Raw genomic sequence first — 55,615 nt, 5'->3', positions numbered from 1 at the left:
TGACCGCGGTCCCCGAGGTCTCGGCCAGCGCCTCCAGGATGAGGAAATCGCCGAGGGGCTTGGGCACGTTGATGCCGAACGCCACCGTACGGGATCCCTCCCAGTACTGGCTCTCCCGCTCCCCGCGCTCGAACGCGCGCACGATCGGCGCGCAGCCCTCGGCCTGGACCGCGACCAGCCGCGGCAGCGGACCCGAGATCCAGCCGAGCTCCCGCAGCTCGTTCAGGGCCTTGTGGATGCCGATCAGGCCCACGCCGCCGCCGGTCGGGTAGAGGATCACGTCGGGAGTGCGCCAGCCGAGCTGCTCGGCGATCTCGATGCCCATGGTCTTCTTGCCCTCGATGCGGTACGGCTCCTTGAGCGTCGAGGCGTCGAAGACCCGGCCGTCCGAGGCCGCGACCAGCTCGCCGACCATCCGCCCGGCGTCGCTGATCAGGCCGTCCACCAGGTGCAGGTCCGTGCCCGACGCCACGCACTCCCGCCGGGTGATCTCCGGCGCGTCCACCGGCATGACGACCGTGGCGGTCAGCCCGGCCCGGGCGCCGTAGAGCGCCCAGGCGGCACCGGCGTTGCCGTTGGTCGGCATCGCCAGCCGCTCGATCCCCAGCTCGGCCGCGCGTGACACGCCGACCGCGGCGCCGCGGGCCTTGAACGAGCCGGTGGGGATCAGGCCCTCGTCCTTCATCAGCAGCCGCGGCAGGCCGATCCGCTCGCCGTATCGTGCCATCGGCAACAACGGCGTCATCCCCTCGCCGAGGGTGGTCACCGCCCGCGGGTCCCTGACCGGCAGCAGTTCGTGGTAGCGCCACAGGTCCGGCGCGCGCCGCGCGAACTCGTCCGGGCTCACCGAGGCACCGACCGCCGCCAGGTCGTAGCGGGCGAGCAGCGGCGACCCGCACTTCGCGCACAGGTTCTGCGGCCGTTCGCTGTCATGCTCGGCTCCGCACCGGCCACATTCCAGGTGGGACAGCTGGCTGAAACTCACACATACTCCCTCAGTGCTCTCCGCGGCCTCGGTCGAGCCACAAATCACACACAACGTTGAGAAACGTCCCCATCGTAGGGGAGGCACCGTCCGCTCAGCGGTGGTCGTCCTGCTCGACCATGCGGCTGTGGGGTCACAGTCGTTCGCCGATGCGGTGCACCGCCCGGTACGCCGTCTCGATCGCCCCGTCCACGAACCCGTGATAAGCGGCGTCCGTGGTGGAGACCATGATCCGGCCGACTCCCTCGCTCAGGATGTCCGCCGGAGTCGGGCCCTCCGGCCAGAACGCCTCGTCCGCCGGCAGCCGGTAGTACCGCGCGTAACCGTGTGCCCACCGGTTCACGGTGATCGCCGCGATGTCGGCCGCCGGGTCGAAGCCCGACGGGCCGAGCGCGCGGGCGAGCGAATCACGCAGCCCGCGTTCGAAGTCGGCGAACGAGATCCGCGTCAGCTCACCGCGTCCCGCCCTCGCCCCCTCCTGCGCGGTCATGCCGGGCTTGGTGAGGCAGGCGCCGGCATGGACGACGATCGGCTGGCCGGGATCGCTGGAGAACTTGTACGAGCCCATGCTGACCGGCATGTCCAGCGCCATGCTGGACCAGAACCCGTCGGGGAAGCCGATGTTGGCCACGCCGAGTTGCTGCCAGGCCCGCCAGTTGCGCAGCGCGATGTTGACATACAGCAGCGGGTACTTCACCGCCTCGCGACCCGCGGCCCGCTGCGCGGCCGGGAAGTCCGGCGCGATGTACGGGATCATCGCGTTCCAGCAGGCCATGACGACGCTGCGGGCGCGCACCCGGTAGACCTTGCCCTCGTGGGCGTAGGCCACGTCGATCCAGGTGGCGCGGTCCGGGTCGCCGCGGTGCGCGACGCGTACCGCCGTGCTGTTCAGGCGGATCCGGACCTCGTTGCGCTGCCGGTCGAGCTGGGAGTAGTCGCAGCGGGCCGTGACGAGGTCCTCCATCGTGCCGCCCGGGATCGCGCCCGGCACCAGGCCGCGCACCAGTGCGCGGGCGACCCCGGCGTTGCCGTCGGGGAAGTGGTGGATGTACGGGTCGTCGTGCCCCCAGAACCGGGTGCTCGTCTTGCCCAGGCCCGGCCATGGCCCGCCGGAGCGGTCGAGGTCGAGCCCGTTCACGCCGGTGTAGCCGCGCGCCGCGCCGTCCAGGGCCGGGAACTGGTCCATGTTCAGCCCGGTCCCGCTGGAGATCGACCGGATCAGGTATTTGCGGGTGTCGGGCAGCAGATGGACGTAGTCGTCCAGGAACTGCATGACGGTACGTTTGCGCAGCTCGGCGAGCTTCTGCTGCTGGTCCAGGCCGGCCAGCCAGTCACGCGGGCTATCGAGCAACCCGGCGAGCTGCCCGCGGGCTTCGGGGGTCAGCGGCGCGTCGGCGAGGAGCTGGGCGTTGGTCATCCCCGGCCGGCGCAGCGCGAGGTGGTCGCGCCCCCAGCTCTCCTTGAGGAAGTACGTCGCCCGGTTGACCAGGCCGTGCCGCTGGTTGAACCCCTGGTCGTAGTACGTAGTGAACCGGTCGACCTCGATCCCCACGTCGAGCAGGAGCTGCTTGGCCTCCTGCGGGTACGCGCTCGGCGTGTCGATCGACTGGGACCCGCCGTAGCCGATCAGCCTGCGCCCGCCGACCCGGAACTCGTTGCGCTTGGCGTGCCCGCCGAAGTCGTCGTGCGGGTCGATGATCAGGATCTTGGCCCGGCGGTCGATGTCGCGCAGGTAGAAGTGGGCGGCGGACAGGCCGCTGATTCCCGCGCCGACCACGACGAGGTCGTACTCCTCGCCGGTGTCGCGTAACTTCGTGACGTCGAACTCGCCGTCACGTACGGCGTGCGCGACCTCGAACGAGCCGGCGTGGCTGCCACGCAGGCCGGTCAGCTCAGGCGGATAGGAGTCATGGCCGGCGGCCGCGTACGCGGTTCCGGTGCCGGCGAGCAGCCCGCCCGCGGCGGTGGCCCCCACGGTGAGGGCCATGCCGTCCAGGAAGTCGCGGCGGGAGATCCGCCGGTCCATGCCGAGTTCCTGGTCGGAGCGGTCGGAGGAGAAGCGGGGGTCGGCGTTCATCGGGGGCGTACCTCCATGGGGTGGTGAATGACGACGGCGGCGCCGTCACTGCGGGGATCACTCTCTGCGACCGGCCGGCCGTCCAGGGCCATCGCGACCACGTGGGCGTGGCCCACCCATTCGGAGCCGGCAGGAAGTTCGATCATCGGCGCGCCGGTGGTGGCCAGCGCCGCGACCGTCCGCGGACCGGCGTCGGCCTCGACGCTGATGGTGTCCTCGGGCTGGCCCACCTCCAGCCCGCCGACCACCCAGCGAGGCGCGGCCACCGCCTCGGCCGGGCTCGCGCCGGCGAGCAGCCGCAGCAGCACCTGGGTGAGGATCTGCGGTTGCGCCTTGCCGCCCATGGTGCCGGTGACCCAGGCGAGCCGGTCGCCCTCGGTAACCATGACCGGCATCAGGGTGTGCGCGGGCCGCTTGCCGGGGGCCAGCATGTTGGGAGAAGCGGGATCCAGGGAGAAGAACGATCCCCGGTTGTGCAGCAGGATCCCGGTGGACGGCTCCAGCACGCCCGAGCCGAAGCTGTGGAACAGGCTCTGGATCAGGGAGACCGCCCACCCGTCGGCGTCGGCGGTCACCACGGCCACGGTGTCGCCGCCGGCCCGCCCGCTCGTCGCGGGTTCCGCCTGCTCGGTGGCGAGGCGGCGCAGGTAGCCGGGGTCGAGCAGGGCGTCCACGTCGACCGTCGCGAACCTCGGATCGCCCAGGTGCCGCCCGCGGTCGCCGATGCCGCGGTGGAAGATCCGGGCCAGCCGCCCGGCGCCGGCGCCGAGCGGGTCGGCCGCGTCCTCGTGCTCGGCCACCGCGCCCAGCGCCTGCAGCAGCAGGAACCCGTGGGTGTTGGGCGGGCTGGTGAACACCTGCCGCCCGCGGAACGCACGGCACAGCGGCGCGGTCAGCTCGGCCTGGTAGGAGGCGAGGTCGGCCAGGGTGACGGCCGAGCCGAGGGAGCGCAGCCCGGCGGCCAGCAGTTCGCCGACGCGCCCCCCGTACAGGGCCTCGGGGCCGTGCGCGGCGAGGGCGGTCAGGGTCGCGCCGAGCGCCTCCTGGCGGAGCGTCTCCCCTTCGGCCAGCAGCGTGCCGCCCGGGCTGAACACGGCCCGCATCCCGGCGTCGTCGGCGATCAGCTCGGCGGCCTCCGCGATCGCCACGGCCAGGCCGGGGGCGACGGCGACGCCCCGCGCGTACCCGGTGGCGGCGGTGAAGTGCTCGGCCCAGTCCAGCCGGGCGCCGGCCCGGTGCAGGGCGGCCCAGCCGGCGACCGCGCCAGGGACGGTGATCGTGTCGGGCCCGCTGACCGGCATGCGATCGCCGTGCCGCGCGGCGACGGCGGCCGGGTCCGCCCCGGCCGGGGCGGGGCCGCTGGCGTTGACGCAGGTGATCCGCCCGTCGGGGGTGCGGACGAGGGCGATCAGGTCGCCGCCGACGGTGGTGTTGTGGGGATAGACGACGGTGAGGGTGGCCGCCGCGGCCAGTGCGGCGTCGATGGCGTTGCCGCCGCGGCGGACCGCCTCGCCGGCGGCGGCCGTGGCCAGGGCATGCGGACTGGCGATGGCACAGGTGTGTGTCATGACGTCTTTCAGATGATCTTCGACAGGAACGATCTGGTGCGCGCGTGTCGCGGTGAATTGAAGAGCTCGGCGGGAGGGGCGATCTCCAGCACCCGTCCTTCGTCCATGACCACGACCCGGTCGGCGACCTCGCGGGCGAACCCCATCTCGTGGGTCACCACGACCATGGTCATCCGCTCGCGGGCGAGCTCCTTCATGACCTCCAGGACCTCGCCGATCATCTCCGGGTCGAGCGCGCTGGTCGGCTCGTCGAACAACATCAGCGCCGGCTGCATGGCCAGCGCGCGGGCGATGGCCACCCGCTGCTGCTGACCGCCGGACAGGTTGGCCGGGTGCGCGCCGGCCTTGTGCGCCAGGCCCACCCGGTCCAGGAGCCGGTGCGCATCCTGTACGGCCTGCGCCTTCGGCACCCCCTTGACCCGGACCGGCCCGTGCCAGACGTTCTCGGCGGCGGTCATGTGCCCGAACAGGTTGAAGTGCTGGAACACGAAGCCGATGTCCCTGCGTTGCCTGGCGATGGCGGAGGAGGATTCCTCCACCAGCCGGCCGCCCCGGCCCTGCCGGTAGCCGACCAGCCGGCCGCCGACCGTGATGCTCCCGCTGTCGATCGTCTCCAGGTGGTTGATGGTACGCAGGAACGTCGTCTTGCCCGCGCCGGAAGGGCCGATCAGGACGACGACCTCGCCCCGCCGTACCTCCAGGTTGACCTGGTCGAGCACCACGTGGCCGCCCAGCGAGCGGGTCACGTCCTCGGCGTGGACGATCACATCGGTGTTCATCGGATCTCCGCCGGTGTCGCAGCAGTGCCCTGGGGGAGCGCGGCCTGGGCCGGCGGGGGAGCGCCGCGTCCGCCGCCGAAGAGCCGCTGGATGACCGTCGGCGGCCGCGGCGCTCCGGCCGAGGCGTTGAGCCTGCTCTCGATCCACGCCTGGACGAACGACCAGAGCGTGGTGAGCAGCAGGTAGTACAGCGCCGCGACGATGAAGATCTCGAACGTGTGGAAGGTGGTGGAGCTGACCGCCTGGGTGTTGAGGAAGAGCTCCTCCACGCCGATCACGCTCAGGATCGAGGTGGTCTTCATCATCGCGTTGAAGTTGTTGCCGAGCGGCGGCACGATGAAGCGCAGCGCCTGCGGCAGGATGATCCATCTCATCGCCGACCTCGGCGTCATGCCGACGGCGAGCGACGCCTCCAGTTGCCCCTTGCCCACCGAGTCGATGCCGGCCCGGATGATCTCCGCCATGTAGGCGCTCTCGTTCACCGCCAGGGTGAACAACGCCGCCTGGATCACTCCCGGCACGACCAGCCCGAACAGCGTGGCGTCGGCGAAGGTGTAGAGTCCCGCCGCGGCCAGGCCGTTGTAGACCAGGACCAGCTGCACCAGCAGCGGGGTGCCCCGGATGACCCAGATGTAGCCGCCTGCCGCCCCGGCGACCCAGCGCCGTTTCGAACGGCGCATCAGGGCGATGCCCAGACCGATGATAACGGCCAGCACCTGGGCGACGACGGAGATGTACACCGTCTGCCACAGCCCTTCCAGGAAGGCGGCCGACGGGTGGAGCAGCGAGTCCCAGAAGAACGCCGAGTCGAAACTCAAGCCTCCCTCAGGGGCGGAGATGGCGTGCACGAGAGGGGGGTCTCCCTTGTGTCAGAGCTTGTCTACCTGCAGGTTCCACTTGGTGAGGATCTGGTCGTAGGCGCCCTCAGACCGGATCTCGTCGAACGCCTTGGAGATCGCGTCCCGCAGGCCGGTGTTGCCCTTGCGTACCGCGATGCCCGCCTTGACCTTGTCGAAGGCACCGCCGGCGAACTCGAACGTGCCCGGCTGCTGGCCAATGTAGTAGGCCGCGGTCTCGCTGGTCGTGGCGTACGCCTCCGACCGGCCGAGGGCCAGCTCCTGCAGGGCGGCGATGTCCTGGTCGAAGCGGTTCATCTTGATGGCGGGCCGGCCCGCGGCCTCGCACTTCTTGGACTGCCCGTCGATCCGGGTCGCCGCGGTGGTGGAGATCAGGGTCGACACGGTGAGCCCGCACAGGCTCTCGTCCAGGCCGCCGACCTTCTTGGGGTTGCCTTTGGGCACCAGGATCGACTGCCCGGAGTACATGTAGGGAACGAAGTCGACGACCTTCTCACGCTCGGGCTTGATGTAGAGCTGCGACAGGATCGCGTCGCACTGCCTGGCCACGAGCGTGGGGACGATGGAGGCGAATTTGGTGTTGCGCCACACCGGGCTGACGCCGAGCTTCCGCGCGATCGCGTTGCCGATCTCGACGTCCGCACCCTGCGGCTTCCTGGCCTTGTCGTAGAACTCCAGTGGCGGGGCCGAGATGTCCGAGCAGTAGACGATCTCCCCTCCCTTGATCACAGCGGGCGGGGCGACCACCGCCTTCACCGCCGCCGCTCCCTGCGCGGCCGGCTCCGACACGGACCCGCACGCGGCCAAAGACATCACCGCGACCGCCGCGACGGCGATCGAACGGAACGTAATGTTCATCCGTTACCTCCTGCGGACCAAAAGTGCCGGTGAGGTCATTGAGGTTGATTAATCAATTAACTACAAGGCATCGAAGAAAACGGTTTCGACAGCGGAACACCGGGGGTGACGACGGATTTCGCGCCGGGTCGGCTGATCCTCTGTTGTAACCTTTGTTAATCGGGGCGATACACGGCGCGTGAACAGCGGCGTACACTGCCGATGTGCCTCGGAGAGCTTCGGCCGCCGTTACCTTGGCCGATGTGGCGCGGGTGGCTGGAGTGTCGACCGCGACGGTCTCCAACGCGCTCAATTCGGTCGGGCGCATGTCACAGACCACCCGGCGGCACGTACGCTCGATCGCCCGCGAGCTGGGCTACATCCCCTACGGAGGCAACCAGGGCGTCGCGGGGGAGAGCCGGGTGCTCGGCCTCGCCGTCACCACCGACCATCCCGTGTCCTGGGGTTTCGCGGAGATCGCGTACTTCTCCCAGGCGGTGCAGGCGGCCACCGCGGTCGCGCACGAGCACGGCTACAGCCTCGTGGTGCGGCCCACCGCGGTCGGCCCGGAGCGCTGGACCGATCTCGCGGTGGACGGCATGATGCTGATCGACAGCCCGCAGGGCGACCCGGTGCGCGCCGAGCTGCGCCGCCACGGCATCCCCGTGGTGTTCTCCGGACGGCCTCCGGTGCCCGAGCACGACGACGTCTGGATCGACAACGACGTCGAAAGCGCCGTGCGCGGCGTGCTGGACCACTTGGCGGCCGCCGGCGCGGCGCGGATCGCGCTGCTCGGCGGCGACACCACCGACTACTACATCCAGTCGTGCATGGCGACCTACCGGCAGTGGTGCGCGGAACGCGGGCAACCGCCGCTGATCGAGCTGATGAGGTGCAAGGATCCGGCTCCCGCGGTCGCCCGGCTGCTCGCCAGACGCCCCGCGCCCGACGCGGTCTTCGGCCCGTACGACCGGTGCGGCCACGTCCTGCTCTCGGCCGCCCGCAGCATGAACCTCCGGGTGCCGGAGGAGCTCCTCGTGGTGTGCGCCAGCGAGTCCAGCTCCTACGAGACGACCTCGCCGCCGGTCACCACGCTCTCCCTCGACCCGCTCGGGATCACCCGGCTGGCGATGCAGCTGCTGATCGAGATCGTGGAGGGCCGGGCGCCCACCATGCCGAGAGGCGCGGTCCACCCGACGCGCCTCGTCCCGCGCGCCTCCTCAGTGCCCGCATAGGCGTCGAGCCGGCCCATCGCTTCGAGGGAGTCGAGCGCGCTACGGCCGTCGGAGCGGACGGTCGTGGACCACGTTGCCGCCCTGTATGACGAAGCCCACCCGGCGCAACGCCTCGATGTCACGCAGGGGATCCCCGCCGACCGCCACCAGATCGGCCCGTTTGCCGGGTTCGATGCTGCCCGCCTGATCCGCCAGCCCCAGCACCTGCGCTCCGTGGAGGGTGAGCGCGCGCAGCGCGTCGGCCGGTGGCATGCCGTCGCGCACCATGGAGATCGGCTCGTCGGCGTTGTCGCCGTGCCGGCGCAGCGGGGGGCCGTAGTAGTCGGACCCGGTGGCGATCGTCAGCCCGGCGGCGCGGGCGAGCTTGAGCGAGGCCGACATGGCTCCCACGACCTCCCGCTGCTTGCGCAGGCGCCATTCGGGCAGCCCGTGACCCCCCTCGGACGTGCGCTCGAAGAAGGTCTTCAAGGCGAAGGTCGGCACGTAGAAGGTGCCCCGCTCGCGCATCTCGGCGACGCACTCCTCGTCGAGGTAGTAGCCGTGCTCGATCGAGTCCACGCCCGCGAGCACCGCCGCCCTGACGCCCGCGGTGCCCTGCGCGTGCGCGGCCACCCTCCGGCCGAGCCGGTGGGCCTCCTCGACGATGGCGGTGATCTCCTCGGGGGTGAAGTGCGCGTCCTGCGGGTGGTCGCGCTCGGTTCCGACCCCGCCGGTGGTGCAGATCTTGATGAAGTCGGCGCCCGCCCTGATGGCCTGCCGTACGGCCTGCCTGCACTGCCAGGGCCCGTCGGCGATCAGCGCGTCCGGCTGGCGGCGTACCTCTTCGAGAGGCAGATGGTGGGTGTCGGCGTGGCCGCCGGTCTGGCAGATCGCGGGCCCCGCGGCGAAGATCCGCGGGCCGGGGATCGTCCCGTCGGCCACCAGCGGCCTGAGCGTGAGCGCGATGGCGCTGCCGCAGTCGCGCACGGTGGTGAACCCGGCGGCGAGCAGCGCCGCGCAGTCCTTGGCCGCCCGCACGGCCGCCGTCTCGCGGTCGGGCAGCCGCCCCTCGTCGTAGGAGCGCAGGCCGGTGAGGTGCAGGTGCACGTCGAAGAAGCCGGGCAGCAGGGACGTGTCGCCCAGGTCGAGGGTCGAGTCGCCGTCGAGGCCGGGGCCGACGGCCACGATCGTGCCGTCGCGTACGGCTACGTCGACTCCCTCGCGCAATACTCCGCGCATCACGTCCAGAACGCGCGCCGCCCGCAGCACAGTGATCGTCATGTTGCTGATGGTGGGAGAGTCCGCGCTGGTCGCGCCTCCTCCATGTGGCCGCGAAGAGCGGCTTGTCGGCCGCTTCCGATCACGCGGGTCATTCCTAAGATCGCAACACTCAGTTCGTTGTAACGGCTGATTCATCTCCTGTTTGGAGTCGATGTGGCCCCACCCCCCTCGGTCGCGCGCCGTCGCGGCCTGCTCGCCGGGCTCGATCCACGCACCATCCGCGGCCCGCGGATCCCCCTCCTCGTCTTCTGCCTGACCGCCCTGCTGGCCGGGTGGGACGACAAGGCGCTCCAGCTCGCCCTTCCCGAGATCCAGGACGACCTGGGGCTCTCGCTGACCGCGACCGGGGCCATCGCCTCGGCCACCATGGTCGTGACGACCGTGGCCGGGCTGCCGCTCGGCTATCTCGTCGACCGGATCCGCAGCCGCGTCCGGCTCCTCCAGTGGGGCGAGATCACCGCGAACCTCGGCGACTTCATCCAGGCGCTGGCTCCCAGCGGCGCGGTCCTGCTCGCCGGCCGGGCCCTCGGCTCCATCGCCAGGGTCCCCGACGGCGTGACCCAGCTCCCGCTGCTCGCCGACTACTATCCGCCGTCGTCGAGAGGGCGGGTCATCGCGCTGCTGAAGGCGGCCGCCACCGTCGGCGGCCTCATCGGCGCGCCGGTCGCGGGACTGCTGGTCACGGCGTACGGCTGGCGCCACGCCACGCTCCTGCTGGCGGTGCTGGCCACCGCCGTGGCCTGCACCACGTTCCTGCTGAAGGAACCGGTCAGAGGCGGCACCGACAGAGCGGCGGCAGGGCTGGAGCCCGCGTCGGAGCCGGCGCCGCCGCCGCGGTTCTGGGAGGGCATCCGCGCGGCGTGGGCGGTCAGGACGCTCAGGCTGCAGGCGATCAGCGGCTTCGTCTACAGCCTGATCGGCGGCCCGCTCACCATGGTGATCGCCCTGATCGCGGCCCGGGACTACGCCCTCAGCCCCTTCCAGCGTTCGATGTTGCTGGAGGCCCAGCTGGTGGCCGGCCTGGTCGCCGTGCTGCTGGCGGGACTGCTCAACGATCGTTTCGTGGAGCGTCGGCCGTCGGCGCTGGCCTTCATCCAGGGCGCGGGCACGCTCGGCATCGCCGTGCTGGTGCTGGCGGTCGGGCTGCTGCCCGGGCTGCCGGTGTTCGTCGCGGCCAACGTGGTGTTCTCGGTGATCGTGGCGATGCAGACGCCCACCTACCTGGCGATGATGGCGCACGTCCTGCCCGCCAGGTACCGCGGCATCGGGTTCCAGCTCGCCGTGCCGTTCCAGTTGCTGGGCAGCGCCCTGGGGCCGCTGCTGCTCGCGCTCACCGAGGGGCCGGCGCTGCGGCACGTGCTGCTGTGGCTGGTGCCGTTCGTGGTGGTGGCGGCTCTGGTGCAGCTGGCCGCCACGCGTTCGGTGGCCGGTGACATCGACGCGGCCAGGATCTCAGCCCGTTGAGTTCACCCAGAAACAGTGGAGGTTGTCATGCCAGGTCCTCTCGCCCTCATCGGGCTGAGCGACATCGACGCGGACGCGAAGATCGACGCCGAGCTGCTCGCGCGATCAGGCGGAGACGAGGTGCTGATGCTCCCCACCGCCGGGGTGGAATGGGCGCGGGAGGAGCTCCTGCGGCTGCTGAAGGCCCGAGTCGAGCAGTACGAGCACCATTTCGGCGCCCGCGTCACCACCCCGATGATCTTCAGTAGGGAGGAGGCGGCCGACCCGGCCAACGTCGCGCTGGTGGAGAGAGCCCGCTACATCCTGCTGGCCGGCGGGCGGCCTGGACCTCTGACCCGCATCCTGGACGGCACGCCCGTGTGGCGGGCGATCGTGGCGGCCTGGAAGGCGGGCGCGGTGCTGGCGGGCGAGTCGGCGGGGTCGATGGCGCTCACCGGCAGGATCGTCGCCTCCCTGGAGGAGGAACCCGCCGCGGACGGCCTCTCCTACTCCTGGAACCGGCCCGGCCTCGGCCTGCTGCCGGGGCTGCGGGTGGTCCCGCACAGCGACACCACCAAGGGCCAGTACATGTTGACCAGCCTGCTCGCCTGCACGCCGACGAACGTGCCGATCGTCGCCGTGCCCGAGCACGCGGCCGTCGTACGCGAGCCCGACGGCACCTGGACCCGCCTCGGCGCCGACGGCGTCGTGGTCTTCCACGAGGGCGCGACCCACGACCTGCGCGCCCTTCGACAGATCGAGCCCGATGAGAGCAATTGAGCTCGATGAGAAGCAATTGAGGAGAATCTAATGAGCGACCTACGCGAACGTCTGCGACGCCTGATCGCCGACCGGGCCGGCCCGCTCGGCGTGCCCGGCGTCGCCGTGGGCGTGGCCCAGGAGGGGGAGCGGTTCGTCGGCTGCCACGGCGTCACCTCCACGGCGAACCCGCTGCCCGTCGACGAGACCACCCTGTTCGCCATCGGCTCGGTGACCAAGACCGTCACGGCCACCGCCGTGATGCGGCTGGTCGAGCGCGGCGCGATAGACCTCGCCGCGCCGGTCAAGAGGTACGTTCCCGAGCTGAGGCTCAAGGACCCCGGCGCGACCGAGCACGTCACGATGCTCCACCTGCTCAACCACACGGCCGGCTGGGAGGGCGACCGCGTCGTCGACACCGGCAGGGACGATGGCGCCCTGGCCGCCTACGTCGCCAGAATGGCGGAGTTCGAGCAGGTCATGCCCCTGGGCTCGGTCGTCTCCTACAACAACGCGGCACTGTCGCTGGCGGGCCGGGTCGTCGAGAAGGTGACGGGCACGACGTACGAGGCCGCCGTGCGGGACCTGGTCCTGGGCCCGCTCGGCCTGGGCCACAGCTTCTTCGACGTCGCCGACATCATCACCCGCCGGTTCGTGGTCGGCCACGGCAGCAAGGGCAGGGCCGACGGCCCCGCCGAGGTCGTCGGCCAGTGGCTCATGGAACGGAGCGCGGCTCCCGCGGGCGGGCTCTTCTGCGGCATCGGGGACCTGCTCGACTACGGCCGCTTCCACCTGGGCGGCGGTGACGGCGTGCTCGAACCCGGCACGCTGGAGCTGATGCGGCTACCCTCCACGCCCCAGACGTCGACGGCCGGCGACGTGGGAATCTCCTGGTTCCTCCGCGACGTCGGCGGCGTCGGCGTGGTCGAGCACACCGGCGGCACGACGTGCGGGGTGGCCCTGCTCACCCTCGTCCCCGAGCACGGGCTCGTCCTGGCGGTGCTCGCCAACTCCATCGGAGCGGGAGCGGGTGAGCTGCTGGAGGAGATCAGGGCGCTGGTACTGGAAGACCATCTCGGCGCCCAGCCCGAACCCCTCATCCCCGCGCGCCTCGACGAAGAGGAGCTGGCCGAGCTCGTGGGCGTCTACGACCGAGGCGAAGGCCACCTGCTGGTGATGAGCGCCGACGGTGACCGCGTCACGGTCGACCGGCGCTTCAGCGAGGAGATGATCGCCCGGTATCGCGAGCTCATGCCCGATCTAGAGGTGCCCGTACAGGAGCCCATCACCCTGGTCCCACTCGCCGGCGACGCCTTCCACCAGACCGACCGTCCGGGCAAACGCCCGGACGGCCGGTTCGTCAGGGTCGGCGGGAAGGTCGTCGCCGTCGAGTGGTCGGGCCGGGTGGCGCCCAAGATCTCCTGACGTCAGAAGCCGCGCGGCGCGAGCTCTCGCGGATCCGGTACGAAGGCGAAATCCATCCGGGCCCGCGAGAGCGACGGCGTGCGGCCGCCCAGGAAGTCGCGGACGGCGGCCGACACCTCCGGCTGCTCGTACGCGAACTGGTGGGCCGCGTTCTCCACGAGGATGAAATGACCGTTGGCGAAACCCTTCAGGACGGCGTGCGCGTTGGTCTCCGGCGTGCGCCCGTCGAGCGTGCCGTTGACCAGCAGAGCCGGTACGCCGGAGCGGACCGGCGCCCGGAAGCCGTCTCCCAGATCGGGTCCGCGGACCGCGGCGCCGATGTCGGGGAAGGGCAGGTTCATCAGATCGCCGAGCGGCGAGGCCGCCGCCTCCGCCTCGATCCTGCGCAGCCGGGCCGGTGTCGCGCCCGACGCGCAGTCCATGACCAGGGGCATGAGCGCCTCGGCCGGTCCGGTGCGCAACTGCCTGACGTGCTCGGCCCACGGGGTGCAGTCCCCGCGGTCCATGGCCAGGTAGAGACCGGGGAGCCGACGCAGGAACGGGGCCAGCCCCAGCCCCGACGTGGTGAGGTACTTGACGTCGAACTCCCCGATCACCACACCGTCGACCTCGGCCGGGGTCTTGGCCAGGCGGTCGAAGACCCGCTCCATCAGCCCCAGCAGATCGGGCACCCGTCCGTCCAGTTCGGGCGCCTCGGCCGCCATGGCCGCCAGCCTGGCCAGGTGGCGGTCGGTGGCCGAAGGCAGCTTGAAGGTGTCGTCGGGACCTTCGACCGCGTACAGGATGCTCCGGTCCAGGCGGTCCCCGTGGCGGCGGATGACCGACAACGAGAGGTGCGAGCCGTAGGAGCCGCCGACCGTTCGGAAGGTCTCGTAGCCGAGCGCCGACATCAGGTCGGCGACGTCGTCGGCGCTCTGCTCGGTGGTGTAGCCGTCGGCGTCGACGCCTCGGGCCCGCCAGAAGGCGGCCGTGGCCGCCGCCTTGGTGAGGCACTCCGCCAGGAACTCCGCCCTGCCCACCGCCCGATCGAGCGGCAGATCCCTGGTGAACGGGCTCTCCAGACAGGGCCTGGAACTCCCCGTGCCGCGCTGGTCGAACACGACGACCTCGCCGTACTCCAGGAAGGGCAGGTAGCGGTCGGGCAGCTCCTTCCACGTGGACAGGCCGGGCGATCCCGGCCCGCCTTCCAGGAAGATCAGCGGGAGGCCCTGCTTGCCGCCGGCGAAGCGGGCGAAGGCGAGCTCGATCGTTCTGGAGCCCGGCCGGGTCCGGTTCTCCGGCACTTCCAGCGTGCCGATCTCGCAGGGCACCCGGCGGCTGCCGTCCCTGGCGACCATGACGTGCGGGTGGATGCGCAGGCGCATGCGAACTCCTTCAGTCATGCGACACCGGGGAGCACCCGGAACGTGTCCGCCAGCAGCCGCCAGTTGACGTTGCCGCCGGACAGGATCAGGCCCGTTGGACGGCCGTCGCGCAGGCCGGGCTCGTACGTCAGAGCGGCCAGGCCGACCGCGGCGGATGGCTCGACGACCACGCGCAGCGTCCTGACCAGCGTCACCATCGCGTCCAGGATGTCCTGGTCGTGGACGGTGCGAACCTCGATCCCGGCCTCGGCGGCCAGCGTGAAGTTGAGGCGTCCGGGCATGGGGGCGGTGAGCCCGTCGGCGACGGTGCGGATGGCCGGCGGGGCGGTGGGCTCGCCCGCGGCCAGCGAGACGACGAACCCGGCCGCCCCCGACGGTTGCACCGCGACGACCTCCACGGCGGAACCCGCGGCGCGCTTCGCCATGATCGCGCCGGCCAGCAAGCCGCCACCCGAGGCCGGCACCAGCAGCCTTTCCAGGCCGGGCCGGTCCTCCAGGAGCTCCAGTGTGGCGGTCGCCGCCCCGGCCACCACCATGGCGTCGTCGAAGGGATGGACGAAGGTGAGCCCGTGCTCGGCACGCAGGCGCTCGGCCCTGGCGAAGGCCGCGGCGGCGTCCACGACGCCCTCGGTGACCACGGTCGCGCCGTACGCGGCCACCGCCGCGAGCTTCTCCGGCACCGCCTTCGCCGGCATGACCACCGTCAGCTCCGCGCCGAACTCGCGGGCCGCATGGGCCAATCCGAGCGCGGCGTTGCCCGCACTGACGGTGATCAGCCCGTCGGCCAGCGCCTCGGGAGGCAGGGTGAGCAGCCGGTACAGCGCGCCCCTGACCTTGAACGAGCCCGAATGTTGCAGGCACTCGGCCTTGGCGAACACCGGGCACCCGGCGAGGGCGTCCAGTGCTTCGGAGAACAGCACGGGAGTCCGGATCACCTGGCCGCGCAGGGCGTCGGCGGCCCGCCGCACGTCCGCGATCGTCGGGGTCATGGCGTCCTGCGGGCCGCGACGGCCTCGATCTCGACCAGGGCACCGGGGTGCAGGTGGACGCCGAGAGCCGAACGGGCGGGATAGGGGCGGCTGAAGTGTTCCTCGTAGACCGTGTTGAAGGCGGCCCAGTCCTCGATCGAGGACAGGAAGACCTGGCATTTGACGACGTCGTCGCGGCTCAGGCCGTGCTCGGCGAGCACCTCGTCGAGGTTGGCCAGCGCCTGGCGCGCCTGGGCGGCCAGACCCTCGGGCAGCCGGCCCTCGGGCAGGTAGCCGAGCTGGCCGGAGACGAAGAGCAGATCACCGGCGCGCCTGGCCGGAGAGTACGGGGCTGGTGGACGTGACATGTCATCGACGCTAGGTCCGCGCGGATCGTCCCGGTCTTGTGTCGGCCGCCACACTCCAGGCCCGGCTTTCTCGTCCGGGCACCAACAGAAGGGATCCACCACCGTGCCTACGCTGAGGAGCCTGGTCGAGCGGCTTCCGCCGGGAACCGGGATCGAGGTCCTGACCGCGGCCGGGCTGGACGTCCCCGCCGGTCCGCCGGTCATCCTCGACCCCGGCGATCCGCAGGCCGTCGACGGCCGCGGGATCGTGCTCGCCGTCGGTGTGACGGGCGAGGGTGAGCAGACCCGCCTGCTCGGCCGCCTCGCGCGTACCACCGCGGTGGTGTTGCGGCGTCCGGTGTCGCCCGCGGTCGTGGCCGCCGCGGCGGCCACGGGGATCACCCTGCTGGCGGCGGGCCCCGAGCTGCCGTGGGGCGGGCTCTACACGGCGCTGCTCGGCGCCGCGGGCCCGGACGACTCGGCGGGCGACCTGTTCGCCCTGGCCAACGCGGTGGCCGCGGCCGCGGGTGCGGCCACGACCATCGAGGATCCGCACGGCAAGGTGCTCGCCTACTCCGATCTCGGGCACCGCATCGACCCGCCGCGCCGCCAGGCGATCCTGAGCCGGAGGGTGCCGGAGGAGTGGCTGCGCCGCCTGTACGACGCCGGCGTGTTCCACCGGATCCGGCAGAGTACGGAAGCCGTCAGCGTGACCGGGTTCGACGTGCGCGGCTACCGGGGGCGGCTGGCAATCGCGGTCAGGGCGGGCGACGAGGTGCTGGGCAGCATCTGGGTGGTCGAAGGAGAGGAGCCGCTGGGCCGGGAGGCGCGGCAGGCACTCCAGTCGGCCGCCGAGAGCGTGGCGCTGCACCTGCTGCGCCGCCGGGCGGAGGCCGACCCCGAGCGGAGGAGGCGCGAGGAGTCGCTGGGGCGGCTGCTGGACGGCACGTCGCCGGAAGCACCAGGCCTCGATCTCTCCGGGCCGGTGACGGTGATCGCCTTCGGGACCGGCACCGGCGACGCCCCGGCGGACGCGGCGGCGGCCAGGCGGATCGCCGATCTGGTCGCCCTGTCGGGTTCCGCCTACCGCCGCAGGCTCGCCTCCACGGCCCTGGGGTTGCGGGCCTACGCCCTGGTCGCGGGCCCGAGGTCGCGGGCGTGCGCCCTCGCGGGCGAGATCGCGGACGTGGCCGCGCGGGCTTTCGCCGTGCCGGTGCGGGCCGGCGTCGGGCAGACCGCTCCCGCGCTCACCGGCGTGGCCGCCGCGCGCGCCGAGGCCGATCTGGTGCTGGACGTCGCCGGCCCGGACGCCCCCGCCGTCGTACGGGTCGAGGACGTCAGGGCCCGGCTGACGCTCCATCGGCTGAGAGGGCTGGCCGAACGGCACCCGGACCTCAGGCAGGGACTGCTCGACGGGCTCATCGAGCAGGACACCGCCAGGGGAACCGCCTGGTTGCCGACGCTGCGCGCGTACATCGAGGCGTTCGGTGACGTGCCCGCGGCGGCCGCCCGGGTCAACGTGCACCCGAACACGTTCCGGTACCGGCTGCGGCGGATCACCGAGCTGTTCCGCCTCGACCTCGCCGATCCGGACGTACGCCTGGTGGCCGCGCTCGAACTCCGCCTGCTGCCCGGTGAGCGGGAGGCCGGCTGAGCACTCACCGCCCGGCGGCACGACCGGGCAACGCGGTGAGCGGGAGGCAGCCCGAGCGCTCACCGCCTGACGGCACGGCCGGGCAGCGCGTCGAGGACGAGTTCCCCCGATCGGACCACGAAGCGGCCGCCGACCAGGACGTGCGCATAACCGGTGGAGGGCGTGGTGCTGCGGGCGTAGGTGGCCCGGTCGCCGACCGTAGCCGGGTCGAAGACGACCAGGTCGGCATCGCAGCCAGGCTGGACCCTGCCCTTGCGGCGCATGGCGGGCACGGCGTCCTCCAGCACCCTGGCGGGCAGCAGGCCGCAGCGGCTCACCGCGTCCAGGAGCGTCAGCCGGCCCGTCTCCCTGACGTGGCGCCGCAACACGCGCGAGAAGGTTCCCGCCGTACGGGGATGGGTGACGGCGGACGGCGGCAACGGCCAGGCGAGGGGCTCGGGCGGTCCGCCGACCCAGGCCAGCGGCATGGCGTCGGAGCCCACGACGGTGCCGGGGCTGAGCAGTGCCCGGTCGACGAAGGCCAGGTCGGCGGGGTCGCCCTCGTCGAAGAAGTGGATGATCGCGAGCCCGCCGGGGTCGTCGGCCCGCAGCCGGCGCAGGCGCTCCGCGTCGGCGACCCGCTCTCCCGTGGGGACGTACACGATGGCCTCCGGCCCGATGCCGGAGGCGGGCAGGAGTTCGGGAGCCAGGAAGGCGGCGCCGATTCCGGTCATCCCCGCGCCGTAGGGGTAGGCCTCGGTGGTCACCCGCGCGCCCTCGGTCCGGACCCGTTCCACCAGTGCCAGCACCCGGTCCACCTGACGCAGTGACGTGCTGTTGACGTGGCAGTAGTGCATGTGCGCGCCGGTTTCGGCGGCGGCCCTGACGATCTCCTCGGCGCCGTCGACGGGCAGGTCGGGAGACTGTTCGACCAGGTCGCGGGCGTGGGTGTAGGTGGGCACTCCGGCTCCGGCGGCGAGCGCGGCGATCGTGACGTACTCCTGCGGGTCCACCCGGGGCGCGTACCCGATCAGCAGCCCGATCCCGAGCGCTCCGCCGGCGAGGTCGGCTTCGAGCAGCCCGGCCAGCGCCTGGAGTTGGGCCCGGCTCGCCTGCGCCTGCCAGGACGGGTGGCCGATGGCGCGGAGCGCGGCGCTCAGCCCGCCGCCGTGCGGCAGACCGCCGACGGCGGCCATCCTGGCCATGGCCCAGGAGGCGGAGAAGCCGTAGTTGAGCGGGCGCCCTTCCGCCGCCGCCGCGGCATAGGCCTCCGCCACGGGACTGTTCCCCGCCTCCAGGTCGAGTGCCGTGGTGACGCCGTCGAGCGCCTGCAACCGGTGCCCGGCGATGGTGTGGGAGTGGCTGTGCAGGTCGATCCAGCCGGGCGCGAGCGCCAGCCCGGAGATGTCGACGAGCTCACGGCCGGACAGCGGCTCCGTCGAGACGGCCGAGACGACGCCGCCGGTCACCCCTACGTGGGCGACAGTGTCGAGACCGGTTTCCGGGTCGAGGACCCGGGCTGCGCTCAGCACGAGATCATGGGTGTCCATCAACGCAACGTACCCGGCCGGGACCCCGCTCTCGTTGGTGCGCGCGGACGAGATTCGCGCCGTGCTTCGGTGCGCTAGCCCTGCTCGGAGCCGCCCACGCGTTCGTAGACGTCGGCCTCGAACGCCTCCAGCAGTTGCTCGCACTCGGCGACCTTGGCCGTGGCCACATCCCGGCCGGGCGCGCCCATCCAGTCGCGCTCCTCGACCTTGCGCAGCCAGCGCTTGAGCTTCTCCAGGTCCTGCCGGATCTCCTCGGCCTCCTCGAAGGTGTAGTTCTCGCGGAAGCGCTCGAACTCGATCTCCTTGAAGAACTTGGTCTCGCACTCCTCGACGATCTCGGCGTACTCCTTCGCGGAGTTCTCCTTGAAGGAGGTGACCAGCATGTGCCGCTCCTGCTCCTCGACCTTGTCGAGCACGAAGTGCATGCTCTCGCCCTCGAGCTCGCCGATGCGCGCGCGGATCTTGCCGAGGCGCTCGCGCACGCCCGGCCGATCGGGCAGCACGCACACCGCCTGCTGGACGTAGAGCGCCCCCATGCGCTTGAGCTCGCGCCAGACGGCCACCCGGGCCCGCGAGGTGGAGGAAGGCACACGGTAGACGAGCAGGAGGAACCGCTCGTCGGGAACCTCGCCGAACGTCATGAATCCACATCCTATCCATTGACAACTCCGCCTCTAGTGATGAAGCATCTGTTTCATGAAACTAACGTTACAAGTCATGGATGCCCGGTGACTGGGGCGACGTGGGGCCTGGTGACCTCGGTGTTCGTGGCTTCGCTCGTGGAGTTCGTCGAGGCGCTGACCATCGTCCTGGCGATGGGCGTCACCCGTGGCTGGCGCTCGGCCATCGCCGGGGTCGCGGCCGCCCTCGTCGCGCTGACGGCCTTCACCTTCGCGACCGGATACGCGCTGCGGACCTGGATGCCCGAGTCCCTGCTGCAACTCGTGGTCGGCACGCTGTTGCTGATCTTCGGCCTGCAGTGGCTGCGCAAGGCCGTGCTCCGCTCCTCGGGGCTGAAGGCGCTGCACGACGAGGAGGACGAGTTCGCCGAGCAGCGCGCCGCCGCGCGTGACGCGGGCTCCAGCCGGCGGTTCGGCCTCGACAGCTTCGCCTTCGTCGTGTCGTTCAAGGGGGTGTTCCTGGAAGGCGTCGAGGTCGTCTTCATCGTGATCACGTTCGGGCTCAGCGCGGACAACCTGCCCGCCGCCATCGGCGGCGCCGCCGTCGCGGGCCTGCTCGTCGTGATCGTCGGCTCGATCCTGCACAAGCCGCTGTCGATGGTGCCGGAGAACACCCTCAAGTACGGCGTGGGCCTGCTGCTCGCGTCCTTCGGCGCCTACTGGGCGGTGGAGGGGCTGGGCGTCTTCCTCGGCGGCGAGCACCTCGAGTGGCCCGGTGCGGACTGGGCCATCCTCGCGCTGCTGGCGGGCTGGGTCACGGTGGCCCACGTTCTCGTGCGCTGGCTGTCCGGCGTCAAGAAGCGAAAGGAGGTCGTTGCCCGATGAGGTTCCTGAAGGGCTTCGGCAGGTTCTGGTACGACTTCATCATCGGCGACGACTGGAAGATCGCCGCCGCCGTCGTACTGGCCCTCGCGGTCACGCTCGGCGTGGCGCTGTCCGGCGTGGTCTCCCTGACCGTCACGGCGGTGGTGGGCGGCGTGCTGCTCATGGCCGGCTTCGTGGTCAGCGTCGTCGTGGACGTCAGACGCTAGGAAGAGTCGAGGGCGGCGGGACCGCGACCACGTGTCGCCGCCGCCCGACCGCCGCTGATGTCAGATCAAGAGGCGGCCTCCGTCAGAGAGAGGGTCATCCGGCTGAGTGTGCGGCGCAGGTCGGCCAGCTCGCCCATCTCCAGCCCGGTGGCCTCCAGGATCCGGCCCGGGACCCGCACCGCGGCCTGCCGCAGCTCCGTGCCCTTGTCCGTGAGCCGGACCAGCACCGACCGCTCGTCACTCGCGCTGCGCTCACGCCGTACGAACCCGGCCGCCTCCAGGCGCTTGAGCAGCGGCGACAAGGTGCCCGAGTCGAGCCGCAGCGCCACGCCCAGCTCCTTGACCGTCACCCGCTCGCGCTCCCACAGCACCAGCATCACCAGGTACTGCGGATACGTCAGCCCGAGCTCCGCCAGCTCGCGCCGGTAGACGCCGTCAAGCGCCCGGGAGGCGGCGTGTACGGCGAAGCACACCTGATTGTCCAGCAGCAACGCGTTCATGGAACCCAGCATACCCGGGGTTGACGGCGTACAACTAAATTGTGCACAATCAAGTTGTAGGCAATCTAAGAAGGAGACGGATCATGAGCACGCTGTACACCGCCATCGCCACCGCGACCGGCCGCGAGGGGCGGGCCGTCACCAACGACGGACGGCTCGACGTGACGCTCGCCCCGCCGAAGGAGCTGGGCGGCACCGGCGCGGGCACCAACCCCGAGCAGCTGTTCGCCGCGGGCTACGCCGCCTGCTTCGCCAGCGCGCTCACCCTGGTCGCCAAGCGCATGAAGGCGGATGTGTCGCAGGCGTCCGTCACGGCCGAGGTCGGCCTCGGCTCGAACGGCGACGGCGGCTTCGCCCTGTCCGTCGCCCTCCGCGTGGAGCTGCCCGACGAGCTGCAGGGCGAGAGCGGCCGCGCGCTCGTGGAGGCCGCCCACCAGGTGTGCCCGTACTCGAACGCCACCCGCGGCAACATTCCGGTCACCCTGGTCGTCGAGTAGCGATCTGGTGTGGCGACCCGCCGAGGAACGGCCGGCCCTCGCCCATCGCCGCTGAACCGGTCCAGGGTGGCGAACCGTTATTGGTCAGAGGCGTCGGGTTCAACACTGCGTAGTCAGAGTCATCCACCGATCAATGTGTCACGAATAGCTCATGCGGGCGCAGCGAGGAGGAGGCCATGCGGGGCTGGCCATTCGTGGGGCGGGACGAAGAGCTGGACATCGTCCGGTCGTGCCTGCGGCGGGGTGAAGCGATCGGCGTGGTCATCTCGGGCGAAGCAGGCATCGGCAAGACCCGGCTGGCCCAGGAGATCCTTGCCATGCTCGGGTCGGAGAGCTGCCATACCGAATGGGTGACGGCCACGGCGGCCCTGGCATCGATCCCGTTCGGGGCGGTGGCCGCCCTGCTTCCCGCGGGCCGGCTCCCCGAAGGTCAGGGACTGTCGGTGCTGACGGCGGCGGCCGCCCAGATACGGGGGCGGGCCATGGAGCGGCGCGTGGTCATCGGCGTCGACGACGCCCACCTGCTCGACGAGGGATCAGCCGCCCTGATCGGCTATCTCGCAACCCAACGGCTGGCGTTCGTGGTCGCGACCTACCGCGCCGGAGCCCCCGTTCCCGACACGATCACGATGTTGTGGAAGGACGGCCAGGCACCGTGGCTCGATCTCCCCAGCCTGCCGGGGCCTGCCGTGGACCGGCTGGTCGACCATGCGCTTGGCGGGGATGTCGACGGGGTGGCCAGGGGCCGGCTGCGCAGCATGGCGGCAGGCAACCCGCTGGCGTTACGCGAGCTGTTGTCGGCGGCTCTGGAGGATCGCACGCTTCGGCAGCGGCACGGCGTGTGGCACTTCACCGGCGATTACCGTCCGAGGGGTGCCATGCGGCAGGTGCTCGCGGATCGGTTGCGCCCGCTCGGGCCGCAGACACGCCTGGCGCTGGAGTTGCTGGCGTGTGGCGAGCCACTCCCGCTCGCCCTGCTGGCCCAACTGGTGGACCTGGCCTGCGTCGACGAGGCCGAAGCACACGGATTAGCCGTGTCGGAGCGCGCGGGCAGGCGCGTGCAGGTACGGCTCGCCCACCCGCTCTACGGTGAGGTGCTGCGCGCCGGCTTACCGGTCAGCCGCGCACGGCAGTTGTGGTGGCGGCTGGCCGTCACGCTGCTCGGCACCCCGCTGCGCCGCCGGGACGATCTCTTGCGCGCCGCACTCTGGCAGGTCGAAGGCGGCGCGGTGGTACGCCCGGACATCGTGCGAATCGGCGCTCGTCAGGCCATCGACCGGGCGGATCTCGCCCTCGCCGAACGACTCGCGCGGGCCACCCGGGACGCCGAACCATCCCCGGACGCCGACGCGCTGCTCGCCGAGGTGCTCGAGTACCGTGGCCACAGCGCCGAGGCGGCAGCCGTACTGCCGGAGGAACCCCCACCCGGTGACGACCTGCTCCGCTGGGCCCTCGTCCGCGCCGAGACGATGTACTGGGGCAACGGCGACGCCGTCGCCGCCGAGCAGACGCTGGCCCTCCTCAGCGGCCGGCCGGGAGAGGACCTGGCCCAGGGAATCCAGTCGTGGATCTTGCTCTTCGACGGACGCTGCGCCGCCGTCCTGGATGTCGCCGAACGGCTCCTGGCCTCGGAATCGGCAAGCGCGCAGGCTCTCATCTGGGCCGCCGTGGCGGCCACGGCAGCCGCGGGCTTCCTCGGGCGGGCCACGGCAGCCGCCGGTTACCACGAACGTGGACTGGCCATCGCCGCGGCGCGCCAGGCGGAGCTGCCCTGGGGTGTGGTCGAACTCGGCATCGCCCGGTGTCTCGCGTCCCTGGCCATGGGCGACCTGCCCGCGGCCTGGAACGTCGCGGACGACGGGTACCGGCAGGTCCTGTCCGAACAAAGCCCGATGATGTCGGCAGGCTATATCGGCTTCCGCGGGCTCGTGGAGTGTGCCCAGGGCAAGCCGGCCAGCGCTAGCAGATCCCTGCGCGAGGCGATCAGCGCCCTGGAAGGCCGAGACACCCTCCGGCTCACCCGCGGCTTCCTGGCAGGGTTGGCCACGGCCACCGCCTTGGGCGGCGAGGCGGTCAGCGCGCGGATCTGGATGGACCGCGCCGACCAGGCCGCCAACGACGCCAACCGGATCTTCGCCCCATGGATCCTGCTCGGCAACGCATGGACACTGGCCGCCGCGGACCGCGTCACCGACGCGGCGGTCTCAGCGCGCTACGCGGCCGACCTGGCCGCCGGCATCGGGCTCCCCACCGTGGAGGCACTGGCCCGCTACGACGTGGTCCGGCTCGGTGGAAGCAACGAGTGCCACCGGCTCGACGAGCTCGACGCGGCCCTGGGCACTCCGCTGAGCCACGCACTGGCGACCGCGGCGCGCGGGCTCAAGCACTTGGACGGCGAGACGCTCTCCGATGCCGCCCTCGACTTCGCCCGGCTCGGCCAGCACCTGCTCGCCGCCGAGGCCGCGACGTGCGCGGTCCGCGCGTACCGGCAGGCCGGCCTGGTCGGCAAACAGGCGCTGGCGCGCGAGCGAGCGGCCGCGCTGCGCGCGCAATGCGAAGGCGCCGTCACCCCGTTGCTCAATCATGAGCGGATCTCCCATGTGCTCAGCCGGCGCGAGCGCGAGGTGGCCCTGCTCGCCGTACGGCACAGCAGCCGGAACATCGCCGAGCGGCTCGGGCTGTCGGTCGCCACGGTCAACAACAATCTGGCCCGGGTGTACGGCAAGCTCGGCATCACCAGACGCGCTCAACTCGCCGAGCTGCTCGACATCCCGCCGGAACGAACGACCGATGATCCCGGCCTGATCTACTGAGCGTCCATGTGCGGCCGGGTGGCGGTCCCCGGCGAGTCCGACCGCGAGCAGCAGGCTCGTCGACACGTCGAGGGTGTTCCAGGCGGCGAAGCCCGCCCCTCGTGAGGCGATGGTCACGTCGACGCAAGCTCGGCATCAGCGCCAGCGACGAGGACCACCGGCGCGTCCTCGCCGTCCTCACCTACCTCGACCGGCGAGCCACCCGCTGAGACCACTGCCGCCGCCATGGACCGGCGGCGGCGCTTGAGGGTCGGGTGCGGACGTTGCGGCGGGTGCGGTTCTCGTGCGATGCTGCCAGCTCAAAGAGTTGAAGAAGTCTTCAATTATCGACATCATGTCTTCGCTAGGTCCTGGGAATCGGAGGCGCGGGTGGGAGATTTCGCGGGAAGCGTGCGCAGCCGGGTGCGCGAGGCGCGTGAGGCTCTTCGGGTCGCGCGAGAGTCCGGTGATCAGCACGGGATTCAGGTTCATGCCGCGGATCTCGAGGACATGCTGCGCCTGGCCGCTGAGCATGGAATAGTCGTCGAGGCCGAGGGTGGGGCGGGGTGACCGATGCCGGTCCCTCTGTACCAGGCGAAGGCGGACATGTTCCGCACACTGGGGCATCCTGTACGGATTCGGGTCTTGGAGCTGTTGCAGCAAGGGCCGCTCGCGGTGCGTGATCTTGCCGCTGCCGCCGAGGTCGAGTCGTCCACCATGTCCCAGCAGTTGAGCGTGTTGCGCATGGCGGGGCTGGTGACGGCGACCCGGGATGGCGGCAGCGTGGTCTACTCGCTCAGCAGAGGTGAGGTGGCCGAGCTCTTGAGAGCGGCCCGCCGGCTGCTGAGCGAGCTGATCGCCGATCAGAACGGGCTCCTGGCCGAGTTGCAGCAGTCGCCGCACCAGCCTCGGCCCGGATGATCTCCTGCTGATCGTCCGGGTGGTTCGTGAGGCAGGGGAGAGACAACGATGGGGTTGTGGCGGAAGATCGCGAAGACGGGCCGGGTGGCCGAGCCCGCGCCGGAGCGCGTTCAGGGTGAGCCGCCGGCGAAGGCGGCGGAGCTGGCCGGATCGGTGCAGATCAGGCATGTGGACGCGGGGTCGTGCAACGGTTGCGAGCTGGAGATCGCTTCGGCGTTCGGCCCGGTGTACGACGCGGAGCGGTACGGTGCGCGGCTGGTGGCTTCGCCGCGGCACGCGGATGCCCTGGTGGTGACGGGCCCGGTGACCCGCAACATGGAGGTGGCGCTGCGCCGTACCCATGACGCGGTTCCTGAGCCGCGGTTGGTGATCGCGCTGGGTGACTGCGCGCGCAACTGCGGGGTGTTCGCCGGGGCGTATGGGGTGGCCGGGGCGGTGAGCGACGTGGTCCCGGTGGATGTGGAGGTGCCGGGTTGCCCGCCGGAGCCTGAGGCGATCGTGGCGGCGTTGCGGGGGCTGACCGGTCGATGAACCTGGTCGGCACGCTGTACGTGGTGGCGCTGTCCGGCTGCGCGGTGGCTGCTCTGGCTGCTTTGGCGACTCCCGTACGGGCGCGGCGGTGGTCGGCGGGGTTGTGCACGGCAGGCGCGGGCGCGTTGGGAGCGGCGGCGGGTGTGGCGGCCATGGCGGGCCAGAGCTGGTCGGCCTGGCTGCCGGAGCTGCTGCCGCTGGCCGGGGTACGGCTGGCGCTCGATCCGCTGGGCGGCGTGTTCGTCGCGGTCGCCGGGGTGGTGGCGGTGTGCGCGGCGATCTACGGGATCGGCTACAGCGATCACGGCCTGGACGGCCGCGTGTTCCAGTCCGCGTTGCCGATGTTCGTGGCGGCCATGCTGGTGGTGCCGGTCGCGGCCAGCGTGAGCACGTTCCTGGTGGCCTGGGAGCTGATGGCCGTGTCGTCGCTGCTGCTGGTGCTCGCCGAACACCGGCGCCGCGCGGCGGTGGGGCGGGCCGGGCTGTGGTATGCGGTCATGACCCACCTCGGCCTGGTGACGATCTTGGTGGGGTTGGTGGCGTTCGCGGCCGGGGCCGGCGGGGAGAGCTTCGAGCAATTGCGTGCCGCCGCGCTGTCACCGGCCGTCAAGTCGGTCGTGTTCCTGGCGACGTTCGCCGGGTTCGCCTCGAAGGCCGGCATCGTGCCGCTGCACGTGTGGCTGCCGCGGGCGCACCCCGAGGCGCCGAGTCACGTGTCGGCGCTGATGAGCGCGGCGATGGTGAACATGGGCGCGTACGGCGTGGTCAGGGTCGGGCTGGACCTGCTGCACGGCGGTCCGGCCTGGTGGTGGCTGCTGGTGCTGGCGGCGGGCGCGGCGTCCGCCCTGTTCGGGATCCTGCAGGCGGTGGTCGCCTCGGATCTGAAACGGCTGCTGGGTTACTCCACGACGGAGAACATGGGCCTGGTGCTGGTCGGGGTGGGCGCGGCCGGGTTCTTCGCCGCCTCGAAGCTGCCCGTCCTGGCGGCGTTGGCGCTGGCCGCGGCGTTGCTGCACGTGGTCAACCACGCCGGGTTCAAGACGGTGTTGTTCCTGTCGGCGGGCTCGGTGCTGCGCGCGACGGGGGTGCGGGATCTGGACGCGCTGGGCGGGTTGCGTACCCGCCTGCCGTACACGACCGTCGTGTTCGCGATCGGCGCGTTGTGCGCGTCGGCGCTGCCGCCCGGCAACGCCTTCGTCAGCGAGTGGTTGCTGTTGCAGAGCCTGATCCACGCCCTGCCCGGTTCCGGGGTGGCGGGTGCGGTGACGATGCCGCTGGCCGTGGGGGTGATCGCGCTGTCGGCGGGGCTCGCGGTCGCCACGTTCGTCAAGGCGTTCGGAGTGGGGTTCCTGGCCCGGCCGCGCAGCGCGGAGGCCGAGCGGGCGAGCGAGAGCCCGCCCACCATGCTGGGCGGGATGTGGCTCGCGGCGGTGTTCTGCGTGGTCCTGGCGGTGGCCCCCACGCAGGTCGTGCCCGCGCTCGGCCGGGCGGTGGCCACGGTGTTCCCGGGACGGGACGTGGTGGCCGGGGAGCTGACCTTGCGGCTGGTGGGGGTCTCGGGGGTGATCTCGCCGCTGCTGATCGCCGTCGCCCTGGTGGTGGCCGTCGCGGGGGTGCTGGGTTTGGTACGGGTGCTGGCGGCCCGGCGGGTACGTCGCGCCGCCCGGCTCTGGGACTGCGGCGCCGGACCGATGTCGGCCCGGATGGAGTACACCGCGACCTCGTTCGCCGAGCCGTTGCAGCGGGTGTTCGACGACGTGCTGGCCCCGGAGAGCGATGTGGACGTCACCCCGGTGAAGGAGTCGGACTACCTGGTGGAGCGCGTGCGGTTCCACGCCCGGGTGCCGGACCGGATCGAGCACCGGCTCTACGATCCGCTGATCGCCGCGGTGGCGGCCGCCGGGCGCGGGGCCCGCGGGCTGGCCACCGGCAGCGTGCACCGCTATCTCGGCTACGGGTTCTGGGCGCTGACCGGGGCGCTGATCGTCTTGGTGGTGTTGTGGTGACGGGCGCGATCGGGGCGGCGGTACAGGTGATCGTCGTGGCGGTGGGCTCGCCGCTGCTGGTGGGCGTGATGCGGCAGGTCCGCGCCCGGCTGGAGGGACGTGCCGGGGCCGGGATCTGGCAACCGTGGCGGGATCTGCGCAAGCTGATGCGCAAGGAGCCGATCACCCCGCACGGCACCGGCTGGGTGTTCCGTGCCGCGCCGCTGCTGCTGGCGGGCACGGCGCTGGTGGTGGCCGCGGTGGTGCCGTTAGTGACCACGGCCTCGCCGCTGGACGGCGTCGCCGACCTGTTCGCGGTGACCGCGCTGCTGGCGCTGGGGTCGGTGGCGCTCGCGCTGGGCGGCCTGGACACCGGTACGGCGTTCGGCGGCATGGGCGCCAGCCGGGAGATGACCGTGCTGGCCCTGGTGGAGCCGACGATCCTGGTGTCGGTGTTCGCGCTGTCGATCAGGGTCGGCTCGACCAGCCTGGGGGCGATCGTCACGGCCACGGTGGAGGATCCGCTGGCGGTGATCTCCCCGGCGAGCGTGCTGGCCGCGGTCGCGCTGGTGATCGTCACGATCGCCGAGACCGGCCGGATTCCGGTGGACAATCCGTCCACGCACCTCGAACTGACGATGATCCACGAGGCGATGGTGCTGGAGTACGCCGGACCGGATCTGGCGCTGATCGAGTGGGCGTCGGCGATGCGGCTGTCGGTGCTGCTCGGCCTGCTGGCCAGCCTGTTCTTCCCGCTCGGGATCGCCACCGCGGGCACGGGAATGCTCGCCCTGCTGCTGTCGGTGATCGTGCTCGTGCTGAAGGTGGCGGTGCTGGGCGTGCTGCTGGCCCTCGGTGAGGTGTTCATGGCCAAGCTCCGGTTGTTCCGCGTTCCGGAGCTGCTGGCCGGTTCGTTCCTGTTGGCGCTGCTGGCCGTGGCCGCTTCCTTCTTCCTGGCGTGAACATGACTGATGCGATGTACATCCAGCTGCTGGACCTGGCCTGCGGGGCGTTCCTGCTGACCGGGGTGCTGGTGCTGTGGAGACGTGACCTGTCGGCGATCGTGTGGCTGTTCGCCCTGCAGGGGGTGGCCCTGACCGCGCTGATCGTGGTGCTGGGTGTCCGGCAGGACGACCTCGAGCTGATCCTGATCGGTCTCGGGGTGGGCGCGTTGCGGGCCGGGCTGCTGCCGTACCTGATGCGCCGCGCGCTGGTCGCGGGCGGGGAGGGCCGTGAGACGCAACCGCTGGTCAACGTGGCGACCTCGCTGCTGGTGGCGGCGGTGCTCGCGATGCTGGCCTACGCGGTCTCCCAGCCCCTGGTACGGCTGTCGCCCACCCCGGCGACGCAGGCCGTGCCGATCGCGCTGACCGTGCTGCTGATCGGGTTCTTCGTCCTGGTGACCCGGCGGCGGGCGCTGTCGCAGCTGGTGGGGTTCCTGCTGATGGACAACGCCATCACCGCCACCGCGTTCCTGACCACCAGCGGCGTCCCGCTCGTCGTCGAGCTCGGGATCTCGCTGGACATCCTGCTGGCCGTGCTGGTGCTGCAGGTGCTGACCACCCGGATGCGGGCCGCGTTCGGCGGCACCGACCTCGACGAGCTGCGGGAGTTGCACGACTGATGGGTAGCCTGCTGGTGATCGCTCCGGTGCTGGTGCCCGCGGCCGCCGCGGGCTCGTACGCCGTACTCGGCTGGAACCGGATCACCGCCTGGCTGGGCGCGCTGTCCGCGGCCGGGCTGCTGGCCTGCGCCATCGCGCTGGCCACGGCGGGCCGGTCGGACGCGCTGGGCGGGCTGCTGCTCAGTGACGCGCTGAGCGCCTTCATGCTGATCGTGATCGGCGCGGTCGCGCTGCTGGCGATGCTCGCCAGCCCGGCCTACCTGGCGACCGAGCTCGCCCACGGGCACACCGGCCCGCGCGCGATGCGCCGCTACGGGGTGCTGACCCAGTCCTTCATCGCCGCGATGGCGCTGGCCGTGCTCGCCTCCAGCCTGGGCCTGCTGTGGGTGGCCATCGAGGCGACCACCATCCTGACCGCGTTCCTGGTCGGGCATCGGCGCACCCGCCGGGCCACGGAGGCGGCGTGGAAATACGTGGTCATCTGCTCGGTCGGGATCGCGCTCGCGCTGCTCGGCGTCGTCATGGTCCACTACGCCGGCACCCACGCGGGCGTGGCCTCCCTGGACTGGGCGGTGCTGGCCGAGCACGCGAACCGGCTCGATCCCGGCGTGATGCGCATCGCGGTCATGTTGCTGGTGCTCGGGTTCGGTACCAAGGCCGGGCTCGCGCCCATGCACGCCTGGTTGCCAGACGCGCACAGCCAGGCCCCGGCCCCGGTGTCGGCGCTGATGTCGGGGGTGCTGCTGTCTGTGGCGTTCTACGCCATCCTGCGGGTCAAGGTCATCGCCGACGTGGCGCTCGGCGCTGGTTTCGTCCGGACGCTGCTCGTCATCGTGGCCCTGGCCTCCCTGGCCGTGGCCGCGTCGCTGCTGCTCGGCCAGCGCGACTACAAACGGCTGCTGGCCTACTCCAGCATCGAGCACATGGGCCTGCTCGCCCTCGGCGCGGCGATCGGCAACTCCCTCGCCCTGGTCGCCGTGCTGCTGCACATCCTCGGACACGGGCTCGGCAAGTCGGTGTTGTTCCTGTCCGCGGGGCAACTGCACCAGGCCGTCGGCAGCAGCCGGATCCACGCGGTCCGCGGCCTCACCGCCAGGGCGCCGCTGCTCGCGGGGGCGTTCTCGCTCGGGCTGCTGGCCCTGCTCGGGCTGCCGCCGTTCAGCCTGTTCGCCAGCGAGCTGGGCATCGCGCGGGCGGGCTTCACCGCCGGGCTGGGCTGGGCGGTCGCGCTGGCCCTGGTGCTGATGCTGGTCATCGTCGCCGCCGTCGGGCGGCACACCCGGCGGATGTTGCTGGGCGGCGGGGAGAGCGAGGCCATCGCGCTGCCCCGGAGCGTGGCCGTCCCGCTGGTCGCGGGGCTGGCGGCGTGCGCCGTCCTGGGCATCACCATCTGGCCGCTGCACTCCTTGCTACAGGCCGCCGCCACCATCGCCGGAGCGACCCCATGAGCATCCGCACCACCGCCGACATCAGCCCCGGCGAGCTGCCCGACGAGGCCGCCCGGCTGCTGGCGGACGGTCACCGGCTGGCGCTGGTCTCCGCGCGCCAGGAGGCTCACGGGTTCGGCCTGGCCTACGTGTTCGTCGCCGGTGATCCGGATCGCCGTACCGAGCTGCGGCTCCGCCTCCCGCCCGAGCAACCGGCCGTGCCCAGCCTGGCCCACCTCTCCTTCCCCGCGGGCCGGTTCGAGCGGGAGATCCGCGACCTGTACGGGATCACCCCGCTCGGCCACCCGCTCCCCAGACGGCTCGTCCGCCACCATCACTGGCCACGCGGCTGGTACCCGATGCGCACCGACGCCGGGGCACCGCCCTCCTTCGGCGACCCCGAAGGCCCCTATCCGTTCGTCACCGTGGAGGGCCAGGGCGTCTACGAGATCCCCGTCGGGCCCGTCCACGCGGGCCTCATCGAACCCGGGCATTTCCGCTTCTCCGTGGTCGGCGAGACCATCATCAAGCTCAAGGCCCGGCTCTGGTTCGTGCACAAGGGCATCGAGAAACTCTTCGAAGGCCGGCAACCCGGCGACGGACTGGAACTGGCCGAGCGCGTCAGCGGCGACACCTCCGTCGGGCACGCGCTCGCCTACTGCCTGGCCGTGGAAGAAGCCACCCGTACCCCGGTGAGCGAACAAGCGCAACGGTTGCGCGCCGTGCTGCTGGAGCTGGAACGGCTCTACAACCACGTCACCGATCTGGGTGCGATCTGCAACGACGTCGGCTTCGGCATCCTGAACGCGCAGACCGGGCGAATCCGCGAGCAACTGCTGCGTACCAACGCCGAAGTGACCGGGCATCGGCTGCTGCGCGGCGGAGTCCGCCTCGGCGGGGCCGACCTGCGGGCCCTCCCCGACCCGGAACGGCTGCACGCCATCAGCGCGGACGTGGCCGAGATCGTCGAACTCGCCCTCGGGCACACCGTCGTCGCCGACCGCTTCACCGGCACCGCCGTACTGTCCGGCGACGCCGCCCGCGACCTCGGCACGCTCGGCTACGTGGCCCGGGCCAGCGGCCTGGACCTCGACGCCCGCCGCGACCACCCGTTCACCGACCTCGGCGACTTCACCCCCGCCCGCCGTACGAGCGGGGACGTGCTCGCCCGCTTCCAGATCCGGGCCGAGGAGATCGCCACCTCCATCGCCCTGATCACTCATCTCGTCGGCGGATCGGCCGTGGCACCGGCGGGCCGACTGCCGGCTGAGCGATCGTCCTCAGGAGTCGGACTCGTCGAGGGCTGGCGCGGCACCATTGCCCACCGGGTCGAGCTCGCACCTGACGGAACGATCACCCGCATGAAGATCGTCGACCCGTCGTTCTTCAACTGGCCCGCTCTCCCGGTGGCGCTCAACGGCGCGATCGTCCCCGACTTCCCCCTGGTCAACAAGAGCTTCAACCTCTCCTACGCCGGCAACGACCTCTGATCGCCCATACAGCTATATTGCAAACCATACGTATGATCGGGTTACCATTCACATGTATGGGCAATGAAGGGGCACGTATGGATCGTCCAGTGCGTTCGACCTCCGATCGGCGGGCGCTGCTCGCCTGCGGGGTGATCGGCCCGGTGCTGTTCGTGGTCGTGTTCCTCGTCGAGGGAGCGGTTCGTCCCGGCTACAACCCGTTGCGGCATCCGGTCAGCTCGCTGGCGATCGGGGAGCCGGGGTGGGTGCAGAGGGCCGACTTCCTGGTCGCCGGGGCGTTGGTGCTGGCGTTCGCCGTCGGTCTTGCGCCGGTGGTGCGGCGCTGGGGCGGCGGGATATGGAGCCCATTACTGATCGGTCTGGTCGGCGCCGGCCTGATGGGAGCCGGGGTCTTCGTCACCGACCCGATCAGCGGCTACCCGCCGGGGACTCCGATGCAGCCGCTGCCTCCTACCACCGACGGCGCGCTCCACCAGTTGTTCTCCACTCCGGTGTTCACGGCGCTGCCCGCGGCGGGTCTCGTGCTCGCCTACCGGTTCGCGAAGCTCGGCAACAAGGTGTGGGCGGCCTACTCGGCCGCGAGTGCCGTCGCGTTCCTGATCGCCTTCGTCCTGACCAGCCTCGGGTTCGCGCAGAACCCGGCGCTGATGCCGGTGGGCGGGCTGCTGCAGCGCCTCACGATCATCATCGGATTCGCCTGGCTCGCCGCGCTGGCGACTTATCTCCTTCGCCGAGGTGCCGGGGCGTCGGCCGATTGAGTTCTCAGTGAATCGGCCGGACCCCTTTACGCGCCCAGTCGAGTGCTGAGCCGCGGGCGGGCCTGCCGCCCGCGGCTCTACCTGCTCACTGGACGGTGATCTTGTCCACTTCGACGGTGATTCCCTTCACTTGCGGTGTCGAGGTGGCGGTCGTCACCTTGCCGGCTCCCGGACTGACTCCCTTGACCTTCATCGAGTACGTCAAGGCGCCGCCGGGAACCGCGGGTGTGCTCTTGACGACCAGGTCTTCGGTGGGCGGACCGGTGATCTGGTCGCCCGCCGTACCCTCTGCGTTCTCGGCGCCCACGGTCAGGCCCGCGGCGGCGGGAGGGGCGCCGGGCAGGTTGGCCGGGTCGTAGGCGTAGCTGATGTCCTCCACGCCGTTGAGCCCGATCCACTGCTCGAACACCTTGGTGGCGGTCGTGCCGAAGATGTTCACCCGCCACTCCACCACCAGCCAGCGGTTGACACCGTCGGACAGGATCGTGGCCAGGAGGCCCGGGGCGCCGGTGCCGTCGAGGTCGGTCCAGTAGGGGGCGAGCACGCCGTTCGGCCGCGCCGGGTCGGGCAGCGTCTGCGGGGTGAACGAGATGTCGCCGCCGGTGGCGCCGCCCGCGACGCTGTAGCCGTTGGAGGTCACGCCGAGCCTGGTGTAGCTGTTGCCCGCGAAGGCGAAGGCGGGCACGGTGAAGTTCACCGCCTGCTCGTCACCGATCGGGATCGGGGTGACGCCGAAGGCGTCCAGCGGGAGATACCCGGCCGGGCCGGCACCGGGTGCGATCGTCGGCCTGGCGGGCTGCTTGGCGACCAGCGTCGCTCTGGTGGTCGCGATCTGGCTGCCGATCCTGGTGGCTCCCGTGACGCTGTTCAGGCGCAGGCGGGCGTCCAACGTGCTGAGCGCGGTCACTTCCGCGTTCTCGAGGGTGTTGTTCTGCACGGTGACCGTGCAGGTGGACTCGCCGGTGTTCCTGGCGATGGCGGACGGCGCGCAGGTCTGGTCGACCGGCACCGCGCCCTCCTGCCGGAAGAACGCGACCGGCAGGTGCAGCGCGCGCGAGCCGCCGGCCTGCTTGAGGTCCACCTGCCCGAAGTACTGCCCGTCGGGAAGCTCCGGCGCGGTGATGACCACACTCAGCTTGGCGCTCTTGCCCGGCGCGACGGAGAAGCGCGGCGGCAGCACCGTGATGTCGGCGCCGCCGACGGTCTTGGCCGAGGCGGTGAACGTGAGCGTCTTGTTCGTGACGTTCGTGACCGTGCGCCTGGCGGTGATGACGCCGGGCATGATCGGGGCGTTCACCGAGGGCAGGTTGAGGTCGATCCGGTCGAGCGGGTCGGCGGCCGAGGCGACGAAGCGGGCAGCGCTCTCGTCCAGGGTCAGCCCGGGGTCACCGGCCTTGGTCAGGTCGATGCGCCCGCCGCCCATGTCGAACGGGTCCGCCGGTGTCGTACGGTCCGGCTTGGTGACCGCGGTCTTGGCCGTGGTCTCCAGGGCCGACTTCACCTGTCCCGGCGTCCAGTTCGGATGCAGGGCGAACACCAGCGCGGCCGAGCCCGTCACGTGCGGCGCCGACATCGAGGTGCCCGCGATGACCTGGTACTGGTTGCCGGGCGGCCCTTCGAGCGGCGACTCGGGGGTCGGGGTCATGCCCGCCATGATGTGCAGGCCGGGCGCGGTGACGTCCGGCTTGAGGAAGTCCCCGCCGGGGCCGCGCGAGGAGAAGTACGTCATCACGTCGCCCTGCCAGGTGGCCTTGGCCCCTTGGGTGAACGACGCGGCGGCGTCCGGATGCGCCGACAGGAAGCCCAGTAAGGTGTCGGCCTCCGGCTTGTCGACGTGCACCGACGGGATCCAGTGTGCGTCGGTGAAGACGTCGAACGCGAAGCTGTTGTAGAGGATCATCCCGGCCGCGCCGCCCTGCAGCACGTTGAAGCTCTTCAGCACCCGGTTCGGGCTGCGTTCGCACGCGACGATCTTCCCGGTGAAGAGCCCGGCGGGCGCCGGGACGTCACACAGCGGCCGCGAGTACGGCGGCGCCGAGGCGAGCACCACGGGCAGCGGCGAGGCGATCCCCGCGGTGATGGAGGCGCCCTTGATCGTCGCTGTGGCGCCGCCGCCGGTCAGCGTGATCGTGGACTGGAACGTCCTGGACTGCGTGGAGGCGGCCACCGTGGTCACCCAGGGGCCGCGGTGGTCGGTGGTGTTGGCGTCGGGCCCGGAGTTGCCCGCCGACGCCGAGACCAGCACGCCCGCCGCGTACGCGTCGAGGAACGCCAGCTCGACCGGGTCGCTGTACGGGTCGCCGCCACCGGAGATCGAGAAGTTGATGACCCGGACGCCGTCCAGGATGGCCCGCGCCACCGCCTGCGCCGAGTCCGAGGGGAAGCAGCCCTGCGCGCCGCACACCTTGTAGACCGAGACCTCGGCGGCGGGCGCGATGCCGTTGATCGGGCCGCGACTGATGCCCAGCGGGTTCGCGTCTGCCACCGGGCCGCCGGCCGACGTGCTGGCGGTGTGGGTGCCGTGACCGTTGGAGTCGCGGGCGCTGTCGGGGTAGACCTCGCCCGGGAAGACCGCGTTGTACGTCTCCAGGAACGGCCGCCCGCCGATCAGCTTGTTGTTGCAGGTGAACGGGTCGTTGGCCGGTGTCACGGGATTGTCGCCGAAGTCGCAGACCCGTGGCGTGCCGTCCTTGGTCGGCCCGGGAGCGGGCAGGCCGGAGTGGGAGGCGAAGGACCGGTGCTCGGGCCAGGCGCCGGTGTCCAGCACGCCCACGATCACAGCCTTGCCCGCCGAGTTGCTGCCGCCGAGCTGGCCGTAGATGGTGCCGGCGCCGATGAACGCCGGGCTGGAGTCGGTGAGCAACCGCTGCGGCGTGTCCTCCTGCACGGCGACCGCGCCGGGCAGCTTCAGCACCTCGGCCGCCTTGTTACCCGGGACGCGGAGCGCGATGCCGCCGTAGACCGTGCTGATGCGCTGGCCGACCACGGCCCCGGGGACCTTCTTGGCCAGCTCGCCCAGGAAGGCGTTCTCGACCTCCTGGATGTGCTCGCCGTACCTTCTGGCCTCGGCGCTCCTGGTGTCGAGCGCCCTGCCGGTGACGGCGGGGCTCGTACCCGGCAGGCCGGGCAGGCCGCCCTGGTAGGCGGCGAGCGAGTCGTAGTCGAGCTTGACCACGACGTTGACCGGCGTCGGGGACGTGTTGCGCAGCAGGGCCTGGTCGCTCTTGGCGAGCTTGCCCGTCGGGGACTTGGCGCCGTCGACGACTTCGGCGCCGGTGAGGGGAGTGGCCGTCCACCGGGACGGGGACGGCGTGGGGCTGGCCAGGGCCGCCGGGCTCATGGCCACGACCACGCCCAGGCCGGCGACGACCGAGACAAGCCGCCGCACGCGGGGTAAGAGGGTGCTGGATGACACGGAGAACCTCCTCTTCGAGGGGCTGCGTGGACTCGCCAGGCCACCCGGGAGGCGTCATGTCACCCGTCCAGAGGCACACCGGAGAGATCACTGACCCTCCCCGGTGGGTGACGAGCGGGAACGGCCGTCCGGTGGGACGACTGGGCTCCGGACTGGAGTGTAACCAGCGATGATCCAGCTGAGAACCTCCAGAGTCGGTACGGATCTGCTATCCAGGCTGAACGCCGTCGACGTCGACCAGGAGGTGCTCAGGTCCCCGCAGGTTCGCGGTGTGGCGGTACGGGGGAGGGTCGGTGACGAGGGCGGGGTTGACGAGCCGGCGCGTGAGCTCGGCCAGCGCGATCCGGGTCTCCAGCCTGGCGAGCGGGGCGCCGAAGCAGTAGTGGATGCCGCCGCCGAAGCCCAGGTGCCATGATGCGGCTCCTCGTGTCACTCGTGCCCGGTCACCAGCGTGGCGCGCCGTTCGTCCGGATTGTGGCCGGTCACCACCACGGTGGCGTCATGAATGGCATTGACCCGCTCCGGGATCCGCGCCGGTACGGGCCGTACCCCGTTCGGCCGGCCGACCATGTCGAACGCGGGCGGGAAGGGCGCGGCCTTCTCGATCAGGTCCTGGTAGAACTCCAGCCACATCGCCTGGTCGAACGTGACCGCGGCGGTGACGCGGCCGCGGTACCCGTAGGCGGCCACGAACCGGCGGTCCGCCACCGAACCCTGGGTGATGACGACCTCGTCGGCGAACGTCGGAACTCCGACCGACTTGATGTTGACGCCGAACTGGGCGGACCAGAAGACCGGCAGGGACAGGTGCGGCCAGCGACCGGTCGGAGCGCTGATCATGTTGTGCGCCGCCACCTGAGCCTGGGTCACCGCGTTGCCCCAGTGCTCCAGCGTCAGGAACTGGTATCCATAGACCGGGTGCGGGAATCGCGCCACATCACCCGCGACGAAGATGTCGTCGCAGACGATGCCGTTGACATCGAAGGCGCGGCAGCCCGCATCGCAGCCCACGCCCCACACGCCGGCGGCCAGCCCTGAGCCCTCCAGCCATTCGACATTGCGTTCTGCGCCCAGCGTCACCACCGCCACCTCGGCGTCGACCGCGCTCCCATCGGACAACTGCGCCCGGCGCAGCCGTCCGTCCCCGTCTCCTTCCAGCGCCGTCACCGTCACCCCGCAACGCAGGTCCACGCCGTGCTCGCGCTGGATCTCCCCGGCGATCGAGCCGATCACCCCGCCCAGCGCCCCCACCAGCGGCGCCGGGCCTCGCTCGGCGACGGTCACGGCCAGACCCAGGTCCCGGCAGGCGGAGGCGATCTCCGAGCCGGTGAAGCCGGCGCCGATCACCAGCACCCGGTTGACGCCGTCACCCAGCCGCTGCCGCAGCAGAGACGCGTCCTCACGGCTGCGCAACACGAACACCCCGTCCAGAGCGCCCTCCGCCGCGTTCGGCCACGGCCGGGCACGTACGCCGGTGGCGATCAGCAGGCGGTCGAACCCGACGTGGCGGCCGTCGGCCAGCAGAACCTGCTTGCCTGCCAGGTCCAGCCCGGTCGCGGGCGTCCCCAACAGCCATCCGGCATCGAGTTCACCCCGCCGGGGCAGCATGGTCTGCGCCGCGAGGACCTGCCCATTCAAGACCTGCTTGGACAGCGGCGGCCGATCGTAGGGCTCACACGACTCGTCCCCGATCAGGGTCAACGATCCCTGGTAGCCCTCCTTGCGCAGCGTCGCCGCGGCCCGCAACCCGGCCAGCGAGGCGCCGACGATGACGATACGACCGACTCGATCAGGCATGCCGGGCCCGGCCGCATCGGCCTTCTCCGGCCGTCCCAGGGTGCCCATCTCATCGATCACCATGGCCTGGACCGGGCAGGCCGCGACAGCCCGCAGGACCTGCTCACGCTCCCGGTCATCGGGATTCAGCTCGTACATCAACGCTTCCGTACGAGCCATCCGGAAAACATCCGGCGCGGCGAAGGCACACTGCCCATAGCCCTGACACCGCGTGAGATCGACGACAACCCTCATGGTGACCGTCCCCCCGAACAATAGGATCACGATGCGGCACGGGATCCCCGGTCCCGGATCTCAGCCCCGTAGGACGGGCATGGTGATCTCATCCCACACTAACAACTTCCCAAATGGGCGTTCACCTCACGTGGCGATGCCCTGCGTCGTCGCCCGGAACGTCGCCGGCCCGGGTCGCGATCACGCTGGTCAATCCCGTTTCGCAGGGGATAAAACCCCAGAAATTGCCAACGCACCCCAGACCCCCTACCGCGGCTATACACACGCGGGGCAGAGAGGACTATCACGTACGGCCGGCGCATCCGGATGAAGACAGATAGCGGCGAGGTCCGCGCTCACCGGCCACGCTCTGGGGAGGGATGACTGTGGCGAAACGGATCCTGGTGACCGGCGGCACCGGCCCGCTGGGCCGGGCGGTGGTGGACCGGCTGGCGGCGCACGGGCACGAGGTGCGGGCGGTGAGCCGGCACGCGCCGACGCGCGGCGAGCCTCGCGCGTTCACCTGGATGGCGGTCGACCTGCTCGGCGGGGAGGTGCCCGAGTCGGTCGTCGGCGGCGTGGACACGATCGTCCACTGCGCCAGCGGCCGCCGCGGGGACGTCGAGGCGGCCCGGAACCTGATCGCCGGCGCCCGGCGCGCCGGGGGCCCGCACCTGGTCTACATCTCCATCGTCGGCATCGACCGCGTCCCGTTCAGCTATTACCGTGCCAAGCTGGAAGTGGAGCGGCTCATCGCGGATTCGGGGCTGCCGTGGACCGTGCAGCGCGCCACCCAGTTCCACGACCTCATGCTGAGCGCCTGCCAGTTGCTGGCCCGCTCACCCGTCATGCCGGTGCCGGCGGCCACCAGCTTCCAGCCGATCGACGTCCGCGACGTGGCCGACCACCTCGTCGAGCTGGCCCTGGCCGCACCCGCCGGGCGCGTGCCCGACATCGGTGGGCCCCAGGTGCTCAGCACCCGCGAGCTGGCACGCTCATACCTCCGGGCCGCCCGCCGGTACCGGCTCGTGCTGCCGGTGCCGTTCCCCGGCCCGGTCTTCGCCGGCTACCGGGGAGGCGGCCAGCTGGCACCCGATCACGCGGTCGGCCGGATCACCTTCGAGCAGTTCCTAGCCGAGCGCGCCGCCGCCACAGGCGACAGGAAGGCCCAGGTCACGCCGAGGTGACGTCGTCTGTGGACTTGTCTTCCTGCAGGTCGAACTGCGCAAGCCACTCCTCACGGATCTCGAAGGGAGGCGGTGCGTTCGGGGAGCACAAGCGGATCCTGGCCGACGCCTACGCCGGCGGCGGCTGGCGCGTGCCCGAGCTGCTGGAGCAGGCACGCGCCGCCGAGGACCTGTGGCTCGACTCCGTCAGCCAGGTACGCATCGAGCGCTGGAACAACGGCCGCGTCGCGCTCCTGGGCGACGCCGCCTCATCGGTCTCGCTGTTCGGAGACGGCTCCACCCTGGCCATGGCGGGCGCCCACACGCTCGCCGATCACCTGGCCGCCGCCCCCCAGACCGCCTTCGCACGCTACGAAACCCAGCACCGCACCCTGGTCGACCCCAGACAGGCGAACATCGCGATGGCCGCCGCGCTGATGGTCCCCGCGACCCGCGTCGGCATCGCCACCAGGAACCTGGCATCCCGGCTCTGGCCCGCTGCCGCCACCGCCGGATGGCTGCGCAACCAGGTCATCCCACGCCGGAGGCCCGCGCAGGTGACGACCTGACCACTGCCCGGCCCTGAGACATACCAGATGCGCGATCAGGTGGATTCTTCTATCTTTGTGCCTGATCATGCGCCCCCAAAGGAGATGTTCATTGTGAAGAGGCTGCTCGAAGGAACCCCTCTGCGTGCCGGTGTCGTCGCGGCCGTCGCGCTGGCCGGTGGACTGCTGACCTCCTCTCCGGCCGGCGCCGCCGTCGTGGCCGGCGAGCGTACCGTCGCTTCGGTGTCGCAGACGGCCGCCGCGGCACGTCCGAGCAACGGCAGGATCCTGTACGACCGCATCAGTGGCGGCCTGGGCAGGCTCAAGATCAAGAACGGCACCCCGAGGGACGGGGTCGTCACCCTGGTCAAGGGCAAGACCAAGGCGATCAGCATCTACGTTCGCGCGAGGTCCACGGCGAGCATCAAGGACGTCAGGGACGGAACGTACCGGATCTACTTCACCACCGGCACCCGGTTCAGCACGTCGAAGGGCAGGTTCGGCCGGGGGGCCACGTACCAGCGGTTCAACGATCGGCTGAAGTACACCACGACCGCCACCCAGTCGACCATCTGGACCCTGACCCTCAACCCGGTCAGGGGAGGCAACGCGCGTACCAGCTCGATCAACCCGAAGGATTTCCCGGCGTGATCCATTAGGACCAGAAGCCGCAGTGGCGCTGCTTGTCCAGGTCGATTCGGGTGCTGCCGCCCAGCAGTAACGCAGCATCGACCTGGACAGAACGCTCCGTGCCTCGTTCAGCGGCCCTGGAACACCCAGGACCGAGCGGCGGTCATGCGTCTTTGAGGGGAATTTTGACCAGCAGTGACGTGCCGCCTCCTGCCGGACTCGAGATTTCCAGCGTGCCGCCGAACGCCTCGACCCGGTCGGTGAGCCCGACGAGGCCCGTCCCGCGGCCCGGATCAGCGCCGCCCACCCCGTCATCGCGGATGGAAAGCCGCACCGCCCCCTCCGCCGCTGTGACAGCGACGTGCGCGCACGAGGCGTGCGCGTGTTTGGCGATGTTCGTCAGGGCCTCTGACACGACGTAGTAGGCGGTCACCTCGACCCGCTCGGCCAGCCGCCGGCCGAGGTGCAGATTGAGCTCGACCGGTACGGGGGAGCGGCGGGCCAGCATCTTCAGCGCAGGTTCGAGGCCGCCGCTGGACAGGACGGCCGGATGCAGGCCGCGGGACACCTCCTGGAGCTCCTCGACCACGCCCTTGACGGCTTGCACGGCGCGCGACAACTGATCCTTGAACTGCACGCACTCGGGCGGCAGCCCGACCTCGGCCGCACGCAGTTCGAGACCGAGCGAGATCAGGCGTTGCTGGGTGCCGTCGTGCAGGTCACGCTCGATGCGGCGGCGGGTGTCGTCGGCGGTCGCCACGACGCGGGCGCGGGACTCGGCGAGCTGCGTGTGCGCCTGAGCGTTTCCGATCGCGGTGGCGAGCAGCTCGGTGAACTCCAGCATGCGTTTCTCCACGCCCTCGGGCAGCAGGTCCGGGTCGGAGGAGACGGCGATCATCACGCCCCACATCCGTCCCTCCACGACGATGGGACAGCCGACCCCGCAGGCCACTCCCTGCCTCCGGGCCCACTCGGCGACCTCGCCGGGAGTGGTGCTGTAGTCCGCCTTGCGCGCCGGCTGCCCGGTCTCCCACACCATCGCGCCCACGCTCGGCTCGTCAACCGGAAATCGCGAGCCCACTGGCATGCGGAAGTCGGGCCCTCGTGCGCTCCAGGTTCCGGCGTAGACCATCGTGCGGTCCGGCTCGTACCGCACAATCGCGGTGGTCTCCACCTTCAGGATGCGGCCCATCTCGCCCGCCACCGCGTTGAACAGCTCCGATGGCGAAACCCCGCGGGCGACCAGCGTGGCGACCCGCCGTAGGGCGGCCTGTTCCTCGATGATGTGCCGTAGCTCGTCGCGGCTCCTGTCCAGCGCGCGCGAGATGTCCGCGCGATCGCTCGCCGAACGCAGCAGGGCCACGAGTGAGGGCATCAGCCTTTCTATCGGGCGTTTCAGCGCCGCCTCAGCGTCCGCGGGGACGAGGAGCGTCCCGAACCGTGACGGGCCCTCCTGGATCGGTACGGCCGCGCAGTCCTTGGGGGCGCTCACCGTCCCGAGCTCGATCGTGAGGCCGGGCACTTTCAGCGCCTCGGCCAGCAGGCGCGAGCCCGCCGACAGCGCCGGGCGCAGGTCCTGTGCGCCGAGCACGAGCCGGGCCATGCGAGCGGCGAGGTCGGCCTCGCGGCGGCGCTCGTCGATCTCGGTGACCAGGTTCCGCACTATCGCCGCGAGCAGGGCGACCATCAGCGCCACGACGATGAAGATCCCCAGCGCCAGCCACTCGCTGGGCCCGGCGAGGCCGGGGGACATAGCAGGTGCGATGTAGAAATAGGCGAAGACCAGTCCGCTGGCAACGGCGGTCGCCACTCCCAGCCACAGGCCCCAGACCAGCGAGATCGCCAGAATGCCGGGAATATAGACTTCCCCTAGAGCGTGCGCCGGCGCCATGCCCACCAGTGCTGTGGCCAGCAGGGTCTCCACCGCGACGCTGAGTGCGCCGACCGCGATCCCGAGGGCGAACGGTGGGCGTCTCGGGCGAAGCAGCAACGGCAGCAACCGTTTGCTCATAATAGGTAACTATACGCTCATCATCGCTGGTAGCAGGCTCGGCGGAGTCGCCGGGCGGGATGTGCGTCCATCAGAACGATCTTTCAGGACGGGACATGACCGGAAGCCCGACGCGAGTGGCGGTGGCGGACGACGACGTGCTGCTCCGTGAAGGGCTCGCCACCCTGCTCGAACGCGCCGGGTTCACCGTGGTCGGCCAGGCCGGGGACGCGCCGGAGCTCCTTTCTCTGGTCCGCGACCATAGGCCGGACCTGGTCATCGTCGACATCCGGATGCCCCCGGGCCACACGACCGAGGGCCTCGAAGCGGCCCGCGAGATACGTGCGCAGTGGCCGGAGACGGGGATCCTGCTGCTGTCGGCGCACGTCGAGGCCGAGCGGGCGCTGGAGCTGCTGGCCACCGGGCATCGGGTCGGCTACCTGCTCAAGAGCAGGGTGATCGATGTGGCGGACTTCATTGGAACGGTCCGGCGTGTCGCCGAAGGCGGGTCGGTCGTCGATCCCACCCTGGTTCAGGAGCTCATCGCCGCCCGTCACAGGAACGACCCGCTCGAGTCGCTCACCGAACGGGAGCGGGAGGTGCTCGCCCTGATGGCGGAAGGACGCTCGAACGCCGGGATCGCCCGCCAGTTGTGGATCACCGAAGGCACCGTCGAGAAGCACGTGCGCAGCATCATGTCCAGGATGCGGCTGCCCGAGACGGAGGACGACCACCGGCGCATCCTCGCGGTGCTGGCGTTCCTCGAATCCCGCTAGCCGCGATCATGGCCCGCCCTGCGGAGGATGTCACGGATCGCCCCGGCTGACAGATCGGACTTCGACAGGAACGCGATGGCGGGGCCTTCCGCGATCAGGTCCGCGAAGTCGCTTTCGGCGTACGTCGAGATGAGAATGACGTTCGAGGGCTCTCCCGGCCGGTTGCCGGCCAGTCGCCGCGCCAGGTCGACGCCGCATTCCGTACCGAGCTGGATGTCGACCAGGGTGACATCGGGCTGCCACTCGTCGAAGCGCTCCAGCGCCTCGGCGCTGGTCGAGGGCATGCCGACGACTGTGATCCCCTCTCGTTCCAGTAGCCGGCGAGCGGCCTGGAGGAAGTGATCATTGTCATCGACGATGAGGCAACGCAGAGCCACACCTCCAGAATCTCAACGGCGGCCTGTCCCCGCATTGCAGCTAGCTGGAATCCCCGCAGCCCAACTGTCCGCTATCCCAAGATGGGGGCTGGCATCGAAGACGGCGGGCGCCGGCAGCGGAATCCTGGTAGAGAAAGTAACTCCGCCAGGGAGGTGGAACGATCCAATGACCACAACATATCTGTTTCATGGGCTTCCGATGGACGTGCCGGACCGCCGCGTTCGCCATGCCGCCGCCGACGGCTGTGGCCGCTGGGAGCTCCGGCTGAATCACGTACGCGTGTTCCACTGGCCGGACTCGATCATCCGCCGGCTTCGTGAGGTCGCCGGAATTGGCCGGCCGGTCGAACACCACCGGGCCTCGTGGGTCCTGCCGGATGATCTGTCCTCAGTGCCTGCCGGCCGGCGGCTGATCCACGCGCAGCTGGCCGAGTGGGAGTTCCACGGCGAAACCGACGTCGCGGAGCTCCTCGCCGACGAGCTGGTCACCAACGCGTTGCGACACGCCTGGGGGCAGCCGGTTCTCACGCTCTCCATCAGGGACGGCATCCTCCGATGCGCGGTGGGGGACGAGACCTCCGAAGTTCCGCATGCCGAGGACCCCGAGGACTGCGAAGAGGGCGGACGCGGACTGCAGATGGTCGATCTGCTGGCCCAGCGCTGGGGCGTCCAGCTCACGCGTACGGGTAAAGAGGTCTGGTTCGAGATCTCGGTGAACGGAAGCGCGACGCAGGGATGAGCGGGCTGTTGCGCGACTATTCATTGAATGTATAGCCATGATCATGTCAACCGGTCATGTGCTGCTGGGCCTCCTCGTCGAGCGCCCGAAGCACGGCTACGAGCTCAAGAAGGAGCATGATCACCGTCTGGCCGGCGCCAAGCCGCTGGCCTACGGGCAGGTCTACGCCACGCTGCAGCGGCTGGAACGCGACGACTTCGTGGAGGTCGCGGAGACGCGGCAGGAGGGCGGCCCCGAGCGGACCATGTACGCGATCACCGACAGCGGCCGGGCAGAGCTGGCCCAGTGGCTGGAAACCGTGGAGCCACCGGCGCCGTACGTCGCCAGCCCGTTGTTCGCCCGCGTCGCCGTCGCCGGAAAGGACGCGGACGGCTATCTCGTACGGCAGCGCGAGGCACACCTGGCCCGCATGCGGGAGTTGACCGCGGCGAAGGCGTCCGGTGCGCCCGCCCAGGTGCTGGCGGCCGACTACGCGCTCCAGCACCTCGACGCCGACCTGCGCTGGATCGAGACCGCACTGTCGCGGGTGAAGGAGGACAACGATGCTTGAGGCCAGAGGCCTGGTGAAGTCGTTCGGCAGGACCAGGGCGCCGGCAGGCGTCTCCCTCGAGATCGCGGGGCGTCTATGCGGTTGATCGGTGCCGTACCCGCGATGATGTTCAGGAGTCGCCTTACGTTGACAGGAGTCATGAATGCGGATCGGTGTCGTCTTTCCTCAGACCGAGATCGGCGCGGACGTGGGCGCGGTGCGCGCCTACGGGCAGGGGGTCGAGGAGCTCGGTTTCCGGCACGTGATGGCCTATGACCACGTCGTCGGCGCCGATCCGGCGGTCCACCAGGGCTGGCGGGGCGTCTACGACGTGCGGACCACGTTCCACGAGCCGATGGTGCTATTCGGCTACCTCGCCGCGCTGACCGCGCTGGAACTGGTCACCAGCATCATCATCCTGCCCCAGCGGCAGACGGTCCTGGTGGCCAAGCAGGCGGCGGAGGTCGACCTGCTCAGTGCCGGCCGGTTGCGGCTGGGCGTGGGGCTGGGGTGGAACCAGGTCGAGTACGAAGCCCTCGGCCAGGACTTCAGCACCCGTGGCAGGCGCATGGAAGAGCAGGTCGAGCTGATGCGCCGGTTGTGGAGCGAGCGGTCGGTCACGTTCGACGGCGCCTTCGACCGGGTCACGGGAGCGGGGTTGGCGCCGCTGCCGGTGCAGCGGCCGATCCCGGTCTGGTTCGGCGCGCAGTCGCCCGCGGCCTACCGCCGTGCCGGACGGTTGGCCGACGGGTGGTTCCCGCAGATGTCTCCGGGCCCGGAGCTGGATGAGGCCAAGGCGATGGTCGAGGAGGCCGCCACGCGGGCGGGACGCGACCCCGCCGGACTCGGCATGGAAGGCCGGGTCACCTGGACGGGCAGCCCGGAGGAACTGGACGATGTGGCCCGCCGGTGGCGCGAGTCCGGTGCCACTCACATCGCCATCAACACGATGGGAGCAGGGCTGCGCTCGGCCGACGAACATCTCGCCGCACTGGAGATCGCGGCCGACACGCTCGGGCTGCGTAAAGGCTAGGCCGGGGCTTGTCTCCGAAGGGTCAGAGGGAGGTCAAGTCGCTACGGGCCAGGATGCGCAGGTGCTCCAGCATGTCGTGGGGGGTGTCGGCGAGCGGCTGGACGCAGACGTGGTCCGCGCCGGCGTTGTGGTGGGCCCGTACCCGCTCGATGATCGTCTCCGGGTCGCCCCACGCCACGATGGCATCGACCAAGGCGTTACTGCCGCCGTCGGCCAGGTCCTTGTCATCCCAGCCCAGATCGCGCAGGTTGTTCGCATAGTTCGGCAGGCGAAGGTAGCCCGACGTGAAACGGCGGGCGGTCCGCCGTGCCCGCTCCGGATCGGCGTCGAGCACGACCGTCTGTTCCGGTGCCAGCACGGGATCGGGGCCGAGGATCGCACGAGCGCGTGCGGTGTGCTCGGGGGTGACGAAATAGGGATGTGCGCCGTGGGTGCGCTGCGCGGCGAGTTCCAGCATCCTGGTCCGGAGTGCGGCCAGCATCCGCGGAGCCGGTTCCGGCAGCGGGCCGCCGTACTCCGTCGCGTCCATGGCGTCGAGATAGGCACGCATCGCTGACACCGGCTTGCGGTAGTCGTGGCCTCTCGCCGACACCATGGGCGCGTGGCTCACGCCCAGCCCGAACACGAACCGGCCGTCGTACGCCTCCGCAAGGGCGTTCGCGCCGTTCGAGGCGGCGGTGGCGTCGCGGGCCCAGATGTTGGCGATGCCGGTGGCGATCATCATGCGCTGCGTCGCGCCCAGCAGGATCGCCGAATGGACCAGCGCCTCCTTGCCCTTCGGACTTTCGCCGATCCACAACGTTCCGAAGCCCAGACCCTCCACTTCGGCGGCCGCCTCCCGCTCGAACGAAGCCGGCTCTCCGCTCAGCGTGCTGTTCCAGACCCCTACCCGCCCCATGCGCCGCTTCAGCACCGCGACATCGACGCTCGTACCGGGCATCGCAACTCACCGCCTCGCTCGCTTGTCCCAACAGGGTATTCGGCTCATCGTCGGGGCACGTTAACGCCCGATTCATGGCTTGCCGTTTTCCCGGCCATTCGAGCCGCCGTGGTGCGGCTGGCCGCACCTGGTCGGTGCGGGTGGCGCGGGTCAGGACGGGGGCTGGCTTGCTTCCGGCGCGCGGGTCCGCGACCGCACACTCGTCCGGTGAGACAGGGCCGTCCGGCAAGGGGGCGGCCTCCCCGGATGAGAGCGAGCAGATCGTGAACGTCGTCACCGCAGCGAGGTGGGTCGCCGCCGCCGAAAGTGTGATCATGGCCGGGTACCTGGCCGTCGACGGCGCCCACCGGCCGAACAACATGTTCCTGTGGCCGGACATCGCCGTGGCCGTGTTCCTGGCGGTCGCGGCCGCGCTGCCGCACCGGCTCGCGCGCCCAGCCATGATCTTCGCCTTCGGCTGGGCGGGCGGTGTCATCACGGTCTCCATCTTCAGCTACGTCGTGCGCGGCGAGTTCGCCTGGCCGAACCTGGGCATCGTGGTGGCCGCCGTCACCATGGCGGCGCTGCTCATCAGGCAGCTCGCGCCTGCCCCGCTCTCCCAGGAACGGGCCGGGGCGACCAGGTGAACGGCGCCCGCAAGAGCCTGTGCCGGCGCGTCACCGGTCCTCACCTGCGGTACCACTCGGTAACCGCTGCTGACCTGCGGAAATGCCCGTCGGGGACACTGCCGCGCCGCCGGGGTGGCGGCGTTTGCGTTTTGCGGCATTTATTGGGAATTAGTGGGGTATGTCGCGTTCTTGGGTGCCCACCGCGGCAGGGTTCCTGGCGCTGCTGGTCGGCGTCCTGAACATTTGGCGTACGGTGAACCCACCCTTCACGCGGACCCGGTTCGCCGAGCTGACAAGCGTCCTGCCGGGCGTGGTCGGTCCGCTGGCCGGTGCGACGTCCCTGGTCGCGGGCGTTCTGCTGATCATGATCGCGCATGGCCTGCGGCGCCGGAAGGCGCGCGCCTGGCGGCTCATCATGGTGCTCCTGCCGGTGAGTGCGCTGGCCGAATGGGTGCGATGGGCGCACTTCATCACCGCCGCGCTCACCATAGTGATCTTTTTCGTGCTCCTGGCCGCCCGGAAGGAGTTCTACGCACTGTCCGACCCGCGGACCCGGTGGCGAGCCCTATGGGCGCTGCTGCTGCTGAGCATGGTCGACGTCGCCATCGGCTGGGGAGTGCTGAACGCCCACTCCCGCGCCATCGCAGACGAGCCCGGCCCCGGTGACCGGATCGAACACGTGCTGCTCGGCCTGTTCGGAGTGTCAGGACCGATCCGCTTCACCACCGCGCACGCCGCCGACCTGGTGTACTTCCCCCTGGCCGCCCTGGGCGCGCTCACCGCGGTCACGACCCTGTACCTGGCGTTGCGCCCGGAAAGACCGGTCGCCGAATTGACCCCCGAACAGGAACAGGCCGTACGAGGTCTGCTCAGGCGGCACGGGGCGGGCGATTCGCTGGGCTATTTCGCCCTACGCCGCGACAAGAGCGTGATCTTCTCCCCGACCGGCAAGGCGGTGATCGCCTACCGGGTGGTGGCGGGGGTCATGCTGGCCAGCGGCGATCCGATCGGCGACGTCGAGGCGTGGCCGGGAGCGATCAGGGAGTTCATGACGAAGGCCAGGCGGCATGCCTGGGTGCCGGCCGTGATCGGCTGCAGCGAGACCGGCGGGAAGGTCTGGAGCAGGGAAGCCGAGCTGTCCGCGCTGGAGATCGGGGACGAGGCCATCGTGGAGGCGGCCGAGTTCCGTCTCGAGGGCAGGGCGATGCGGAATGTACGGCAGATGGCACACCGTACCGAACGTGCCGGCTACGCCTGCGAGATCCGTCGAGTCGGGGAACTGGAGACACAAGAGCGGGACCGGCTCCGGCGCGCGGCACAAGCGTGGCGCGACAGCGCGAACGAGCGGGGTTTCTCCATGGCCCTGGGCCGCATCGGCGATGCCGCCGACCCCGAGTGCATGGTGGCCACCGCGCACAAGATGCCGGATGAGAAGGGCATCCCACCATGGGGTGACCTGCGGGCGATGTTGCACTTCGTCCCCTGGGGCACGCACGGGCTCTCGTTGGACCTGATGCGCCGCGACCGCGGCGGTGATCCCGGGCTCAACGAGTGGCTGATCATGAAACTGTTGCAGGCGGCCCCGGAGTATGGCGTGACCTCCGTCTCGCTCAACTTCGCCATGTTCCGCGCGGTGCTGGCCAGGGGGGAACGCCTGGGTGCCGGCCCCATGCTGCGTGCGTGGCGGGACATGTTGATCTTCTTGTCCCGGTGGTTCCAGATCGAGTCGCTGTACAGGTTCAACGCGAAGTTCCAGCCCCGCTGGGAGCCTCGGTTCCTGATCTATCCGGCTACCCGCGACCTTCTCCGGATAAGCTTCGCCGCTCTCCAGGCCGAGGCATTCATCCCCTACGGCGTGTTCTCGCCCCGGACCGTCATACGTTCGGTCCGCGTCGCCGCCAGCCGACGCGCCCGGCCGCCGTGACAGAGCACCACGCGGTACGGGTCCTGCCGCGGATCGACGACCTGCCGCCGCTGCCCGCGGAACCGGCGCTGGCCGTGTCGAGCTGCGCGGCAACCTCGTCCTCTACACCCGGGCGAACAAGCCCCTGTGGACCACGCCGACGGCAGACCAGCCCGGCGCGAAGGCAACCATGCAGCGCGACGGCAACCTGGTCGTCTACACCGCCTCGGACAGGTCGCTGTGGAACGCCGACACCGCGCGCAACCCCGGTGCCTACCTGGCGGTGCAGAACGACGGCGAGATCGTTGTCTACACCAGGGACAACAAGCCCCTCTGGTCGCCTCGGCTGACCGCCAGGCGATCTTCTCGCAGACTGTGGGGTCTGAACACCCCCTCACGCCTCCAGGGTGAAGATCATCCAGGACTGATCCGGAGCCAGGCCGGCCAGTTCGCGCCCGCACTCCTGGAGCACCTGCGGGCCCGAGGTGATGTGCGCGGTGCCGGCGTGGACGTCCCGGAACAGCCGCTGGATCAGCCCGTCGCGCAGCGCCGAGGTGCCGCCCGACGCGTAGACGAATCGGGCCACCTCGGCGAGCGTCGACGTGACGTGGTTGAGCGCGAGCCGCACCATCGTCTCCTGCCGTACGTCGAGCGTCCGGCCCGAGTCCAGGGTGCGTTCCGTGTCGTCCCACGTCTCCAGCACCAGGGCCTTGGCCGCGCGGAACTTCGCCTCGGCGCGGGCGAAGTCGGCGTGGAAGGCATCGCTGTCCGCGATCTGGCCGGGCCGCCCGGCCCGCGCCCCGGCGTAGCAGATCAGCTCGTCGAGCAGCCGCCGGCCGACGCCGAGTGCCCAGCCGGAGTGGCAGATCAGCGCCTGGTCCAGCACGCCGAGCCGGTAGATCGCGCCGCCGCGGAGCGGCTCGTTCTCGGTGAAGATGTGCGTCTGCGACTCCGGCACGAAGGCGCCGTCGATGGAGTAGTCGATGCTGCCCGTCGCGCGCAGCCCCAGGACGTCCCAGTTGCCGAGCATCTTGACGTCTTCGAGCGGGGTGATGAAGATCCGGACCTCGTCGGTGCCCTCGACGGCGCCCAGGCTGTGGGCGTACTGGGCGTGCAGCATGCCCGAGGCGAAACCCCACTGCCCGCTGAGGCGGAAACCGCCGTCTTCGCGTACGGCGGTGCCCGGCCGGGTGCCCTGGCCCGCGATGAGCGGCATCCGCGGGCCCTTGAAGATCCGCTCGACGGCGTCGTCGCCCAGGTAGGCGCCGGCCGTACCGTTCTCCAGGGTGGTGGCCATGACCACCCAGCCCGTTGAGGGGTCGGCGTACGAGAGTTCCTCGAAGACGGCGAGCAGTTCTCTGGGGGACAGCTCGGCGCCGCCGAGCGGCGCGGGGACCCATATGCCGAAAAGTCCTGCCTCGTGCAGGGCGTCCACGACGGGGGTGGTGAGCCTGCCCTGCGCCTCGGCCGTGGCCGCCTCGCGCTCGATCAGCGGGCGCAGGTCGCGGGCTCGGTCCAGCAGGGTGGTACTCGTGCCGGCGGTGTGCAGTCGCGGCGTATCGCTCATTTCCAGGTGCTCCTGTTCCTGATCGTCGGCGCTCTTACTCCGTCAGATCACGTAAGTGCCGCGTTGTCCAGAGCCCGTCCACAACCTGTCCGCCACGCCCGAGTACGTCCTGCACCTCCCTGACGGCGGCGGCACGCGCCGCCGCTCACGGCTTGAGCTGCTCACCCGGTGTGGGCGGCCGGGACCCAGACCCGCATCGTCGACGGTCCGCGATTCGCCCAGAGCCGGTAGGGGATCGCGGTGACCTCCTGTGGCCGTCCGCTCGATGCCGGGATCTCGGAGACGTCGCTCCAGCCGACGCCTTGCCAAGCCGAGTCGTCGCGCAGCCGTCCGTCGAGGCGCACCACGGTCGTGCCGCCGAACAGTTCCTCGTCCCGCTCGACCCGGAGGTCCCCGCCGACGAGGAGTTCGACCGTGTCGAGATCCAGTTCACCGCCGACGCTTTCCAGGCAGAAGACGACGGGGCCGCGCTCGATCGCGACCTGGCCGCGCACGGCGTCCACCGCGGGGTGCGCGGCGGTCACCCGCGCCGGCATGGGCAGATCGAGTACGACGACGTCGCCCGGCGCCCACACGCGCTCCACGACGACGTAGCCGCGCGCGTCGCGCTCGACGGGTACGTGTTCGCCCGCGACGATGAGTGCCGGCCGGTGGCACCAGGACGGCACGCGCAGGGACAGCGTCCACGGTTGCGTAATCGACCTTTCGACTGTCACGGCGATGACGCCGTCCTCGGGGTACTCCGTCGCCACCGACACCGCCACCTCGCCGGCCGCCAGCTCAGTGTGCACGCTGGACGGGGTGTAGAGGTGCAGTTGTATCCCGTGGTCGTCGGTGGTGGCGAGGTATCCGTCGAGCGAGGCGATCGTGCGCATGATGTTCGGCGGGCAGCAGGCGACGTCGAACCATTCGGCGCGGGTGCCGGGGGCGTCCGTGCGGAGCGGCTTGCCTCCGGCAGGGGCCGCGGGCCGCGGCGAGCGACGCTGCAGTGGGTTGACGTAGCAGAATCCGTCGCGGCTCACCGAGGTCGAGCCGGAGAACGCGTTGTACAGGATGCGCTCGATGAGGTCGGCGTAGGCGCCGTCCCCAGTGGCCAGCAGGAGACGCCAGCTCAGCATGATGCCGGCGATCGACGCGCAGGTCTCGCCGTAGCTGAGGTCCGGCGGCAGCTCGAAACGGTCCCCGAAGGCCTCGCCTTCGAAGCGGGATCCGACGGCGCCCGTGAGGTAGGTCTTCTCGGCGACCATGGAGCGCCACTGGCTCTGCGCCGCGTGCAGCAGCGCGTCCTCGCCGGTCTCGAGATAGACGTCGACGACCCCGGCGAGCAGGTAGAGCGCCCGCACGGCGTGGCCGACCACCGTGTGCTGGTCGCGTACGGGCACGGTGTCCTGGAAGTAGGCCGGGCCGAACGGTCCCGCACCGATCACTCCGTGTCCGCGCACGTCGATGAGCTGCTTGGCGAGGTCGAGGTAGTCGCGCTCGCGGGTGTGGCGATACAGCTCGACGAGGGCGGTCTCGATCTCGGGATGTCCGTCGGTGTCACCGCGGCGGCCGTCGCCGAACTCGGCCACGAGGTGGTCGGCGAAGCGCCGGCCGATCGCGAGCAGGCTTTCATCGCCTGTCGTCCGCGTGAGGGCGATGCCGGCCTGGATGAGGTGGCCGGCACAGTAGAGCTCGTGTCCGCGGGTGAGGTTCGCGTACCGCTGCTCGAGCCCGGCCTGGACGAACGTGTTGAGGTAGCCGTCGTCCCCCTGCACCTGCTCGAGCAGCGCGACGGAGTGGGCGACGAAGGCGCTGAGTTCCGCGGACGGCCCGCGCGACAGGTCCCAGCCAATGCCTTCGAGCACTTTGTACAGGTCGGAGTCGCAGAACACCCAGCCGCGCCGCTCCGCGGTGACCGAGGAGTCCACGAGCCGCCGGAAGTTGTCCAGCACTCCGTCCTTCTCCAGCCAGCGCAACGCGTGCGGCGTGGTCACCGCGCGGTTGTCGCGCTGCCACCGCGCCCAGTAGCCGCCGGTGACGCGCGCCCGCCCGATCGAGATCGGCCGCAGCGCCAGGCGCGCGCCGGAGCGGGGTGAGCAGGGCGCGACGATCTCGTCCAGCGGGGCATCTGTCGTCATCAGCGGGCCTTTCCGTTCGGAGGGGTGGTCAGCCGCGCAACGCGCCGTTGAGCAGGCCGTTGACGTAATAGCGATGCAGTACGAGGTAGAGCACGATGCACGGGATCATCGCGACGACGATGCCGGCCTGCAGCGCGCCGAAGTCGATCTGGCCGAAGGTGCCCTCGCGCACGCTGACGAGCATGAGCGGCAGCGTGAACTTCTCGCCGGTGCTGAGGAAGATGAGCGGCGCGAGGAACTCGTTCCACGAGGCGAGGAAGGCGAAAAGGCCCACGGTCACCACGCCGGGCGTCACGATGCGCAGCGAGACGTGCCGCAGCGCCCCGAGCGGGCCGGCGCCGTCGAGGAACGCGGCCTCCTCGAGTTCGCGCGGTATCGAGTCGAAGGCGTTGCGCATGATGAGAACGCCGAACGGCAGCTGGAACATCACCAGCACGAGCCCCAGGCCGATCAGCGAGTCCTGCAGCCCGAACACGCCGAGCAGGATGTAGAGCGGCAGCAGCATCGTCGCGTACGGAACCATGAGGATCGCCAGGATGGTGACGAAGGTGAGGTTCTTGCCCCTGAACTCGTAGCGCGAGAAGCCGTAGCCCGCAAGTACCGAGATGACGACCGTGCCGGCGACGGTGATGAGCGCGACGATGAGGCTGTTACCCGCGTAGGCGGAGAGCCCCGCGCCATATTTGCCGAGCGTCTCGTAGCTGCCCAGCGAGAGCGAGCGCGGCAGGAAGGTCGGCGGGATCGTGTTCGCCTCGGCCGGGCTCTTCAGCGAGTTGAGCACCGCCCAGATGAGCGGGAAGAGGAAGAGCGCGGCCAGGATTCCCGCGACGAGGTGAAACGCGCTCGTCTTGGCGCCCGACCAGAGCGTGAACGGGGCTGATGCGGTACGGGTGACCATGGTCAGACGTCCTTCCTGCGCAACAGCGGGAGCTGGACCGCGCTGATGATGAGCAGCACCACGAGCAGCACGACCGACAGCGCCGCGGCCTTGCCCATGTCGAAGTTGACGAAGGCCGTGTTGTAGACGGCGAAGACGACGCTCACCGTGCTGTTGTCCGGCCCTCCCTTGGTGAGGATGAGGAACTGGTCGAAGGCCAGCAGCGACCCGGTCACCGAGAGGATGAAGAGCAGCGCGAGCGTCGGCCGTACGGACGGGATGGTGATGTAGCGCAGCTGCTGCAACCGGCTCGCCCCGTCGACGCGCGCGGCCTCGTAGAGCTGGGGCGGGATCGACTGCAGGCCCATGAGCAGCACGATCACCTGAAAGCCCATGAACTTCCAGGAGACGAGGATGATGATCGACCAGAACGCGAGCGTCGGGGTCGCCAGGAACGCGACGGGCCGCTCCACGAGGTGCAGGCCGACGAGCACCTGGTTGAAGACGCCGATGACGGAGTCGGAGTCGACGAACCAGAGCAGGGTGGCCGCGGCCGTGCCGACGACGTACGGCAGGAAGTAGCTCGTACGGTAGAACTTCGCCCCGCGCCTGCGGCTGTTCGCGATCGCGACGAGCACGAACGAGATGAGGAACATGACGACCGTCGTCACCGCGGTGTAGACGAGAGTGAACCCGATCGCCTTGGTGAAGACGCTGTTGCGCGGGATCGCGAGGTAGTTGTCGAGCCCGGTGAAGCTCGGCGTGCCGAGCAGCGGATAGTCCTGGAACGACATCCAGATGAGGATGCCGAGCGGGATCAGGAAGAGTATGAGCGTGATGAGGCCGGCCGGGGCGACGAAGAGCGCCCCGGTCCGCGCGGCCGGCGATGTTCGTTTGGAGACTGCCATCGTCCCCTCCTCGTTCCCGTGCAGGCGGTGCCGCCCTCTCCCCAGGAGGACAGCAGCGCGGGGGTTGGTGCTATTGCGCGCTGTCCAGCGCCGACTGGATCGTCTGCTGGCCCGTCTTGACGGCGTCATCCGGCTTGGCGCCGAAGACGGCGCCGC

The 55,615-nt window shown here is 70.7% G+C and carries 50 protein-coding genes (2 of these 50 running past the window's edge); 26 read left to right on the top strand and 24 right to left on the bottom strand.

All coding sequences use genetic code 11. From position 1 onward, the window contains the following. From ACFLIM_RS13525 to ACFLIM_RS13500, 6 genes are all read right to left on the bottom strand, one after another. Nucleotides 1–985 carry the 5' portion of a threonine synthase gene (locus ACFLIM_RS13525; RefSeq protein WP_393165042.1) on the bottom strand. Its footprint begins 233 nt before the window's first position, so the window shows 985 of its 1,218 coding nt (coding positions 1–985); the start codon lies at nt 983–985; its stop codon lies off the left edge, out of view. A gap of 133 nt (nt 986–1,118) precedes the next feature. Beyond that, entirely contained in the window at nt 1,119–3,062 is a 1,944-nt protein-coding gene (locus ACFLIM_RS13520; protein ID WP_393165040.1) for an NAD(P)-binding protein, read from the bottom strand. After that, a complete protein-coding gene (locus tag ACFLIM_RS13515; RefSeq protein WP_393165038.1) occupies nt 3,059–4,630 on the bottom strand; it encodes a gamma-glutamyltransferase family protein in 1,572 nt (523 codons plus the stop codon). The genes ACFLIM_RS13520 and ACFLIM_RS13515 overlap by 4 nt, the downstream gene beginning before the upstream one ends. An 8-nt stretch (nt 4,631–4,638) precedes the next feature. Beyond that, nucleotides 4,639–5,409 carry an amino acid ABC transporter ATP-binding protein gene (locus tag ACFLIM_RS13510; protein WP_393165037.1) on the bottom strand — a complete coding sequence of 257 codons (771 nt, stop codon included), beginning with the start codon at nt 5,407–5,409 and terminating at the stop codon, nt 4,639–4,641. Beyond that, a complete protein-coding gene (locus ACFLIM_RS13505; protein WP_393165035.1) occupies nt 5,406–6,227 on the bottom strand; it encodes an amino acid ABC transporter permease in 822 nt (273 codons plus the stop codon). Before ACFLIM_RS13505 ends, ACFLIM_RS13510 begins: the two co-directional genes overlap by 4 nt. Before the next feature lie 51 nt (nt 6,228–6,278). After that, nucleotides 6,279–7,124, bottom strand: a complete 846-nt coding sequence (locus ACFLIM_RS13500) for an ABC transporter substrate-binding protein (protein ID WP_393165033.1) — start codon at nt 7,122–7,124, stop codon at nt 6,279–6,281. 203 nt (nt 7,125–7,327) lie between these two features. Here ACFLIM_RS13500 and ACFLIM_RS13495 point away from each other — a divergent pair, with 203 nt between their 5' ends. After that, complete coding sequence (locus ACFLIM_RS13495) at nt 7,328–8,338, top strand: LacI family DNA-binding transcriptional regulator (protein WP_393165031.1); 1,011 nt, start codon at nt 7,328–7,330, stop codon at nt 8,336–8,338. Between the two features lie 39 nt (nt 8,339–8,377). Here the strand turns inward: ACFLIM_RS13495 and ACFLIM_RS13490 are convergent, their stop codons facing one another. After that, the gene (locus ACFLIM_RS13490) at nt 8,378–9,598 is read right to left on the bottom strand and encodes a metal-dependent hydrolase family protein (protein ID WP_393165029.1); all 1,221 of its coding nucleotides are present in this window, start codon (nt 9,596–9,598) and stop codon (nt 8,378–8,380) included. Between the two features lie 153 nt (nt 9,599–9,751). Between ACFLIM_RS13490 and ACFLIM_RS13485 the strand changes: the two genes are divergently transcribed. Genes ACFLIM_RS13485 through ACFLIM_RS13475 form a run of 3 tightly spaced genes read left to right on the top strand, consistent with a single transcriptional unit; the run spans nt 9,752 to nt 13,225 of the window. After that, a complete protein-coding gene (locus tag ACFLIM_RS13485) occupies nt 9,752–11,062 on the top strand; it encodes an MFS transporter (RefSeq protein WP_393165027.1) in 1,311 nt (436 codons plus the stop codon). 27 nt (nt 11,063–11,089) lie between these two features. After that, entirely contained in the window at nt 11,090–11,821 is a 732-nt protein-coding gene (locus tag ACFLIM_RS13480; RefSeq protein WP_393165026.1) for a Type 1 glutamine amidotransferase-like domain-containing protein, read from the top strand. Nucleotides 11,822–11,851: 30 nt separating this feature from the next. Next, nucleotides 11,852–13,225 carry a serine hydrolase domain-containing protein gene (locus tag ACFLIM_RS13475; RefSeq protein WP_393165025.1) on the top strand — a complete coding sequence of 458 codons (1,374 nt, stop codon included), beginning with the start codon at nt 11,852–11,854 and terminating at the stop codon, nt 13,223–13,225. A 2-nt stretch (nt 13,226–13,227) separates the two neighbouring features. On the opposite strand, the gene ACFLIM_RS13470 is transcribed toward ACFLIM_RS13475, so the two are convergent. The 3 genes from ACFLIM_RS13470 to ACFLIM_RS13460 are packed head-to-tail and all read right to left on the bottom strand — an operon-like array spanning nt 13,228 to nt 15,925. Continuing rightward, nucleotides 13,228–14,589, bottom strand: a complete 1,362-nt coding sequence (locus tag ACFLIM_RS13470) for an alpha/beta fold hydrolase (protein ID WP_393165023.1) — start codon at nt 14,587–14,589, stop codon at nt 13,228–13,230. A gap of 14 nt (nt 14,590–14,603) precedes the next feature. After that, nucleotides 14,604–15,578 (bottom strand): threonine ammonia-lyase, encoded by a 975-nt coding sequence (locus ACFLIM_RS13465; protein WP_393165021.1) that lies wholly within the window; start codon nt 15,576–15,578, stop codon nt 14,604–14,606. Then, on the bottom strand, nt 15,575–15,925 hold the full coding sequence (locus tag ACFLIM_RS13460) for a RidA family protein (protein ID WP_393165019.1): 351 nt from the start codon (nt 15,923–15,925) through the stop codon (nt 15,575–15,577). The genes ACFLIM_RS13465 and ACFLIM_RS13460 overlap by 4 nt, the downstream gene beginning before the upstream one ends. A gap of 103 nt (nt 15,926–16,028) precedes the next feature. Between ACFLIM_RS13460 and ACFLIM_RS13455 the strand changes: the two genes are divergently transcribed. Beyond that, the gene (locus ACFLIM_RS13455; RefSeq protein WP_393165017.1) at nt 16,029–17,558 is read left to right on the top strand and encodes a PucR family transcriptional regulator; all 1,530 of its coding nucleotides are present in this window, start codon (nt 16,029–16,031) and stop codon (nt 17,556–17,558) included. 59 nt (nt 17,559–17,617) lie between these two features. Here ACFLIM_RS13455 and ACFLIM_RS13450 read toward each other — a convergent pair whose 3' ends face one another. After that, nucleotides 17,618–19,087 (bottom strand): amidohydrolase family protein, encoded by a 1,470-nt coding sequence (locus tag ACFLIM_RS13450; protein ID WP_393165015.1) that lies wholly within the window; start codon nt 19,085–19,087, stop codon nt 17,618–17,620. A gap of 74 nt (nt 19,088–19,161) precedes the next feature. After that, a complete protein-coding gene (locus ACFLIM_RS13445) occupies nt 19,162–19,728 on the bottom strand; it encodes a Chromate resistance protein ChrB (protein ID WP_393165013.1) in 567 nt (188 codons plus the stop codon). Between the two features lie 87 nt (nt 19,729–19,815). Between ACFLIM_RS13445 and ACFLIM_RS13440 the strand changes: the two genes are divergently transcribed. Together ACFLIM_RS13440 and ACFLIM_RS13435 are read left to right on the top strand one after the other, a co-directional pair. After that, nucleotides 19,816–20,592: a COG4280 domain-containing protein gene (locus ACFLIM_RS13440; protein WP_393165011.1), complete on the top strand. Its 777-nt coding sequence runs from the start codon at nt 19,816–19,818 to the stop codon at nt 20,590–20,592. Further along, on the top strand, nt 20,589–20,798 hold the full coding sequence (locus tag ACFLIM_RS13435; protein ID WP_393165009.1) for a hypothetical protein: 210 nt from the start codon (nt 20,589–20,591) through the stop codon (nt 20,796–20,798). The genes ACFLIM_RS13440 and ACFLIM_RS13435 overlap by 4 nt, the downstream gene beginning before the upstream one ends. Nucleotides 20,799–20,863: 65 nt before the next feature. Here ACFLIM_RS13435 and ACFLIM_RS13430 read toward each other — a convergent pair whose 3' ends face one another. Then, the gene (locus ACFLIM_RS13430) at nt 20,864–21,298 is read right to left on the bottom strand and encodes a MarR family winged helix-turn-helix transcriptional regulator (RefSeq protein WP_393165007.1); all 435 of its coding nucleotides are present in this window, start codon (nt 21,296–21,298) and stop codon (nt 20,864–20,866) included. Nucleotides 21,299–21,381: 83 nt separating this feature from the next. Here ACFLIM_RS13430 and ACFLIM_RS13425 point away from each other — a divergent pair, with 83 nt between their 5' ends. The 10 genes from ACFLIM_RS13425 to ACFLIM_RS13380 all read left to right on the top strand — a co-directional run bounded on the left by ACFLIM_RS13425 (nt 21,382) and on the right by ACFLIM_RS13380 (nt 33,323). Then, nucleotides 21,382–21,795, top strand: a complete 414-nt coding sequence (locus tag ACFLIM_RS13425; RefSeq protein ID WP_393165005.1) for an organic hydroperoxide resistance protein — start codon at nt 21,382–21,384, stop codon at nt 21,793–21,795. Nucleotides 21,796–21,971: 176 nt separating this feature from the next. After that, on the top strand, nt 21,972–24,608 hold the full coding sequence (locus ACFLIM_RS13420) for an AAA family ATPase (protein ID WP_393165002.1): 2,637 nt from the start codon (nt 21,972–21,974) through the stop codon (nt 24,606–24,608). A 552-nt stretch (nt 24,609–25,160) separates the two neighbouring features. Continuing rightward, on the top strand, nt 25,161–25,508 hold the full coding sequence (locus ACFLIM_RS13415) for an ArsR/SmtB family transcription factor (RefSeq protein WP_393165000.1): 348 nt from the start codon (nt 25,161–25,163) through the stop codon (nt 25,506–25,508). A 48-nt stretch (nt 25,509–25,556) separates the two neighbouring features. Then, nucleotides 25,557–26,039 carry an NADH-quinone oxidoreductase subunit B family protein gene (locus ACFLIM_RS13410; RefSeq protein ID WP_393164998.1) on the top strand — a complete coding sequence of 161 codons (483 nt, stop codon included), beginning with the start codon at nt 25,557–25,559 and terminating at the stop codon, nt 26,037–26,039. Beyond that, a complete protein-coding gene (locus ACFLIM_RS13405; protein ID WP_393164996.1) occupies nt 26,036–28,045 on the top strand; it encodes a proton-conducting transporter transmembrane domain-containing protein in 2,010 nt (669 codons plus the stop codon). Before ACFLIM_RS13410 ends, ACFLIM_RS13405 begins: the two co-directional genes overlap by 4 nt. Next, on the top strand, nt 28,042–28,986 hold the full coding sequence (locus ACFLIM_RS13400) for a respiratory chain complex I subunit 1 family protein (protein WP_393164994.1): 945 nt from the start codon (nt 28,042–28,044) through the stop codon (nt 28,984–28,986). Before ACFLIM_RS13405 ends, ACFLIM_RS13400 begins: the two co-directional genes overlap by 4 nt. 2 nt (nt 28,987–28,988) lie before the next feature. Further along, nucleotides 28,989–29,648: a hypothetical protein gene (locus ACFLIM_RS13395; RefSeq protein WP_393164992.1), complete on the top strand. Its 660-nt coding sequence runs from the start codon at nt 28,989–28,991 to the stop codon at nt 29,646–29,648. Then, entirely contained in the window at nt 29,648–31,096 is a 1,449-nt protein-coding gene (locus tag ACFLIM_RS13390) for a proton-conducting transporter transmembrane domain-containing protein (protein WP_393164990.1), read from the top strand. The genes ACFLIM_RS13395 and ACFLIM_RS13390 overlap by 1 nt, the downstream gene beginning before the upstream one ends. Next, a complete protein-coding gene (locus tag ACFLIM_RS13385) occupies nt 31,093–32,565 on the top strand; it encodes a hydrogenase large subunit (RefSeq protein ID WP_393164988.1) in 1,473 nt (490 codons plus the stop codon). The genes ACFLIM_RS13390 and ACFLIM_RS13385 overlap by 4 nt, the downstream gene beginning before the upstream one ends. Before the next feature lie 77 nt (nt 32,566–32,642). Then, the gene (locus tag ACFLIM_RS13380; RefSeq protein ID WP_393164986.1) at nt 32,643–33,323 is read left to right on the top strand and encodes a DUF998 domain-containing protein; all 681 of its coding nucleotides are present in this window, start codon (nt 32,643–32,645) and stop codon (nt 33,321–33,323) included. 85 nt (nt 33,324–33,408) lie between these two features. On the opposite strand, the gene ACFLIM_RS13375 is transcribed toward ACFLIM_RS13380, so the two are convergent. The 3 genes from ACFLIM_RS13375 to ACFLIM_RS13365 form a co-directional block, all read right to left on the bottom strand. Beyond that, nucleotides 33,409–36,738, bottom strand: a complete 3,330-nt coding sequence (locus tag ACFLIM_RS13375; RefSeq protein ID WP_393164984.1) for a S8 family serine peptidase — start codon at nt 36,736–36,738, stop codon at nt 33,409–33,411. A gap of 208 nt (nt 36,739–36,946) precedes the next feature. Next, nucleotides 36,947–37,171 carry a hypothetical protein gene (locus ACFLIM_RS13370; RefSeq protein ID WP_393164982.1) on the bottom strand — a complete coding sequence of 75 codons (225 nt, stop codon included), beginning with the start codon at nt 37,169–37,171 and terminating at the stop codon, nt 36,947–36,949. Then, on the bottom strand, nt 37,168–38,769 hold the full coding sequence (locus ACFLIM_RS13365) for an FAD-dependent oxidoreductase (RefSeq protein WP_393164980.1): 1,602 nt from the start codon (nt 38,767–38,769) through the stop codon (nt 37,168–37,170). Before ACFLIM_RS13365 ends, ACFLIM_RS13370 begins: the two co-directional genes overlap by 4 nt. A gap of 359 nt (nt 38,770–39,128) precedes the next feature. Between ACFLIM_RS13365 and ACFLIM_RS13360 the strand changes: the two genes are divergently transcribed. From ACFLIM_RS13360 to ACFLIM_RS13350, 3 genes are all read left to right on the top strand, one after another. Further along, nucleotides 39,129–39,935 (top strand): SDR family oxidoreductase, encoded by an 807-nt coding sequence (locus ACFLIM_RS13360; RefSeq protein WP_393164978.1) that lies wholly within the window; start codon nt 39,129–39,131, stop codon nt 39,933–39,935. An 8-nt stretch (nt 39,936–39,943) separates the two neighbouring features. Continuing rightward, nucleotides 39,944–40,483: a hypothetical protein gene (locus tag ACFLIM_RS13355; protein WP_393164976.1), complete on the top strand. Its 540-nt coding sequence runs from the start codon at nt 39,944–39,946 to the stop codon at nt 40,481–40,483. A gap of 84 nt (nt 40,484–40,567) precedes the next feature. Next, on the top strand, nt 40,568–41,113 hold the full coding sequence (locus ACFLIM_RS13350) for a hypothetical protein (protein WP_393164974.1): 546 nt from the start codon (nt 40,568–40,570) through the stop codon (nt 41,111–41,113). 142 nt (nt 41,114–41,255) lie between these two features. Here the strand turns inward: ACFLIM_RS13350 and ACFLIM_RS13345 are convergent, their stop codons facing one another. Further along, nucleotides 41,256–43,103, bottom strand: coding sequence for a sensor histidine kinase (locus ACFLIM_RS13345; RefSeq protein ID WP_393164972.1), 1,848 nt, complete (start codon nt 43,101–43,103; stop codon nt 41,256–41,258). A gap of 95 nt (nt 43,104–43,198) precedes the next feature. On the opposite strand from ACFLIM_RS13345, the gene ACFLIM_RS13340 reads away from it, so the two are divergent. Further along, nucleotides 43,199–43,858, top strand: a complete 660-nt coding sequence (locus tag ACFLIM_RS13340; protein WP_393164970.1) for a response regulator — start codon at nt 43,199–43,201, stop codon at nt 43,856–43,858. On the opposite strand, the gene ACFLIM_RS13335 is transcribed toward ACFLIM_RS13340, so the two are convergent. Beyond that, on the bottom strand, nt 43,855–44,235 hold the full coding sequence (locus ACFLIM_RS13335) for a response regulator (RefSeq protein WP_393164968.1): 381 nt from the start codon (nt 44,233–44,235) through the stop codon (nt 43,855–43,857). The genes ACFLIM_RS13340 and ACFLIM_RS13335 overlap by 4 nt on opposite strands. 199 nt (nt 44,236–44,434) lie before the next feature. On the opposite strand from ACFLIM_RS13335, the gene ACFLIM_RS13330 reads away from it, so the two are divergent. The 3 genes from ACFLIM_RS13330 (at nt 44,435) to ACFLIM_RS13320 (ending at nt 46,536) form a co-directional block, all read left to right on the top strand. Further along, nucleotides 44,435–44,974: an ATP-binding protein gene (locus ACFLIM_RS13330; protein ID WP_393164966.1), complete on the top strand. Its 540-nt coding sequence runs from the start codon at nt 44,435–44,437 to the stop codon at nt 44,972–44,974. A 43-nt stretch (nt 44,975–45,017) separates the two neighbouring features. Continuing rightward, complete coding sequence (locus tag ACFLIM_RS13325) at nt 45,018–45,524, top strand: PadR family transcriptional regulator (RefSeq protein ID WP_393164964.1); 507 nt, start codon at nt 45,018–45,020, stop codon at nt 45,522–45,524. A 142-nt stretch (nt 45,525–45,666) separates the two neighbouring features. Beyond that, nucleotides 45,667–46,536 carry an LLM class F420-dependent oxidoreductase gene (locus ACFLIM_RS13320; RefSeq protein ID WP_393164962.1) on the top strand — a complete coding sequence of 290 codons (870 nt, stop codon included), beginning with the start codon at nt 45,667–45,669 and terminating at the stop codon, nt 46,534–46,536. A gap of 22 nt (nt 46,537–46,558) precedes the next feature. On the opposite strand, the gene ACFLIM_RS13315 is transcribed toward ACFLIM_RS13320, so the two are convergent. Then, nucleotides 46,559–47,476, bottom strand: coding sequence for a TIGR03620 family F420-dependent LLM class oxidoreductase (locus ACFLIM_RS13315; RefSeq protein WP_393164960.1), 918 nt, complete (start codon nt 47,474–47,476; stop codon nt 46,559–46,561). Between the two features lie 263 nt (nt 47,477–47,739). Here ACFLIM_RS13315 and ACFLIM_RS13310 point away from each other — a divergent pair, with 263 nt between their 5' ends. Together ACFLIM_RS13310 and ACFLIM_RS13305 are read left to right on the top strand one after the other, a co-directional pair. Then, nucleotides 47,740–48,102, top strand: coding sequence for a hypothetical protein (locus tag ACFLIM_RS13310; RefSeq protein WP_393164958.1), 363 nt, complete (start codon nt 47,740–47,742; stop codon nt 48,100–48,102). Between the two features lie 175 nt (nt 48,103–48,277). Further along, a complete protein-coding gene (locus tag ACFLIM_RS13305) occupies nt 48,278–50,008 on the top strand; it encodes a phosphatidylglycerol lysyltransferase domain-containing protein (RefSeq protein ID WP_393164956.1) in 1,731 nt (576 codons plus the stop codon). 373 nt (nt 50,009–50,381) lie between these two features. Here the strand turns inward: ACFLIM_RS13305 and ACFLIM_RS13300 are convergent, their stop codons facing one another. The 5 genes from ACFLIM_RS13300 to ACFLIM_RS13280 all read right to left on the bottom strand — a co-directional run. Next, entirely contained in the window at nt 50,382–51,554 is a 1,173-nt protein-coding gene (locus tag ACFLIM_RS13300; protein ID WP_393164954.1) for an acyl-CoA dehydrogenase family protein, read from the bottom strand. A 161-nt stretch (nt 51,555–51,715) separates the two neighbouring features. Next, complete coding sequence (locus ACFLIM_RS13295; protein ID WP_393164952.1) at nt 51,716–53,674, bottom strand: glycoside hydrolase family 127 protein; 1,959 nt, start codon at nt 53,672–53,674, stop codon at nt 51,716–51,718. Nucleotides 53,675–53,702: 28 nt separating this feature from the next. Beyond that, nucleotides 53,703–54,572 carry a carbohydrate ABC transporter permease gene (locus ACFLIM_RS13290; protein WP_393164950.1) on the bottom strand — a complete coding sequence of 290 codons (870 nt, stop codon included), beginning with the start codon at nt 54,570–54,572 and terminating at the stop codon, nt 53,703–53,705. A 2-nt stretch (nt 54,573–54,574) separates the two neighbouring features. Continuing rightward, nucleotides 54,575–55,459, bottom strand: coding sequence for a carbohydrate ABC transporter permease (locus ACFLIM_RS13285; protein ID WP_393164948.1), 885 nt, complete (start codon nt 55,457–55,459; stop codon nt 54,575–54,577). A gap of 70 nt (nt 55,460–55,529) precedes the next feature. After that, nucleotides 55,530–55,615: the 3' portion of an ABC transporter substrate-binding protein gene (locus ACFLIM_RS13280; protein ID WP_393164946.1), read on the bottom strand. Its footprint extends 1,210 nt past the window's final position; 86 of the gene's 1,296 nt are visible here — the last part of the coding sequence; its start codon lies beyond the right edge, outside the window; it ends in the stop codon at nt 55,530–55,532.

Origin of the sequence: Nonomuraea marmarensis (assembly GCF_043197025.1) — a bacterium.
Classification (GTDB): Bacteria; Actinomycetota; Actinomycetes; order Streptosporangiales; family Streptosporangiaceae; genus Nonomuraea; species Nonomuraea marmarensis.
This window is presented reverse-complemented; position numbering and strand designations above follow the sequence as displayed.

What these genes read in the sequence shown, in the direction of transcription:
- ACFLIM_RS13520 (WP_393165040.1), bottom strand. Translation starts at nt 3,062, where the DNA reads ATGAACGCCGACCCCCGCTTCTCCTCCGACCGCTCCGACCAGGAACTC.
- ACFLIM_RS13515 (WP_393165038.1), bottom strand. Translation starts at nt 4,630, where the DNA reads ATGACACACACCTGTGCCATCGCCAGTCCGCATGCCCTGGCCACGGCC.
- ACFLIM_RS13510 (WP_393165037.1), bottom strand. Translation starts at nt 5,409, where the DNA reads ATGAACACCGATGTGATCGTCCACGCCGAGGACGTGACCCGCTCGCTG.
- ACFLIM_RS13500 (WP_393165033.1), bottom strand. Translation starts at nt 7,124, where the DNA reads ATGAACATTACGTTCCGTTCGATCGCCGTCGCGGCGGTCGCGGTGATG.
- ACFLIM_RS13490 (WP_393165029.1), bottom strand. Translation starts at nt 9,598, where the DNA reads ATGACGATCACTGTGCTGCGGGCGGCGCGCGTTCTGGACGTGATGCGC.
- ACFLIM_RS13480 (WP_393165026.1), top strand. Translation starts at nt 11,090, where the DNA reads ATGCCAGGTCCTCTCGCCCTCATCGGGCTGAGCGACATCGACGCGGAC.
- ACFLIM_RS13475 (WP_393165025.1), top strand. Translation starts at nt 11,852, where the DNA reads ATGAGCGACCTACGCGAACGTCTGCGACGCCTGATCGCCGACCGGGCC.
- ACFLIM_RS13470 (WP_393165023.1), bottom strand. Translation starts at nt 14,589, where the DNA reads ATGCGCCTGCGCATCCACCCGCACGTCATGGTCGCCAGGGACGGCAGC.
- ACFLIM_RS13465 (WP_393165021.1), bottom strand. Translation starts at nt 15,578, where the DNA reads ATGACCCCGACGATCGCGGACGTGCGGCGGGCCGCCGACGCCCTGCGC.
- ACFLIM_RS13460 (WP_393165019.1), bottom strand. Translation starts at nt 15,925, where the DNA reads ATGTCACGTCCACCAGCCCCGTACTCTCCGGCCAGGCGCGCCGGTGAT.
- ACFLIM_RS13450 (WP_393165015.1), bottom strand. Translation starts at nt 19,087, where the DNA reads ATGGACACCCATGATCTCGTGCTGAGCGCAGCCCGGGTCCTCGACCCG.
- ACFLIM_RS13445 (WP_393165013.1), bottom strand. Translation starts at nt 19,728, where the DNA reads ATGACGTTCGGCGAGGTTCCCGACGAGCGGTTCCTCCTGCTCGTCTAC.
- ACFLIM_RS13435 (WP_393165009.1), top strand. Translation starts at nt 20,589, where the DNA reads ATGAGGTTCCTGAAGGGCTTCGGCAGGTTCTGGTACGACTTCATCATC.
- ACFLIM_RS13430 (WP_393165007.1), bottom strand. Translation starts at nt 21,298, where the DNA reads ATGAACGCGTTGCTGCTGGACAATCAGGTGTGCTTCGCCGTACACGCC.
- ACFLIM_RS13425 (WP_393165005.1), top strand. Translation starts at nt 21,382, where the DNA reads ATGAGCACGCTGTACACCGCCATCGCCACCGCGACCGGCCGCGAGGGG.
- ACFLIM_RS13420 (WP_393165002.1), top strand. Translation starts at nt 21,972, where the DNA reads ATGCGGGGCTGGCCATTCGTGGGGCGGGACGAAGAGCTGGACATCGTC.
- ACFLIM_RS13415 (WP_393165000.1), top strand. Translation starts at nt 25,161, where the DNA reads ATGCCGGTCCCTCTGTACCAGGCGAAGGCGGACATGTTCCGCACACTG.
- ACFLIM_RS13410 (WP_393164998.1), top strand. Translation starts at nt 25,557, where the DNA reads ATGGGGTTGTGGCGGAAGATCGCGAAGACGGGCCGGGTGGCCGAGCCC.
- ACFLIM_RS13405 (WP_393164996.1), top strand. Translation starts at nt 26,036, where the DNA reads ATGAACCTGGTCGGCACGCTGTACGTGGTGGCGCTGTCCGGCTGCGCG.
- ACFLIM_RS13395 (WP_393164992.1), top strand. Translation starts at nt 28,989, where the DNA reads ATGACTGATGCGATGTACATCCAGCTGCTGGACCTGGCCTGCGGGGCG.
- ACFLIM_RS13390 (WP_393164990.1), top strand. Translation starts at nt 29,648, where the DNA reads ATGGGTAGCCTGCTGGTGATCGCTCCGGTGCTGGTGCCCGCGGCCGCC.
- ACFLIM_RS13385 (WP_393164988.1), top strand. Translation starts at nt 31,093, where the DNA reads ATGAGCATCCGCACCACCGCCGACATCAGCCCCGGCGAGCTGCCCGAC.
- ACFLIM_RS13380 (WP_393164986.1), top strand. Translation starts at nt 32,643, where the DNA reads ATGGATCGTCCAGTGCGTTCGACCTCCGATCGGCGGGCGCTGCTCGCC.
- ACFLIM_RS13365 (WP_393164980.1), bottom strand. Translation starts at nt 38,769, where the DNA reads ATGAGGGTTGTCGTCGATCTCACGCGGTGTCAGGGCTATGGGCAGTGT.
- ACFLIM_RS13360 (WP_393164978.1), top strand. Translation starts at nt 39,129, where the DNA reads ATGACTGTGGCGAAACGGATCCTGGTGACCGGCGGCACCGGCCCGCTG.
- ACFLIM_RS13350 (WP_393164974.1), top strand. Translation starts at nt 40,568, where the DNA reads ATGTTCATTGTGAAGAGGCTGCTCGAAGGAACCCCTCTGCGTGCCGGT.
- ACFLIM_RS13345 (WP_393164972.1), bottom strand. Translation starts at nt 43,103, where the DNA reads ATGAGCAAACGGTTGCTGCCGTTGCTGCTTCGCCCGAGACGCCCACCG.
- ACFLIM_RS13340 (WP_393164970.1), top strand. Translation starts at nt 43,199, where the DNA reads ATGACCGGAAGCCCGACGCGAGTGGCGGTGGCGGACGACGACGTGCTG.
- ACFLIM_RS13330 (WP_393164966.1), top strand. Translation starts at nt 44,435, where the DNA reads ATGGACGTGCCGGACCGCCGCGTTCGCCATGCCGCCGCCGACGGCTGT.
- ACFLIM_RS13325 (WP_393164964.1), top strand. Translation starts at nt 45,018, where the DNA reads ATGTCAACCGGTCATGTGCTGCTGGGCCTCCTCGTCGAGCGCCCGAAG.
- ACFLIM_RS13320 (WP_393164962.1), top strand. Translation starts at nt 45,667, where the DNA reads ATGCGGATCGGTGTCGTCTTTCCTCAGACCGAGATCGGCGCGGACGTG.
- ACFLIM_RS13315 (WP_393164960.1), bottom strand. Translation starts at nt 47,476, where the DNA reads ATGCCCGGTACGAGCGTCGATGTCGCGGTGCTGAAGCGGCGCATGGGG.
- ACFLIM_RS13300 (WP_393164954.1), bottom strand. Translation starts at nt 51,554, where the DNA reads ATGAGCGATACGCCGCGACTGCACACCGCCGGCACGAGTACCACCCTG.
- ACFLIM_RS13295 (WP_393164952.1), bottom strand. Translation starts at nt 53,674, where the DNA reads ATGACGACAGATGCCCCGCTGGACGAGATCGTCGCGCCCTGCTCACCC.
- ACFLIM_RS13290 (WP_393164950.1), bottom strand. Translation starts at nt 54,572, where the DNA reads ATGGTCACCCGTACCGCATCAGCCCCGTTCACGCTCTGGTCGGGCGCC.
- ACFLIM_RS13285 (WP_393164948.1), bottom strand. Translation starts at nt 55,459, where the DNA reads ATGGCAGTCTCCAAACGAACATCGCCGGCCGCGCGGACCGGGGCGCTC.